This window comes from Paenibacillus sp. PvR133 (genome assembly GCF_017833155.1).
Classification (GTDB): domain Bacteria; phylum Bacillota; class Bacilli; order Paenibacillales; family Paenibacillaceae; genus Paenibacillus; species Paenibacillus polymyxa_B.
Map to the genome: position 1 here is coordinate 345640 of NZ_JAFIBS010000001.1, position 57671 is coordinate 403310.

A 57671-nucleotide genomic window follows, 5' to 3' on the forward strand; every position below is an offset into this window, starting at 1 on the left:
CTTTAATGCCCGGATCTACAGGGGTTACGCCAAAAGCATCATGAATGATACCGAAGCGGGATTGTGAGCCATATGCGCTCAGGCTTCCTTCATTCGTCAGCACGATCAGTCCTTTAGCTTTGCTCGCTACAGCCTTGTCATGTACGGCCTTGATGGAGCTATCAATCGCAGCCAGTTCCTGCTTGGCAGCATCCTCTTTGTCGAAGATTTGACCCAATGTTTCAACGTTTTTCTTAAAGGAATTGATATAATCCTTGGTGTCTACAGCCATCGAAATGGTCGGTGCGATTTTGCTCAACTCTTTATATGCATCAGCTTGTCTGCCGCCGATGATGATGAGTTCAGGAGACAGATCACTGATTTTCTCGTAATCCGGTTCAAACAGCGTGCCCGCACTTGCATATTTGGAATCTTTATATTTGCTCAAATACGTAGGAAGATCCTGCTGCGCTACTGCCGCAACGTCAACACCCAGCTTATCCAGCGTATCCAATGAACCGAAATCAAAGACAACGACATTTTTTGGATTAACTTTGACTTGGACTGGTTTTTCATCCAGTGCGTGTTTGACCGAGATGGTTTTGGATTCCGTTGTTGCAGCAGAGGAGCCGTTTTCAGTCGCTTCCTGTGTTGCCGGAGCTGCTTTGCCACAGGCTGACACAATCAGTACCAACGCAAGCATCAGCGTTAAAAACATCATATTTTTCTTCATTTAACATTCCCCCTAAGTGAAATAAACGCAAATTTTATGGTCACCGATCTGTTGAATCGGAATATCCATGTCGTACAAGTCCTTTAATACCTGACTATCAATCATCTCGTCAGCCGTTCCTTGTTTTAGCAACCTGCCATCCTTCATCCCTACAATATAGTCTGAATAGCAGGAGGCAAAATTAATGTCATGCAACACGACCAGAATCGTTTTGCCCAGATCATCCACCAAACCGCGCAACGTCTTCATAATCTGAACCGAATGCTTCATATCCAGATTGTTCAGCGGCTCATCCAGCAGGATGTATTCTGTGTCCTGAGCCAGAATCATGGCAATAAAAGCCCGCTGTCGCTGTCCCCCACTAAGCAAATCAATATGCTTATCTTTCATATCCTCCAGTCCCATGTAAGCCATAGACTGCTCCACCATTTTGCGATCTTCGCTGTTCAATCTGCCCTTGGAATACGGAAAACGGCCGAAGCTAACCAGCTCCTTCACGGTTAAGCGGATATTGACATCGTTGGTCTGTTTTAAAATAGATATCTTCCGGGCTAGCTCCTCACTTTTCGTCAGGCTCACGGCCTGTCCGTCAATGAGGATTTCTCCCTCATCACTGTCAGTCAGGCGACTAATCATCGACAACAAAGTGCTTTTTCCAGCGCCGTTAGGTCCAATAAAGGAGGTAATCGTGCCTTTAGGTACAGTGACGGATACCTGATCCACCACATTTTTATTCCCGTAGCGTTTGAATACGTTTTTGACTTCTACCATGATTTATTCTCCCGTAGCAAAAGGTACAGGAAGTACACCCCCCCGATAAAGTTAATAATGACGCTGACCGTTGTCGATAAGTCGAATACTCTTTCTGCCAGCAGTTGGCATCCTGCCAACGCAATGACACTGACACAAATAGAGGCCGGAATAATATAACGATGCTGATAGGTTTTCATCACCTGATAAGCCACATTGGCCACAATTAATCCGAGAAACGTAATCGGCCCGACAAGCGCTGTAGAAATGGAAATAAGAATCGCTACGATTACCAGCAGCCTTTTAATGATAAAACCATAAGGAAGACCCAGGTTAATCGCATGCTCCCGTCCGAGCGACAGCACGTCCAGATACTTGATGAATCTCCACGCATAAGCAAATACGAGCACAAGAATGAATACAGAAAGCCACAACAGCTCGGTATTTACGTTGCTGAAGCTAGCAAAGCTCTTGTCCTGAATTTTCGCAAATTCGTTCGGATCAATCAGTACCTCCATAAAGGTAGACAGACTGTTGAATAGTGTGCCGAACACCAGACCAATCAGCAAAAGTACATAAATCCCGCGTCCATCTTTGCGGAAAATTAATTTGTATAGCAGTCCTGCGAACAGCACCATCAGCCCCACCGATATCAAAAAGTTCAATTCTTTGCTGGTCGAAATGAAAGGGACGGAACCAAATGCAAAAATAATCGTCGTCTGAATCAGCATATACAGTGAATCCAGTCCGATAATACCGGGAGTCAAAATCTTATTATTCGTAACCGTCTGGAAAATAACGGTTGCAAAAGCAATGGAGCCACCTGTCAGAATGAAGGCTGCGATCTTTTTCAATCGTCGTGGCAGCGCGTAATGCCAGGTATGCGGAAGATCTATAAACACGAAAGCAGCAATCAACACAAGCGCGGCAGCGGCTAATATTCCGATTTTTAATTTAGGATTCATAAGCCCTTCTCCTCAGCAGCAAATACAAGAACAACGCGCTCCCGATCACACCAACCGTAAGCCCTACAGAAATTTCATACGGATAAATGATCACCCGTCCCAAAATGTCGCAAAACAGCACAAAGACGGCGCCCAAGATCGCTGTATGGGCCAGGCTTTTTTTCAGATTATCCCCCATGTACATACTGACCAGATTGGGTACAACCAGCCCCAAAAAGGGAATCGTCCCGACCGTTAAGATGACAACAGAGGAAACCAAAGCCACGATCACCAAACCAACATTGACGGTGCGCTTGTAATGTACACCCAAGTTGACCGCAAAATCCTCACCCATGCCTGCAATTGTAAAACGATTCGCATATATGTACGCCAACGCAACCAAAGGAATACTAAGATATAGCATCTCGTAGCGACCACTCATGATTAGAGAAAAGTCTCCCTGCATCCACGAAGAAATGCCCTGGATCAGATTGTATTTGTAAGCAAAAAAGGTCGTTACCGAATTTAAAATGCCTCCAAACATCAAACCGACAAGCGGGATAAATACCGGGTCCTTGAAACGGATTTTATCCAGTATTTTCATGAAAATCAGTGTTCCCCCTAGAGCAAATCCGAAAGCCGTCAGCATCTTCGTCCAAAATCCTGCTGCTCCAAACACCATAATAGCCATCAGCACACCCAATCGTGCCGCATCCATCGTCCCTGCAGTGGTGGGAGATACAAATCGGTTCCGGGTAAGCTGCTGCATAATGAGCCCACAGATACTCATACTCGCCCCTGCGATAATGATACTGATCAATCGTGGGAATCTGCTAATCAGGAGTACCTGCGCCTGATCGTTGGTTAAGTGGAACACATCAAGTGGAGTTACATCATGAACACCGATAAAAACCGAGGCGAAGGCCAGTACCAGAAAAGCCAGTATTAAATAACGCAATTTCATGTTCTAACCAAGGGAGCCTGTTCTCCAACAACCTGTACCAAGCTTCGGCCCTGTCCTCCCCTCCAATAATGATAATGATTATCAAAATCAACTAGCATAAATTATATCAGTCATACCGTATCTGTCAATGTGATGAGGTTTTAAAGCTGGACAAAAAAGCTGCAGAGAACTTTCTCGACACCCCACCTGGACAACCCAAGGAGCAAATAAGAGTAAAATCCGGTAAACTGGAAATAGAGAGTTTGGGAGCCCTTTTTTATGTTTATGGTGAGCAGTTCTGGAAACCGAGTTCATTAACTTTGGTTAGTAAAAAAATAGGAGGAGAATGATGAATCACATATTAATCATCGAGGACGATATCGCCTTGAGTAACGGTATTGTTCTTGCCCTTAAAGAACCTAACAACGTATTTACGCAAATGTATGACATAGCTACTGCAAAAGAACAATTGAACGTTACCGCCTTTGACCTAGTGATTCTTGATGTAAATTTGCCGGATGGAAGTGGACTCGATCTGTTAACCCATATACGAAAAAGAACAACTTTACCAGTCATCGTTCTGACTGCGAATGATATGGAAACAGATGTCGTCACTGGTTTTGAGCTGGGTGCTGACGATTATATAACCAAGCCTTTCAGTCTTATGGTACTGAGAGCAAGAGTTGGCGTTCAGCTAAAGAAATCCAGATACTCGCTTGCAGACTCCATTCAGCTAGACAATTTTTCTTTTTCATTCGAGAGAATGGAATTTATTAAGAATGGTACACCTATTGAACTAAGTAAAACTGAGCAAAAATTGTTGCGTATCCTAGTCGATAATCGAGGCAACACCGTTTCGCGCGATCATTTGATAGATAGCATCTGGACTGATGGAGCTGAGTATGTAGGTGAAAACGCATTGTCTGTTACAGTAAAAAGGCTACGGGATAAATTAGAGGATTCCCCCTCTTCTCCTCTATACATTAAGACGGTTTATGGGCTGGGCTACACATGGGCGTTGAAATGACAACACTCCTCTATATATGTATTGGAATTGCCGTTGTTGCTGTATGCACCGCTGTGTGTGCTATTATGCTTTATCGCAGGAGCATCCATAAAACAATGAAAACCATTGAGAACATGCTGGATGCCGCGATAAATGGCAGCTTCTCGGAGGATGTCTTTGATGAATCCGTTCTCTCTGCAATAGAAGCTAAATTTGCGAAGTTTCTTTCCATTTGTTCCGTGTCCTCCAAAAATCTGCTTGCCGAAAAGAATAAAATAAATGAGCTGATTTCCGATATTTCACACCAAACGAAAACACCATTGGCTAACATCCTGCTTTATTCCCAACTACTTAGCGAATACGAACTATCGCAGGATACCTCCACTTGTGTGAAAGCTCTATCTGCACAGGCCGAAAAGCTTAACTTTCTTATCCAGGCATTGTTGAAAACATCGCGGCTTGAAACGGGGATTATCACGGTATCGCCAAGGCGAGAATCTGTTCAAAAGCTCCTTGATGCTGCACTGGAGCAAATGATGCCAAAAGCAGACGCCAAAGGGATTTCAGTTGTTATGGAGGACACAGTTACCCATGCTTATTTTGACCTAAAGTGGACGAGTGAAGCTGTCTATAACATTATGGATAACGCCATAAAATATACAGAGACAGGCGGAAGCATGAATATAAAAGTAATGGCATACGATTTGTTTTGCCGAATTGATATTACCGACAACGGCATAGGGATTGCAGAAGATGAACAAGGGAATATCTTTACCCGCTTCTATCGCTCCCCTACTGTAAACACGCAGGAAGGTGTCGGTATTGGACTGTTTTTAGCTAGAGAAATCATCGCTGCGGAGGGTGGTTACATCAAGGTACGGTCACGCTACGGCAGTGGCTCCACCTTTTCTATTTTCCTTTCTATGGATACTTAATTCTTTCAATACCGTTAGATTTCAGAAAGATTGTAGAAAGATTAGTGTGTTAATGTCTGTACTGTAGATGACTACGATCCAGACATTTTTTTGTGGAGGAGAACGTATATGGCTCTATTAAAAACTCAGGCACTAAAAAAGCATTATGGTAATGGGGATACTGCTGTTCATGCCTTAGACGGCGTGAATCTGGAGGTGGAAAGCGGTGAATTTGTCGCCATTGTCGGTACGTCCGGGAGCGGCAAATCTACTCTTCTTCATATGCTGGGTGGACTTGATCGTCCGACAAGCGGAAGCGTTACGATTGACGGCAAAGATATTTTTTCATTGAAAGACGAAGAATTGACCATTTTTCGCAGACGAAAGATTGGCTTCGTGTTTCAAAATTACAACCTGGTGCCTGTCTTGAATGTCTACGAAAATATTGTACTGCCCATTGAACTGGACGGTAAAGAACCGGACGAAACTTACATAGATAAAATTGTACATACCTTGGGCCTTGACCACAAAATGAATAATCTGCCAAACAATCTTTCCGGTGGACAACAGCAACGTGTAGCCATTGCCAGAGCACTGGCAGCCAAGCCCGCAATTGTCTTAGCAGATGAACCCACCGGAAACCTGGACAGTAAAACCAGTCTGGATGTGATGGGGTTGATCAAAGTATCCAGCCAGCAGTTCCGCCAAACTATAGTGATGATTACCCACAACGAGGAAATTGCGCAAATGGCAGACCGGATCATCCGAATTGAAGACGGTAAAATAGTTGGCGGTGAAGGTAAATGATCAAGGTAAAGAACAAAAAAGTAATCCGCAATCTGGCTGATAAGAGTTTCAAAGTGAACAAAACCCGTAACATTATTGCCATTGTTGCCATAGCACTAACCTCATTGCTATTTACAACACTGTTCACTATGGGGATTGGCGCTGTGGAAAGCTTACAACGGGCGACCATGCGACAGGCCGGTGGAGATGGTCATGCCATACTTAAATATATAACGGATGACGAATTTAATCATGTCAAGGATCATCCGTTGATCAAGGAAATAGCTTATAACCGTATATTAAGCGACGGAGTTATGAACGATAAATTTCTAAAACGCCACACAGAGTTCTGGTATTACGATGATGTAGGGATGAAGCTTGGTTTTATTGAGCTTAAAGAGGGGCACAAGCCTGCGGCGGAAAATGAAGTGATCGCAGATTCCAAGACGTTGCAGCTATTGGGTGTTCCACTGGAGGTTGGAGCACCTTTGAGGCTAAAGCTTGACATACGAGGTAAAGAAGTACAGCGTGATTTTATCCTCTCCGGCTGGTGGAAAAGCGATCCTGTGTTTAACACAGGACAAATATTCGCCTCCAGATCCTATGTCGATGCTCATGCAAAGGAATTACAAAGCACCTATAAAAAAGATCATTTCTATACAGGAACCATTAGTGCATATATGATGTTCGACAATAGCCTTGATTTGCGGGGAAAGCTCAGTAAAGTGATTACCGAAAGCGGGTATTCGCTTGACGAAGATGCACCGAACTATATCGCGAATAATGTAAATTGGTCATATATCTCGACCAATTTTAGTATGGATGCGGGAACAATCATGGCACTTACTTCCGCCCTGATACTGATCGTATTTACCGGCTATTTGATCATCTATAACATTTTTCAAATATCGGTGATGCGAGATATTCGTTTTTATGGTCTTTTAAAGACGATCGGCACAAGCGGCAAGCAGATCCGCCGGATCATTCGCAGACAGGCGTTAGTTCTTTCAGGGATAGGAATCCCGTTTGGGTTAATAGCAGGTTTTTTTGTCGGTAAAGCACTCATACCACTTCTTATAAACCACACTGTTTTTGCTGGTACCGAGGTATCGGTATCTCCCAACCCATGGATTTTTATAGGATCGACTTTGTTCGCGCTCATTACCGTAATGATCAGCACTTTCAAGCCAGGCAGAATTGCGGCAGCTGTTTCGCCAGTTGAGGCAGTAAGATACACAGACGGAAATACCAAGGGTGGCCGTAAGCTGAAAAAATCCACTAAAGGCGCTAAAATGATCCACATGGCTCGCTCCAACTTGGGGCGCAATACAAAGCGTACCGTGTTGGTAGTCATCAGTCTTTCGTTAAGCCTTGTACTTCTTAACACGGCGTTCACCCTGTCTCAGAGCATTGATATGGATAAGTTTGTATCCAAATCCAATGACACTGACTTTCTCATTGCTCATGCTGAATATTTTCATCGTCCCTATTTTAGCGGCCCTAAAAATGAGACCTCCGAGAGTTTTATTCAGGCTGTACAGACACAGCCGGGCTTTGAAGAGGGCGGTCGCTTGTACGGCGGCAGATTAGTGCTTACTGTCGAGAATGGAAAATACACCAATGAGGACGATGAGACTGATTCTCGCGGCAACTTCATTGCGGCAGTATATGGGCTGGAAGATTTACCACTGCACCGGTTGCGATTACTAGACGGTGAGCTTGATTTTGAAAAGCTGGCTTCCGGTAAGTATATATTGGAAGGGGTAGATTTAGATGACCATGACATCCCCTATATGGAAGAAGCTCTATATAAGGTGGGTGAAAAGGTCACGCTTCACAGTTATATGGGAGCAGCAGAAGCTCCGCTGGATAGAGAGTATACTACGCATGCATTCACAGTGCTTGGTCATGTTGCAATTAAATATAGTACCAATTCTGATCGCCGTTCAAGTAAGTATAACTTCTATCTTCCAGCGAATATTTACAAGCCGCTTGCGGAGCAGCCTGCTGTGATGAGCTACGCCTTTAATGTATCCCCTGATCAGGAAGAGGCCATGGAGAGCTTTTTAAAAAGTTACACCGAAACTACAGAGCCAGTAATGAACTACACATCCAAATTTACTTCAATGAATGAGTTTTCCGGTATGCAAAACACCATCATGATGATCGGTGGCACGCTCAGTCTGATTATCGGCCTAATTGGTATCCTCAACTTTGTAAACGCAATTCTGACGAGTATATTGACACGGCGTCAGGAGTTTGCCATGCTGCAAAGTATCGGCATGATCAAAAAGCAATTGCGGGGTATGCTGATCTATGAAGGGCTATATTATGTATTCGGGACCGCCCTATTCTCCATTTTATTAGGGATCATATTTTCTATTTCAATTGTGAAACCCCTAAGCAGTATGATGTGGTTTTTGAGCTATCACTTTATAATCTGGCCACTTCTAGCCTTATTGCCTTTACTGTTATTGCTTGGGATAATTATTCCAGTAGCGGTCTATTCTATGAACGACAAACAAAGTATTGTGGAACGACTTCGAGAATCAGAGTAGATTTACCGAGAAAGCCCATAATACCAGTGTGAATAATAAAAAGATGACTCCTGATCAATTCGAGGCCACCGAAAAACCAGCCTTTCGTGAAAAAAACAAGAACACGAATCAAAAAGACGACGGTTTATTCTGAATTCACAGAATGAACCGTCGTCTTTTCTCTTGCTCTCCGCCTCATGTGGCCCTTGCTTACTCCATCAGTTTCAATATTCGTTTTAAATTGACAGTGAATATCGCCATAGCCCCCTGGATTTCCATACCTATCAGACCCGAGGAGGACGCTACATCGTACCCGTGTCTGTGCTTCAGTTCACTATTCTTCGCCTCAATTTTGTATCGTTCTTTGGCCTTGGCTTTAAAGCTTTCGCTTTCTTGAAACGTAACTTCTTCAAATGCTCATGGCTTTTTATACTTTTTTGCCTTCACGCGCTCTGCGGATCGCCAGATGTCCAGCTTTGCATACGTACATTCCCGCATCTTTGTTAAACTCGAACTCGTCTTGTCGTGACAATAGGTTTCGTTCAGTTCCTCATAAATAAAGCTAAAGTCCACCAATTCGTCCATTCTTCCGTAACAGATGGTCTTTGGGAATCAACAGATTGTATAGTTCAATATATGGACTTAGACCATGCTTTGCTGTTTCGGAAGCACCGGAACCACCCGCCTTTATTTGGATATTTTAATTATACCGAAAAAGCGAGACAGTAACCTCTGTTATGGAGGAACTGTCTCGCTTTAGAATTTAGGACTTTTTCAGTGGCCTCGGGATATCCGGGGTTGTCTTTTTTTCATCCTTAATCTTTTTCTGAATGAGCAGCTCCACTTGCTTCTTCCAGAGAATGAATGAGAAGTCTATGATCGATCGGTGACGACATGACAAGCAGGCTCGTGTAGGTTCCATACTTATCGCACTGGTTGCTAAACTCTTCGAGGGTGCGTGTCGAGCTGGTCACTACTTTTAATAAATAACTGTGTTCTCCGCTTATACGATGGCACTCGGCAACATGTGGAGATGTATGAACAAAATCAAGAAATGCATGGCAATCTCTAGTCCGAAACAATATACAGGCTGCCGTATCCTTTCCTATTTTTTCAGGAGAGATGATAGTGCGATACCCCTTGATAATACCTTTTTCTTCCATTCTTTTAACTCGTTCTGTTACAGCAGGTTGGGATAAACCCACGCATTTCCCTAGCTCTGTCATTGAAATTCTCGCCTGACTTTGAAGATAAAAGAGGATTTGTTTGTCTACATGATCCACTTTGAATTCTCTCCTTTAAATTTAACGTTTTTATGAGAAATTCATTTAATTACTTTGTATAATCATCATAATGGATTGATTGCGTTATGTAAAATGAATGATTTAGATTATATAATAAAACTCATATCGATAAGGTGAACCAAACATGAAAAGATAGAGAGGATGGCTGCCCTTGAGCAAATACGTTTTTAATAAGGTAGGAACAGTAGCAGATTTAGAAGTACATATTGAAGAGGCTATTGATCGTACAATTGTCGAAAAAAGGCTGGTTGGTGCTGGTATACGAGTTACGCTTAATGAGGCGCAATATTATAGTTGCGCTGCCGGATGTCCAGACCGTGAACAAAAGTCTGGAGGGACCTCTCAGTGAGCCTCTCCCTCTCCCGCAAAAATATAATTGCATTGGCTGCTATATGTTTGTCCGCATTGATGTTCGGCCTCGAAATTTCCAGTGTGCCAGTGATACTGCCAACTCTGGAGAAAGTATTGCATGGCGATCTTAAGGATATGCAGTGGATTATGAACGCTTATACCATTGCATGTGCCACAGTTCTGATGGCTGTTGGAACGCTGGCTGACCGGTATGGAAGGAGGCGTATTTTTATTATCAGCCTCGTCTTGTTCGGTGTTACATCCTTGATTTGTGGCTTGGCGCAAAGCACATCGGTTCTGATCATCAGTCGGTTTCTTCAAGGGGTGGGTGCTGGTGCGATGCAGATTTGCCAGATAGCAATTCTTTCACATCGGTTTCAGGAAGGACAAGAACGCAGCAAAGCCTTTGGCATATGGGGGATTGTGTTCGGTATCGGCCTCGGTTTTGGACCTATCATCGGCGGCATAATCGTGGCCGTGTTGAACTGGCATTGGGTTTTCCTGGTCCACGTTCCGTTGACCATCCTCACTTTGATTCTTGTTTTTGGTGGCATAGAAGAGTCCAGAGATCCGCAGGTGAAAAAGCTGGACATTATCGGCATCGTCACGCTTTCATTGACAGTTTTTGGCATTGCATACTTTATCACGCAAGGGCCGGAACTCGGCTTTACCAGCAGAGCATCCATCAGCATCCTTGTTGCAGTAGCAATAAGTTTCATTATTTTTCTATTTGCGGAAAAGCTCAGCGCCCATCCGATGTTTGACTTTTCCGTATTCAAGATACGTAATTTCTCCGGCGCTCTCCTTGGCTCCATCGGCATGAACTTCAGTTTCTGGCCGTTCATGATCTATCTGCCGATCTATTTCCAGAGTGGCCTGGGTTACGGCATCGTAGCCGCCGGGCTGTCTCTCTTGGCTTATGCGCTGCCCACCTTGGTAATTCCACCTCTGGCAGAGCGTTTTTCGCTCCGCTACCAGCCGCGCATAGTCATTCCATCAGGTCTGTTCATCCTCGGTATGGGCTTCATTTTGATGAAATATGGCAGCGGCAGCGATCACGCCAGTTGGTTGACCATGCTCCCTGGCTCCTTGTTGGCTGGTATTGGGCTTGGCTTAACGAACACGCCTGTGACCAACACGACCACCGGCTCTGTTCCAAGTGCCCGTGCAGGCATGGCTTCCGGTATAGATATGAGTGCTAGATTGATCAGTCTAGCCATCAATATCGCTGTGATGGGATTCATCTTGCAGGCAGGTATTTTGTCTTATTTGAAGAGTGCCCTTTCCGGGACTCTCAGTGCAGTGCAATTGCGGTCTGTAGCCGAAAAAGTAGCCGCCGGAAATAATGTATCTCTCAGGCAGAGTTTGCCAGAACTCTCCTCTCTGGATGCGTCTGGAGCCGTCGTCCATGCGGCGCTTATGCACGGCTTTGGCTTGATAATGCTCTACGGCGGTATTGGTGTCTGGGTTCTAGCCGCGATCAGTTTTATGATTTTTAGACCTAAGAGAGCATAAAGACAATCCCGGGGATATCGAGGTACTGAAAAAGTCCCCCATTGTTGAGAGTAAGAGAATATCCAAAGAAAAACGAGCCTCTAGAATCGCTTCTAAGGCTCGTTTCGCGTTCAGGGAGACATATTTGTACCCCTAAAATCTTTGTATTTTCGGAAATCAACAGTTTTTCAGTGGCCTCGATCAATTCAGAGGTCATCTTTTTATGCTTAGAAAGGTATCTTTGTATGAACAACTACAGTTTCCACTCTTCCCGTAAAAGCCCCATTCGGATCGAGTCATAATACTCTCCATTATAATATCTGCACTTTCGAAGCCTGGCTTCGAGGGTCATGCCCAGCTTCTCCCCCACCTTCATCATCCGATGGTTTCCTGACCAGGTTGTAAAACCTACTCTTACTAGAGGCAACGTATTAAACAAATGCGTGATCCATAGTCGGAGTGCCCTCGTACCGTAACCACCGCTCCAATACTGCGAATCAAAGATACCTATCCCCATTTCAAGCCATTGAGAAGGCTGATGCTCCCAGTAGTAGCTTACTGACCCAATGACCTTGCCTTCCACTTCAATGATCCAAAAGTCATCTTGTCCGATTCGCTTTTCCTTCTCTTTTAAATAATCATCAAAAGAAAGTGGCTTATGTTCATAATAAGGTGCATCCCATTGCTTCCATTCCGGTGCTTCTTCCTTAAAAGTTAACGTCCAAAGGGCGTGTAGGTCTTCTTCTGTAACAGGCCTAATCGTCAAATCCTTATCCGTATACATGGAGCACACTCCTTTTATAATAAAAATCATTCTAGCTACATTGGGCTATTTTTGGGCTTTATTGTATCTGCTTTTGCATTATTTTGAAATTCTATTTTTGTCAGTCTTCCAAGAAAGATCGTAATTCAAGTTGACAAACAATCAAAAATAATATATCTTAATATCAAGATAATAAATATAAAGAAAAGTTTTACGACTGGTTATTTTGTTTTAAAAAAACTAATCATATATAAACCAAGGAGGGCAATAATATGAAACTGTTAGGATTGCATCACGTATCGGCGATTACAGCGGCGGCGGCTAAAAATGTTGATTTTTATACTCAGGTAATGGGACTTCGGTTGATCAAGAAAACGGTGAACCAAGATGATGTTAGTGTGTATCACCTTTTTTACGGAGATGAGCGTGGAACTGCGGGTACAGAAGTCACTTTCTTTGAAATTCCACATGCGGGACAAACTCGTACAGGAAATAACAGCATTTCAGCACTCTCCTTACGGGTACCGAACGACAAGGCACTGGATTACTGGAAAAACCGCTTCGAGCAGCTGGATGTAAAGCATGGTGAAATTACGGATCAAGCAGGACGCTTGGCGCTTTCGTTTGAGGATTTTGAAGGACAACGCTTCTTCCTCGTTTCAGATGAACATGATCACGGAGTGCGCGGCGGCACGCCTTGGGAGAAAAGCCCTGTCCCTGCCGAGTACGGCATTGTAGGACTTGGGCCGGTTCATCTGACCATTCCTAAAGCGGAGAATACCATTCTCATTCTTGAACAGGTTATGGGCTTCCGCAAAAAAGGCTCTTACCCTTCCCCCGTTGCTGGACAACCAGATGTGGTCATCTATGAAACGGGTGAAGGCGGTACGGGAACTGAAGTTCATCTGGAAGAGCGCAACGATCTGCCACAAGAACGACCAGGACGTGGCAGTGTGCATCACGTAGCCTTCCGTGTTGAAACTGAGGAAGAGCTCAAACAGTGGGTAGACCGTATTGGGCAGCTGCAAATTTCCAACTCAGGCTTTGTAGATCGCTTTTACTTCCGTTCATTGTATTTCCGTGAGCCGAACGGCATTCTGTTTGAATTGGCAACCGATGGGCCCGGCTTTGATACGGATGAAGAACTGGAGTTTCTGGGTGAATCGCTGGCGTTACCACCATTTTTGGAATCACGCCGTGCCTCTATTGAAGCCAATCTCAAACCGCTTAACACCAAACAATAATTGAAGTTTAAAGATACGATCAGGTATGGTCAATTCGCCCCATAAATATTTTTATCTCATGTTATTTATCTCATGAATTGTGACCGTTTATTGTGCATAGAACGACCAGAATGACAGAGCAGATCGAACACATTCTACCATCTCCCGGATCTCCTGGACTATCTGGCCTCAAATTTCAAAATGAGCCGATAAATGAAACAAAGAAAGCTTCAGACCGATGAAGGCCTGAAGCTTTCTTTGTTTATCGCGCTTTACTTAACATCAAGCACCATACACTTTAGCTGTAACGAAGTTTACTGCTTGGCTAGCAGGGTCACCAGCCCAAAATGCATCAAAATAAACCCCTCTGCCATTATCCGCATAAACAATGCTTGCACCTTTAACTAAAAATATCCCTACAACAATACCTCCAATCCAGCCTGGTAGACCCAAAGACGAAAGAATACCGGTAAGAGTTGATCCGGATATTGCACCAATTCCCCCAGCGTAAAGGGCTTTTGATTTGATATCATTTATTAATTGATGAGAAAAATAGATACGGTATCCCCACCAAAGTAATTCATAATCCCAATAAGAGGAAGTATTAATCGAGGCTGTAGAGAATTTATTAGTAGGTACTACTTTTAAACTGTTATTATCCGTTGTAGTAACTGTTACATCACCTGAGATATTTTTCGCTTGATTATTTGCTGAATCTAAAGCTTTATTAACGAGTCCAAGTTCATCTTCAGTTAAATTTTTTGAAGCCTCTTCACTTAAAGTGAATGTTTGTGACTGTAGTTTTATGTAGGGATTTGCTTTGTTAATCAATTCTTGGCTGAGTTCAGAGGTTGATTCTCTCTGTACTGCATTTGGCGTTGTTGCTGCCATTGCTGCTGTACTGCCGATAACAAGCATTAACATAACTGATGCCATCAAAGTCGATACAAATTTCTTCATTTTACCACTTTCCTCCTAATAATACGATATAATTGTAATAAAAATATATAGAGTACCATATATAAGCTATTTTGGGTACATATTTTTAGAAGGAGTTGTCAATTTTGAAAAACTTTTCAAAAATCTTATTCATTGGATTTTTCACTGGAATCTTGACTATATTTATACTTACTGGAAAAGTAGAACTAAATGGTTTACTAGTTTGCTTTTTAAGCGCAGGAATAGTAGCAGTAGGATATCTGGCTATATTTTTAATAAAGAAAAGGCGTAAATGATTTAACACGGGATTGGAGACCTCGAGTGTTCCAGCTCGCTTGGACTGATTTATATAATTACATCACCTAATACAGTGCTATCACATTACCTAGATGGCATATGTATAAAATCCAGCATTTTTTGCATATGTCTAGCCTTCCGTGGAACAATGCAAAAAAGCAGAGATTTGGCCATCCAGCTGATCTCTGCTTTTCTCCCGATTCCTTTGATTTTCGCCTATGCCCATTTCCGAAAAAACTCCTTATTCTGGCTTACCCTTCGGTGGAACATGGCCGTTCACTTCATCCAAAAGCTTCAGCACGTTGCCCCAATTTCTCGGCAACCGGTTTTTTACCTGTTCTGCCGGCATTTCTTCGTCGCCAAAATGACTCCCCACGGATAAACTTTCCCTTCTGCATCAATTCATGGTTAATTTAGAATAACCCAAAAAATCGTTTGTGCTTGCCGTGCAGCTCCAGCCGCGAAACAGCCCCGCAATTTCCGTGAGTTGCTGATCTGCACGTTCTTGAGCTTGGCGCACTTCCTCCAGCACACCATTTACCTGGTCACCAACCCCGGAATACGCCCACTGCTCCACAACAGCATTTATGGCGCTCTGATACTCAATGCCACGATTCAGGAAGTCCAGCAGCGCACAAAAGGCTACTTTGTCGTGATTTACAAAGGCTCGATGCTCTTTTTCATCCTTAGCAAACGCATAGCCAGCTTCTTCAAGAGTTCTCGCATACTTATTGACCATTTACACAAAGAGGCATTCCGCTATCTGTAAGCTTTTCAGCTTTGACAGGTAAGCGAAATGCCCTTTTTAATTATGCTTACAGCTTTTTATCATCCACACTGTTCAGCCATGCTTCGATTTCTCCGATTACAGAGGCGATACAGCCATCTTGGAAGGGCGAGATTAGTCCAGCCAACTCAACCAATCCGGTAAAAGAGCGACTTCCCCCGGCACGGCATAGCTTCAAATAATCTTCCCACGCAGCTGTCCGGTCGATACTCATGCGTTTCCAGAATTGGAACGCGCACAGTTGCGCGAGTGTATAGTCAATATAGTAGAACGGGGATTGAAAAATATGACCCTGTTTGTGCCAAAACCCGCCCTGCTCCAGATACTCGTTGCCTTCATAATCCAGATGCGGTTTATACTTACGTTCAATGGAGCGCCATGCGCTTTTACGTTCGGCTGGGGTCCAGTCTGGATGTTCGTATACGGCATGCTGGAATTCGTCCACGGCTACGCCGTAAGGCACGAACAGCAACGATGAAGATAGATGTTCAAAGTGATATTTGTCCGTATCTTCTTCGAAGAACAGATTCATCCAAGGCCATGCGAAAAACTCCATGCTCATAGAGTGGATCTCAGCCGCCTCCATAGTTGGCCAATGGTACTCAGGAATTTCAAAATGTCGGCTTTCATAGACCTGGAAGGCATGACCTGCTTCATGCGTCAATACGTCGATATCCCCGGATGTACCATTGAAATTGGAGAAAATAAACGGCGTGCCATATTCGCTCAAAAATGTACAATAGCCTCCGCTTTGCTTGCCTTTTTTGCTGATCAAATCCATCAATCCACGTTCAATCATAAAGCTGAAAAATTCATGTGTTTCCGCTGAAAGTTCCTCATACATACGTGCTCCATTGCGAATGATCCACTCCGGGTCACCTTTAGGCGTAGGATTGCCTGACAGGAAGTTGAAGCCCTCGTCATAATAGCGAAGCTGATCTACTCCGATCCGTTCGCGCTGGCGTTCCTTCAGCTTGGTTGCCAGAGGAACGATGTGCTTCAGCACCTGCTCGCGGAAATTGGCTACCATTTTGGCATTGTAATCTGTACGTCCCAAGCGAGCATAGCCCAATTCTACGAAGTTGTCATAGCCCAGCTTGTGTGCCATGCGCGTGCGCACCTTCACCAGTTCATCATAAATCCGGTCCAGCTCGTCCTCATGCTCACTCATAAATTGATATTTAGCCTCGGAGGCCTGTTTGCGCGTCTCCCGGTTGGTAGCCATTTCAAAAGGCAGGAGCTGCGACAATGTGCGTTCTTCTCCCTCGAACGGGATCTTCGCTGAAGCAATCAATTGAGCATATTCCGAGGTCAGCTTATTTTCCTGCTGCAAATCCTCAATAATATCCGGATGGAACGACTTGAGTGCTACCTCGGCAATACTGAAAAGCTGGCTGCCCCATTGACTCTCCAACTCGGTTCGGAATGGAGAATCCACCAATGCCCGGTAGTAATCGGTTACATACTCCTGAATAACCGGCATGAAATCATCAGCGTACTCTTGCTCCGCTTTGTAAAAGGCGTCCTCCGTATTAATGGAGTGCCGAACTTCCACCAATTGCAATTGCGTTTCCACGTTACTGCGCAGCTTGTTAATCGCATGAATCACTTCATTTTGACGTTCTACGCTGTCCGCTTCACGAAACTGCTGCAACAGCGTTTTAAACCGCTGTTCAATTTCAGGTTGCTCTGGTCGGCTGTAAGCCATTTGGCTGAATAATGTCATTGCTTCGGTTCCTCCTTAAATATAATAAATCTGATGCCTATTATACAGTACGCTTAGACCAAACTGGAAGATATAATTCCAATAAAATACAACCTCAAGAGCCGCAATACCATGTATTGCGGCTCTTGAGCCTCATCTAATTCTATATATCAAAAAAGTCATGGTCTAAAACAATCTAATATATATTCAGCCTGATGGAGATTTATAAGTCTTTCTAAGATCGCAGACCTTTATGCTTTATTGATTTTGCAAACGATGTGCCGCATGCAAAGTCGGACCGACGAATTCATTCAGCTTGAAGCTACCTTCAATGGCCTGTGTAATGAATCTCTTGGCCTGATCCACTGCTTCACGTACAGTCAGCCCTTGAGCCAAACCAGCCGTTACCGCTGCCGAAGTGGTGCAGCCTGCACCGTGGGTAAAGTTTGTTTTTACAACATCGGCTTCAAACCAGTCAAAAGTGATTCCGTCATATAGCAGATCCATCGCTTTACCTGCGCGAATTTTGCCACGGTCCTTGATCAGTACATGCTTAGCTCCACGCTCATGGATAATCGCAGCCGCTTCCTGCATCTGCTCCAGTGTCGTGATCGGTCCATTCTTCGCCAGTTGCGAAGCCTCGAACAAGTTCGGTGTTACCAGGTCAGCGCCAGGAATCAACAATTCCAGCATCGCCTCTGTATTTTCCGGCTGGAGCACTTCATCCGTGCCTTTGCAGACCATGACCGGGTCAATTACGATCCGCTTCAGATCATGCTTTTTCAAATGGCTGGCTACCAGCTCGATAATTTCAACGGAACCAAGCATACCTGTTTTCATCGCATCAAAACCGATACCTTCCAATACAGTACGCAGCTGCGCTTCTACCACATCCAACTCAACAGGATATACAAGATGATCCCAGGTTTTAGGACCCATCGCTACTACGGTTGTCAATACGGTCATGCCATATACGCCAAGCTCCTGAAAGGTTTTCAGGTCTGCCTGAATACCCGCTCCACCGCTTGTGTCGGAGCCGGCTATCGTTAATGTTTTGGGAATCGTCATTTGTACATGCTCTCCTTCACTTTCTGTGCTGCATTTATCCTAATCCCGCTCGCGAAACTTGTCAACGCGCAAAACGGTCCTCTCTATGCTAAAAGTCACAGGCGACGACAGTAGCTAAAAAACGAGAACATCCCCTTTTGAAACAGGAACATCCTCGCAATAACGTGTTATATGAAGAATTCGAATGAAATTTAGAATTATAAATACCCACCGGTACTATGATCATAGGCATGATTCTTTTCATTTGCACGTACGCCTAAGCACAGACTCTGATACAACTGCTGCTGTTCCAGTGTAGCAAAATTCCGATGCTGCTCAAATAAAGCCATACAACCAATGATATGTTCTGTATAGCTATTATCGACAGACAGTTGCAAGCAATGCAGTGTTTGTCCCACTCCCTCGGGGTAATCGCCTTTTCGGAAATAGTATTCCGCATACACCTTACAAAAGGATGCAAAGCGAAATGCGTTAAAGTGCTTGCGATAATGAGTGTCCCATCGTTCCGGTGCAAGCTGCCAAAAGCTTTTGAGTTGCTGACTAAATAGTCCCAGTTCGGCATCCACGAAATAACCAAACCGGTTCGCTGATTCGAGCAAGGTGTTCAAGCCCTCCAGTGTCTCATCCGGATGCTCACGCAGGTAAGTAATATAATCATAGATTGCAGAAGTGTTGCCCATTTTAATTTCAATACAAAGTCGGTTGCCCTGTGCATATACACGATGTAGGTTGACCACTTTCCAGCCTTCCTCGTCTAAACCCTCAAACCAGCTCAAATCTGCATAACCTTCAATCCATTGCTTGGATTCCTCATATCTACCCTGAAACTCATAGCAACTGGCCTTGAGCAGATGCCCCTGAGCATAGTAATAAACGAGCGGCTTAAGCAGCTCCAGGTGCTCATCTCCAAAACGGTTCCGATTGCGATACAATGCCTGCGCCAGCTCTCTTAGCTCGTCCGCATACATTTCCATCTCGGACCATTGCATTTTTAAAGCAAACACTTGAGATAGCATATGTAAGCCTTCCAGTGCGTAAATTTCCGGTAGACGACTACGGTACAAATGGAATTGTACAGCAGCCTTCAAGTTCCGTTGGTTATCCTTAATCTGAATCTGGAATATACGGAAATAGCTGATCGCCAATCGTTCAGAGTGGGTATACTTTTCACTCTCAATGACACAATCATACAGAAGCATGGAAGCTTCATGTCTGCCATCCTCAAACATCGCTTCTGCGGTCTCAAAAATAGCAGGAACGTTCGATAAATCGTCCATCAAATAGCCAAGTACACTGCGTATACACTCCAGCTTGTTCAACTCTGAGCAACGCAGGAGAAACGGACGCAACCTTCTCCAGTGTGGTAAGGAATGAATAAAACATTCATCAACATACATCTCGAACAAAGATCCTTCTTCCAATCCCATGGCCTCGGTAATCAAATCCAGCTGATTGACTGAGATCGGCCGTGGTGGGTTCCGGTTAAGTATACCGCTAAGTGTACCCGGATTTACCTTGGAAGCATCTGCAAAACATTGCATTGAAATGCCTTCACTTTGAATATACTTTTCTATTTCTGCGCGGATCGTGGTGTTTTTTTCCAAAGGGACACCCCCTCAAACGAATGATGGTGACTTTTTCATTACCTTTTAAACCAAAATTTGTTTAATCAAAGTATATGTCTATTTATACGAGAGGTCAATAACTTTAAATACGACTCAGGACATATAAAATCACGAATTTTGTACGATTTTAAAACTGTTTTATGAAAAAAGACCGTCCTCTGTGGGACAGTCTTTTTCTATTATTTTGATGCTGTGGACTTATAGGACAAAAACAAGTTAGCAGTTTTACCGTGAACGTCCGAAATCGAGGGCAAACTTAGCGTATCCCTCTACCGTTAACCCTTCATAAAGCAACTCCGAATAGGCATTAGCGGCATCCGTTGCTTGCGGTGAGGTCAGGAAGGTCACATGCGGACGCCCTGACCATGGGGCGAGGGACCAATGGCCATCAGCTTTTGGCGTCAACGTCTTCATATGCCGCACGTATTCAGTCAGCACATGACGGTTCTCATCCGGTGAAGCAAGTATGATTCGCTCTCCACCCGGATTGACCAGCGCAGAGGAAAACGCGCGATAGTTATTCGTAACAACCAGATAATTTCGCTGCATATCCATCGGTTCGTCATCAAAAGACATCTGAATGATTCTGTGTGCATCTGGGTCCTTTAGGCCCCCGTCAGCATCATATCTGGCTGGCTGTGTTACATCAATCTGATACCTGATGCCGTCGATGATATCGAAATTAAAGCTTGGAAAATCAGAATTAATCAGCTCTTGCTCTTGTTCTGCTGAAGGATCAATTTGCCGGAATTGTCCAGCAGACCACTCCAGCCATTCCCGGATTTCCGTTCCGCTCAGCCGAACGACATGCAACGTATTCGGAAAATTGTACAGATCGGCGATATGCTTGATCGCCAACGTCCCCGCAGGAATATGGGTATAGTACGATGGGCCATATCTGCCACCTGTTTTAAAAGGAGCTGCTGCCGACAGAACGGGCAATCCTTCGTGCTCGCTCCCTTGCATCTGCTGCTTCACATACCACATTTGCGCATCATTCACCAGCTGAACCGAAGCATCATCCATCACCTGAGCAAAAAAGCTGTTCACCGCCACCGTCGTCTGACCTACAGGTGCACGAATATACTCCAGTGTTCCGGCGTGCTCTTCTGCTACCGCCAGCTGAATGGCAGTATTCGGTTGTACCAGCGCCTCCTTGCGTATCGGATCATACACCGGGCGTACCTCGGCAGCAGATGCAGCCACTTGCCACTTCTCTCCACTAAAGGTCAGCTCCAGATCAATGATACCCAGATGATCCCCCCAAAAGCCCGACTCCACTGCTGGGATATCGTGGATGGTACCTCGCTCTACATCAACACCTGTTTTCCCCATAAACGATGGTCCGGGAAATACTTTATGTGCATGACCAAACACAATGGCATCGATCCCTTCCACCGTGCTCAGATGCAGCACTGCATTTTCCATATCAAGCGTTTCGGGAATATCCTCAAAGCCTGCATGGGGCATAGCAATGATGAGATCGGCTCCCGCCGCCTTCATTTGTGGAATAAACCGTCTTGCCGTTTCCAGCATATCTTTGACGATGATTTTCCCCTCCAGCCACGCCTTGTCCCATTGCATAATTTGCGGAGGGACAAAGCCGATGACTCCCACCTTCAACAGATGCTTACCACCTGCTTCATCCTCTACCGTCTTATCCAGCAATAGATAAGGTGTAAAGTAATTTCGTTCTTGTTCTCCCGCTATATAAATGTTGGCATTCACATAAGGAAATTGCGCTCCTCGAAGGCAAGTCTGCAAGTATTCCAGTCCATAGTTAAATTCATGATTCCCGATATTGCCTGCCTCATACCCAAGCAGATTCATAGCTTTATAGGCGGGATGCACCGCGCCTGGGTCCTGTTGGATTCGCTGTACAGCATAATCTCCCATCGGATTCCCCTGAATCACATCTCCGTTATCCAGCAGCAGGTGATTGGGTACCTCCGCCCGGGCTATTTGAATCAAGCTGGCTGTTTGCGCCAGACCGTAATGCAGCGTCTCCTGATCCGTATAATAATCGTAATTCCACAAGCTGACATGCAAATCGGTTGTAACCATAATGCGGAATTTCACTCTCACAAGGCTTACATTGTCCTGGTCTGCCTTTTCGTTAATATCCAAAATATCCAATCTTGTTCTCTCCCTCAGCTTCGGTCATAGAGCTTGAACAAGTCTAACAGAGCACTGTTAAGAGAATGTTAAAACAAGCATTTTGCATAAATCCAGAAAATGGTTTTAAGCATACGATAAATTTTACATCATTTTTACCAAAGTCAGGAGTGGTTTTTACCCTAGCTACGGGACTAGCTGTTAAGATTTGGTTTGTCACAGCATTTACAGGTTTTTTATTATCGTTATCACTATGTTTAGGGGGAAATTATTTTGTTCAAAAAAGCACTGACCTTGTGCATGACCTTCACACTGGCAGCGGGTCTAGCCGCTTGTGGCTCCAATGCAAGCAATAACAACAGCGCGTCCACTCCGGGTACAGATGGCTCTAAAAACGAAAGCACAGCCTATGTTCCTAAGGAGTTAAAGGTACAGTTCGTTCCTTCTCAAAATGCAGATACGCTCGAAGCCAAAGCCAAACCGCTCGAAAATCTACTGGGTGACAAGCTTGGAATCCCGGTGAAAGTAACTGTATCTCCTGACTACAATACGATTGTGGAAGCCATGTCTTCCAAACAGGTAGATGTAGGATTCCTTCCGCCGAATGCTTATGTACTGGCCCACGATAACCGTAAAGCAGCCGACTTGCTGTTGCAAGCTCAACGCTACGGAATTGAAGATGCTACAGGTAAGGACACGACTGAAAAAGTAAACTTTTATAAAGCAATGATCGTGGTGAAAAAGGATTCTCCGATTCAAAGTCTAGCTGATCTGAAAGGCAAGAAGGTTGGCTGGCAAAATGTAACCTCCTCCGCAGGCTACGTGTACCCTGCAGCAGAGCTGAAAAAAGCTGGCGTGGACCCGGATACGGATGTGCAGGGTGTGACAATCAAAGGCCACGATGCTGCTATTCTGGCGTTGCTGAACGGTCAAGTTGATGCGGTAGCTGTTTTCCAGGATGCACGTAACACGGTGAAGAAGGAAATCCCGGATGTATTTGAAAAAACTCGCGTCATTCATTACACAGCTAAAATTCCAAATGATACCGTCAGCGTACGTTCTGATATGGATCAAGCGTGGAGAGACAAGATCAGCCAAGCCTTTATTGACATCGCCAAAGATCCTGCAGGCGGCGAAATCATTAAAGAGATTTACACCCATGTAGGTTATGAAAAGGGCGACGATAAAAACTTCGACTCTGTGCGTGAATACGCCGAAGCCGTTGGTCAAGCGGTTAAGTAATCGGAACAAACAAGGTACTTTAATGAAGTAACAGCTACGAAACAGGCTTTACGAATGACAGGGCAGCACCGTCCATGTATTCATGGCGGTGTTGTTTTCATTCCACCCCATCGGGGGAGAAAGTTGGGAGCATATGATCGAATTCCGTAACGTATCGAAAACATACCCGAATGGCACCAAAGGGTTGAACAATATTAATTTGACGATTCAGGAGGGAGAAATGGTCGTCATTGTCGGCTTATCCGGTGCAGGTAAGTCTACCCTGCTGCGTTCCATTAACCGACTGCATGACATTACGTCCGGCGACATTGTCGTGGGTGGCAGGTCCGTCACGTCTGCTGGAAGCAGCGAGCTGCGGCGCATTCGCCGTGATATCGGCATGATCTTTCAAAGTTTCAATCTGGTTAAGCGTTCGACGGTGCTCCGCAATGTACTTTCCGGCCGCGTCGGCTATCATTCAACGCTGCGAACCATTCTCGGCCTCTTTCCGAAGGAAGATATCGAACTGGCACTAACAGCGCTGGAGCGCGTGAACATCCGCGAAAAGGCCTACAGCCGGGCAGATGAGCTGTCTGGTGGCCAACAGCAGCGCGTATCCATCGCCCGTGCTCTGGCGCAGGAGGCTAAAATCATTCTGGCGGACGAGCCTGTCGCATCGCTGGATCCGCTGACCACCCGCCAGGTCATGGATGACCTTCAGCGGATCAACCGTGAAATGCAGATTACGACCATCGTCAATCTGCATTTCATTGATCTCGCGCGCGAATATGCAACGCGGATCATCGGATTGCGCGCCGGGGAAGTGGTCTTTGACGGCACACCGGAGGAGGCTACGGATGAGGCCTTTGCGGAGATCTACGGCCGGGCCATCAAGCATGATGAGCTGCTGGGAGTGGGATCATGAAGCCCGACTCTACTGCCCAGCCGCTCTCTTCGACGCAACCGTCACCGCATGCTGGACCGCCGCAGCCTGGCAAGACGCCCGCAGGGCCACCTTTGCCAGGACGTTACAAGCGTTATGCCACCTGGATGATTTTTATCGTGGTGCTGGTAGCCTGCTCCATTCATACGGATGCCACACCGTACCAGTTGATCGTCGGCTTGCCGGAGATGGGCAAATTGTTGGGGGAAATGTTTCCACCCGACTGGAGCTACTTGCCTACCATCTGGAAACCGATGCTGGAAACGATCCAGATCGCCATTGTTGGCACGACACTGGGAGCCATATTGGCGATCCCTGTCGCGTTGCTGTGTGCCTATAATGTGATGCCGCGCAAGCTGATTTCGCTCCCGATGCGCACGATCCTGAATCTAGTACGGACGATTCCCGATTTGCTGTTTGCCTCGATCTTTGTGGCGGTGTTCGGCATCGGGCCGTTTGCAGGGATGCTCGCCCTGCTCTTCTTCTCCTTTGGCATCATAGCCAAGCTGACCTTTGAGGCGATTGAAGCCATTGATCCCGGGCCGCTGGAAGCCATGACCGCTGTTGGCGCGAGCCGCATTCAAGTCATCGCCTTTGGTGTGGTTCCGCAGGCTCTTCCTTATTTTGTGTCGTACTTGCTGTATACCTTTGAGGTTAATGTACGCGCAGCTTCCGTTCTGGGCCTGGTCGGGGCTGGCGGTATCGGTCTGTTGCTTGACCGTTCTCTGGGGCTGTTCCGATATGATCGGGCAAGCATCATTATTCTACTGACCCTCGTCATCGTCCTTGCGATTGATTACGGCAGTAACCTGCTACGGAGGAAATTATTATGAATGATCCTACGCTTCGCAGACCTATTGGCTCCCGCCTGCGCTTATGGGCGTTGGCTATTCTGCTAATCATCATTTATATTTGGGCTTTTCGCGGGATGCAGTTTGAAGGATTACAGGGGACGGCTAAAAGTGTCTCTGTCGCTATATTGGACGGCTTCCTTCATCCCGACTGGTCGTTCGTCTACATCCCTGAGGGAGAGGATTTGCTGCGCGGGTTGCTGGATACACTGGTCATTTCAGTGCTCGGAACCTTCGTATCCGCATTTGTCTGCCTTCCGTTCGCCTTTTGGGCGTCCAGCAATATGACCCGTCTGCGTCCCTTATCGGGTAGCGGGAAATTTGTGCTTAGTGTCATCCGGGTATTTCCCGAAATGATCGTCGCGATCTTGTTTATCAAAGCCGTAGGGCCCGGCTCGTTTGCGGGTGTTCTCGCCCTTGGCATTCACTCCATCGGCATGCTGGCGAAGCTTTTCTCGGAAACGATCGAAAGCGTCGATCACGGGCCCCAGGAAGCTTTGATCGCGTGCGGCGCCAATCGTTGGCAGGTGATCTTCTTTGCCGTGCTACCACAGGTGATTCCACAGTTTCTTTCGTATTCGCTTTACCGTTTTGAAATTAATATCCGTTCCGCTACCACGCTCGGTCTGGTCGGTGCAGGTGGTATCGGTACTCCGCTACTATTTGCACTCCAAATGCGCAACTGGAACCGTGTAGGCGTTATTTTGCTCGGCATTGTGGTTCTGATCATTTTGACGGATCTGATTTCCGGCTGGCTGCGCAAACGGATCGTATAATTAGAACTCTAAAAGCCCAAAAAGCCTCTCCTGTGTAAAAAGGGACATGTCATGCTCCCATTCACTCGGAAGAGGCTTTTGTCGTTCAACATCTCCCTGCCAATTCATCTATGACCCGTCGGACTTCCTCAGCCGTATTGTAAAAATGAGGAGCCACACGGATAACATCCTTTCGTGCTGAAACGATCATATTTTGGCTTCTCAAATTCCTCTCCATAGCCGACACGTCGGCTACTTCAACAGCGAGCAGGCTTGGTAATGTGCCTCCCCTGTAAGGTACACGTATGTGTAGCCCTTTGCGCCGTCCATATTCAACGGAAAAATCCAACAACTCACTCATATAGGCCTGAATATTCGTGACTCCGATCTCTAGCAGCAGCTTTAAAGCCGCATTGGCGGCAAAAATGCTAATAAAAGAAGGCAATCCCGTCTCAAAGCGTCGGGCTCCCGCCGCCGGAACCGGGTGAGCAATATCAAACCGGGAAGCGAGCTCCTGCCCAAGCCAGCCTGTAAGACGGGGCTTGAAGCGGTCTATTCGATCCTTGCTTACATAAAGAAAAGCCACGCCCGGAATTCCCAGCATATATTTGCGTGCTCCCGCGACCAAAATATCTACGCCCATTGCCTTAACATCCACCGGAATGATTCCTGCAGACTGATAAGCATCCACAAACAGAAACGCCTGATTTCGGTGAGCTATATCTGCAATGGATTTTAAATCCTGCTGAAATCCGTTGGTATAGTTCACATGGGACACCATAACGAGCGCAGTTTTCTCCGTAACATGCTCCTCATACTGCTCTATCATCACTTCTCCCTCGATGGAGGGGATACAGCAGATGTGATCACGGAACATCTCCTGTGCGTGCCAGATGTGTCCCACCGTCGGAAAGTCGGTGTCCGCATACACAATGCCTTCTTTACCTGGTACATAAGGAAGGGCTGTAGCTACCCCAGCAATCGCCTCAGAGGCTGAGGACAGGACCGCAATTTCGTCAGGCTCCGCCCCGATGAGCTTGGCAAAATGCCCTCTCGCCTCCTCCAAACGTGCCATAGACAGATCGCCGTTATGACCGTGTTGCAGCAAACTTCGATGATATTCCTCAATGGCAGCGGAAACCGGCCTCGATACGGCCCCCTGTGAACAGCTCCCTACATGGATATGTGAGGATAGCACTGGAAACAGCTGACGGTAGGACTGAAACGGATGTTTCATTTTTCCCTTCGCTCCTCCTGGGCACACCAACGTGCCTTGATATGATCATTTTATTATCCATATAAGCCACCTTAGAACAAGGGCCTCTCTTCCCATCTTCTCGCCGTTAACAGACGATAGACGCAAAGAGAGGCCCTGAGGGATCATATACAAAATCATAAATTAATGCACGCGTTTGCGTCCAAACCAGCTTTTAAGTACCAAGGTTGCCAGAGCAAGTAACAATAACAACGAGGCCACCGCAAAAGATGCCGAGAACTGATATTCGTTATACAAAATTTCTACATGCAGCGGCAGTGTATTCGTCTCTCCACGGATATGTCCAGAAACGACGGACACTGCACCGAACTCACCCATGGCTCGCGCATTACACAAAATGATGCCATACAACAAACCCCACTTGATGTTCGGCAGCGTCACTTTCCAGAAAATGCGCCAACCGCGCGCGCCCAGCATGACAGCCGCTTCTTCCTCCTGCTGTCCCTGATCTTCCATCATTGGAATGAGTTCTCGCGCCACAAATGGAAAGGTGATGAACAGCGTCGCTAAAATAATACCAGGCAAAGCAAATATAATTTTAATATCATGCTCGTCCAACCACGGTCCAAGCCAGCCCTGTGCGCCGAACACTAATACATACATCAGCCCTCCGACGACAGGAGAGATGGCAAAGGGTAAATCAATTAAGGTGACCAGCAAGCCTTTGCCGCGAAATTGAAATTTCGTGATCAGCCAAGCGGCAGCTACACCAAATACCGTATTCAGCGGTACCGTTATCGCTGCCACCAGCAGCGTCAACCGCAATGCGGACATGGCATCCGGGTCCCGTAACGCTTCGACGTATACGCCCCATCCTTGCTTGAGTGCTTCGGTAAGCACGACGATTAGCGGCAATACCAGCACCCAGAGCAAAGCTAAAAAAGCAGCACCAATCAGCGTCCACTTCACCCAAGCGGCCTCGGTCGTGACCCTGTTGGGCGGTGCAGATGAAGGCACTGGTGCAGAAGCAAGCTCCTGCCCAGTTATCGCTTGTGACATAATCTATCCCTCCTTAGAACGTGGATATCATGCGCAGCCCTGCATGTTAACATTAGATAGTCACATTAGACAGTTGCGTTTAGGCAGTGCGCCGTCGTGACCAGCGCTGAATGCTGTTAATCACGAGTAACAGCAAGAATGAAATTACCAACAGCATCAACGCTACTGCCGTAGCTCCTGCATAGTCATTTTGCTCCAGCTTGGACATTATGAGCAGTGGAGCAATTTCCGTCTTCATCGGCATATTGCCAGAGATGAAGACGACAGAACCATACTCGCCAATGCCACGGGCAAAGGCGAGCGCAAAACCCGTCAGCAGCGGTGGCACCAGCTCTGGTACAATAACGCTGCAGAAGATACGCCATCTGCCAGCTCCCAGCGTAGCAGCGACCTCCTCCTCATCCTTGTCCAGCTCCTCCAGCACCGGCTGCACTGTCCGTACAACGAACGGAATGCCAATAAACATCAATGCTAGCGTAATCCCCGTCTGTGAGTACGCCATCCTCCATCCAAGCGGTTCAAACAATGAACCGATCCAGCCGTTCTGTGCATACAGAGCAGTCAAAGCAACCCCTGCTACCGCAGTAGGCAAAGCAAAGGGCAGATCAATCACCGCATCAAAAAGTCGTTTTCCCGGAAACTCATAACGCACCAGCACCCAAGCTATCAATAAACCGAGAAACAGGTCGATCAGCGCCGCAGCCGCAGCACACAAAAAGCTTACCTTGTAGGAAGCCAGCACCCTAACATCAGTCGCCACGTCCCAAAATTTCTCCCACGTCAGTCCAGTTGAATTCAGAAGCAGTGCCGATAAAGGCACCAGCACCACCAGACTGAGATACAGCACACTATAACCCATTGTTAACCCGAACCCGGGAAGTACGCGTTTTCGAGTGGCTTGCACTTGATTCATGTTCTGTCCATCCCTCTCTGAATCCATTGACTATGACACTCGCGGCTACCGACCCAATCCCTACACAGTCCACCTATTTTATGAACTGCCGGGTACATAAATCTGGTCAAAAATGCCCTTGTCGCTGAAATGCTTCTGCTGCGTCTCCTTCCATGTCCCGAATACATCCTTCAAGGTCACGAGCTCCAATTTAGGAAATTGATCCTTGAACTTTGCCGTCACGCTCTCCAGTGTTGGGCGATAATAATTTTCGGCAGCAATGGTCTGCCCTTCTTCACTGTACAAATATTTCAGGTATGCGTCCGCCACCTCGCGTGTACCTTTTTTATCTACCACCTTATCAACTACCGCTACCGGTGGTTCCGCCAAAATACTGATCGACGGATACACGATATCGAATTTGTCCGCACCCAGCTCCTTCACCGAGAGCAGTGCTTCATTTTCCCAAGCGATCAGTACATCGCCAATTCCACGCTCTACGAAAGTCGTTGTCGCTCCACGTGCTCCGCTATCCAGTACCGGCACATGCTTATACAGCTCCTGTACAAACTGCTGGGCCTTGGCTTCATCGTTATTGTTCTTCTTGAGCGCATAGGCCCAGGCTGCAAGATAGTTCCAACGTGCTCCACCCGAAGTTTTAGGATTCGGTGTAATAACTTGCACATCGCCACGGATTAAATCGTCCCAGTCCTTAATCCCTTTCGGGTTCCCTTTGCGTACCAGTAACACGATGGTTGAAGTGTACGGGGCGCTGTTATGCTCATATTTACTTTGCCACCCCTCTTTAACGAGTCCTTTTTCCTGTAGCGCATCAATATCATAACCCAGGGCCAGAGTTACCACGTCCGCGTCCAGTCCGTCCTGCACAGAACGACTTTGCTTGCCAGATCCTCCGTGAGATTGCTTGATCGTAACCTTCTGCCCTTTCTCCTTCTCCCAATGGGCGGCAAATGCTTTATTATATGCCTCATACAGCTCACGGGTCGGATCATAAGAAACATTGAGTAACTCCACGTCCTTGGAACCGGCAGCAGAGCTACCATCCGCCTGCGTCCCTCCCTTGCTTGCCCCGCAAGCGCTTAGCATAATCGTTAAAACCAAAGATAGTCCGAGAATAAGTCCACTTTTCCATTGCCTCTTCATCAAGACACCCCGAATTCTATGTAATTTGTATTCATTTACGCCTGTTATTGACAGACATAATCAAAAAAAGAGCGGAGAATTCCCTGATGCAGCCCTGATAGGTCAAACCTGTCACGTGGACAGTGTCTGCCTGCTGTTCCTAGAGGTTCTCCGCCAAAATGGCGAGATCATACATTAATTCTTTAATTCCTACCTGTTTAATGAGTTATATGGATATAATACGAGAGTTTAGGAGTGATGTCAAACCTTTTTTTGGTATGTATCATCTGGACTTTTCTTTCTTTAGAGGGGGGCAGTCAGAAACATTATATATGTTTCCGACCGTTTAGAGGTCATTTACACACGAAGTACGACTTAGTTGGCAACCGTTTCAAGATTAATCGAAAAGACTCCAAAAAGCTTCGGATTGTCCGTAGCTCTTCTCAACCACAGTTCACCCGATCCCACCATGACTCCCTGATAATTAACAAACAAATCATCTGTCTTTTGATTCACCAGCGCCTCGCGAATTGCGTCCGTAAAAATCTGATCATACTTGGCCATAAAATCTTTCTTATTCGGAATCGTTAGCGACTTTTCACTATCATTAACACGCAGAGGGTACAAAATATAATTGGCCACTTTTTCCTTGTCATTGTCGGCAACTGCCTTCTGCAGCGCTTTGAACGTGTTCAAAAACGCTTTAGGATCTTGAATACCTGCTACCTCAAATGGATTTTGCGATGGATTGGAGGCTGCCGGAGAAGAAGATGTATCCGATGAAGCAGATGGAGCTGAAGGAGTTGATTTTTGTGCATCAGTACCGCTGTTTTCTGCACTCTTGCTCTCTTTCGCTGCTTTGTCACTTTGGGCTGAACCGCTACGACTACCACCGGCTCCGTTCTCGATCACACTTGTACTGCTTCCAGTATCAATGGTTTCAGCATTCTTATCCTGACCACAGCCAGTAAGTGCTACAAAGGTAAGTGTAAGTAAAATGGCTGTGAGTGACAGCCTCCGTGACATCTTTTGATTACCGAATTCATGGTTTTTGGGCACAACGGGTCATCCTTTCTGCTTTCTGCTCTGACCTATTCTGTTCATTAAGTCTTCAACCGTTCTATTGTAACATAAGTAGACTAATGACCGCATGTCGTGCCCTTTCTGGAAGGAGCTTACAGTGTAATATATGCGAAGGTTTTAACGTTTCCTTGCGATCCATCGTCCGTACTTACTTTCAAAATCATCTCTTTCAAGGAGTCATTTGCAGCTTCATCCTGTCCCTCTGGCTTTACAAACACCAGATCGTGGCGTTCTCCCGGCTGCAACGTTCGGCTGGAAAACCCGCTCGTTGGCCCTTGCAAGTCTAATCCATTCGCACTATTGAGCTTGTATTGTACGGGTTGCTTACCTGTATTCTTGATACTGATGTACAGCTTGCGTTCCTCTCCACCATTTGATTTCCTCCTCTTCTTATCTTTCCTTCAGTCGTCACCGTGATTGCACAGATGGAACGGCTTATCTTCTATAAGGAAGCGATTCAGCCAGGTCATTTTATATATAAAATCGGGTGCCGATTCGATGAATCCATTCACAATGTCCAAGGAGCGTAGATTTTTCAGGTTTTGTAATTCAGGAGGCAACGTACGGATTCCGCTATACTGAATATCCAGATACTCCAGTTGTTGCAGCTCTCCGATTTCAGGAGGCAAATGCCGAAATGCCAGCTCCGCCTTGGGAATCACTTTGAAATCTGGGGCCGGACGATCATAGCATCCACAGCTGATCCTCAGGTTTTTGAGATGGGTCAGCTTGGCAATGTCAGCGGGTAGCTCTTCCAAATCCGCTACTTGTATCGTCAGTGACTCCAACGATTCCAATTCAACAAAGCGTGCGGTAGTGTTCGTATATCCTGCTCGAAAATAGTCAGATGCTTCAGGGAATACAATTCTCTAATCCGTTCCGGTATCTCCCTCAAGCCAAACCGCATAAGCTCTACTCGATCCGGTTGATGCCGAATAGCATCGTCCAGAAAAACATCTATATCCTGATGATATTCAGGTTTGTGAATAAACACACCAGGTATAAGCTTCTCCAATTCATCCGCTTCTTCTGTAGCCATGTTTAGTCCACCTATTCGTTCGTGAGCTATGTTAATGATCCAATCCCTTCCCTCCGCATTCTGGAAGCACAAATCCTCAGGTAATTGGGGATGTACCCAGGAAAACAAACTAGACGCCGCCTGCTTTAATAATCCCCCTGCCTCGGGCGCACACTGGTATCGGTAAAATGTTCCTTGTGTGTAGGCAATGGAATGGATGCCCCTAATTTCCTCATAAGAGTGTGTGGACAGCATAAAAGGATTCAATTGCTGTAACAATTCCTTGAACAGGACATCCTGGTCGATCACCCCATTCTCATCCTCTGTCGCCCATTTATGTATGCCCAGCATAAACGTGTCTGCCCGTTCCATAGCATAATCAATCAGTCTTTCATAGGCTGCTCCCCGGACATCGCTGTATAATCTGAACATGTCTCTCCCCCTCTGTGCAACCCTCGGCCTTACAATAAAAAAAGCCGAACTCATATCTATTATGAGTCCGGCTGTCATATTTTTCAAACTTGATCAAAGACACTCAACACGACTTTATAAATATGGCTTATCGCTTACTCTGTCACTGTTCCGTAGATTAGCACTGGCGCTTCCGCGTGATCCGCAATGCGGATGTTCGCGTAGATTTTCTCCAGCACTTGGGCTACATCTTCACGGTTCGCATGAATAGTAACCAGTGAATCGCCTTTTTGAACAGCATCCCCGACCTTTTTGTTCAGCATCAAGCCGACAGCCAGATCAATCTCGGATTCTTTGGTCGCACGTCCTGCTCCAAGCAACATCGCTGCGGTACCGATTTCGTCAGCCACGATTTCAGCTACCACACCGTCCTGCTTCGCAGGCACCTCAATAAGATACTGTGCTTGCGGCAAGCGTTCAGGATGATCCACTACAGAAGCGTCACCGCCCTGATTCGCAATAAACTCTTTGAATTTCTCCAGTGCTTTGCCATTGCGAATGACTTCTTTGAGCTTCTCTTTGGCGTTTTCGAGAGATTCTGCTTTCCCTGCCAAAAACACCATCTGACTGCCCAAAGCCATACACAGCTCTTCCAGATCTTTTGGTCCTTCGCCACGCAGCGTATCAATCGCTTCTTTCACTTCCAGCGAGTTACCGATGGCCAGACCCAGCGGTTGACTCATATCGGAAATGACTGCCATCGTTTTGCGACCCACATTGTTACCGATGCTCACCATAGCATGTGCCAGTGCTTTGGCATCATCTACGGTTTTCATAAATGCGCCTGCACCTGTTTTTACATCAAGCACGATGGCATCGGAGCCGGCAGCGATTTTCTTACTCATAATCGAGCTGGCAATCAGCGGAATCGAGTTGACCGTCGCTGTAACGTCACGCAAGGCATACAGCTTTTTGTCCGCAGGTGTCAGGTTGCCGCTTTGCCCGATGACCGCAATTTTGCTGCGATTCACCAAATCCACAAATTCGTCCTTGCTGATTTCGACGTGGAAGCCTGCAATAGCTTCCAGCTTGTCGATCGTTCCTCCGGTATGTCCGAGGCCGCGGCCTGACATTTTGGCTACCGGAATATCCAAGGCCGCTACGAGCGGAGCCAGTACCAGCGTTGTCGTATCACCCACACCGCCAGTGGAATGCTTATCGACCTTTACACCTTCAATCGCGGACAGATCAATGGTATCACCCGAATGAACCATCGCCATCGTCAGATCAGCGCGTTCGCGTTCAGTCATATCTTTGAAGAAAATGGACATCGCCAATGCACTGACTTGATAATCAGGAATTTCACCCTGAGTGTAGCCTTGGATAATAAAATTAATTTCCTCTGTACTCAGTTCTTTTCCGTCACGTTTTTTCTCAATCAAGTCTACCATTCTCATATGTCATTTCTCCTCACTGTGCGTATGATCGTTTACAGAGATACTGCTGTATCCAGTGCAACTTCCATCATTTCTTTAAAAGTTGTTTGCCGTTCTTCTGCGGTCGTTTCTTCCCCCGTCAGCAAATGATCGCTTACCGTCAGAATCGTCAGTGCGTTTACACCAAACTTGGCTGCCAACGTGTATAAAGCCGAAGTTTCCATTTCTACACCCAGCACGCCGTATTCCATCAGCTTTTGTACCACTGATTTGTCATCACGGTAGAAGCTGTCTGAGCTGAATACATTGCCGACATGCATGTTCAAGCCTTTGGCAACACCGCGATCATAAGCGCCCTTCAATAGATTGAAGCTGGCAATCGGCGAGTAATCGTAGCCGCCAAAGATATGGCGGTTCATGCCGGAATCCGTACAGGATGCCTGTGCCAAAATGACGTCACGAACGTGCACATGCTCCTTCATTCCGCCGCATGTACCCACGCGGAACAGGTTTTTCACACCATATTCGCTAATCAGTTCGTTGACATAAATACTGATAGATGGCAGCCCCATCCCGGTTCCCTGTACAGATAGGCGTTTGCCTTGGTACGTCCCCGTGAATCCGAGCATTCCGCGAACCTCGTTGTAGCAGGTCACGTCCTCCAGATACGTTTCAGCAATAAACTTAGCCCGTAACGGGTCTCCTGGCAGCAAAATCGTTTCTGCAATTTCTCCGGGTTTGGCTCCAATGTGTACACTCATGTTTTTTTATTCCTCCGTCCCATTTGTCCATGCTTGTATTGTTATTTATATCGTTACTAGTAATCTTGCTTGTACTCTTGCTGGTCCTTGATTACTGAAGCTCTGCCAAAAAGCTCGTTCCATGTTCAGGCAGTTTCACACCAAAGTTATCCGCCACGGTCGCTCCAATATCAGCAAAGGTTTTACGAACTGCAAGCTCCTTGCCCCCAGCTGTAAAACGCGGGGAATATGCCAGCAAAGGTACATATTCGCGGGTGTGATCCGTTCCCCGATACGTCGGGTCATTCCCATGGTCCGCAGTGATGATTAGCAGATCGTCATCGGTCATTTTGGCAAAAACCTCTGGCAGACGCGCATCGTAATCGTCCAAGGCTTGACCATATCCCTGCGGATCACGACGGTGACCGTATACAGCATCAAAGTCCACCAAATTCAGAAAACTTAATCCGGTGAAATCCTCATCGAGCGTAGCCACCAGCTTATCCATGCCGTCCATATTGGACACCGTACGCACCGCCTTCGTCACACCCTCACCGTCATAAATGTCGGAGATTTTACCCAAGGCGATCACATCCAGACCTGCATCCTTCAGCTCGTTCATGGTGGTGCGACCAAACGGTTTGAGCGCATAATCATGTCGATTGGAGGTACGAGAGAAGTTCCCTGCCTCGCCTACGAACGGACGTGCAATAATGCGACCGAGCATGTACGGATCTTCCAGCGTGATTTTACGGCAGAACTCGCAAATCTCATAGAGCTCCTTCAAAGGTACAACTTCCTCATGCGCCGCAATTTGCAGCACAGAGTCCGCCGAGGTATAGATGATGAGCGCTCCAGTTTTCACGTGTTCTTCGCCCAGCTCATCCATGATTTCCGTTCCGCTGGCAGGCTTATTGCCAATAACTTTGCGGCCTGTGTGCTCCTCAATGCGCTGAATCAGCTCATCCGGGAACCCATCAGGAAATACACGGAAAGGAACGGCAATATTCAAGCCCATGATTTCCCAATGACCCGTCATCGTATCCTTGCCATTGGACGCTTCCTGCATCTTAGTGTAATACGCAAGCGGCTTGTCGGCCGCTTCCACACCTTCTATGGAACGAATATTGGATAGACCGAGCTTACCCATATTCGGCATCTTTAGACCACCGCGTTCGCGGGCAATATGACCGAGTGTATCTACATCGTAATCATCAAACTGGGCAGCATCCGGCGCTTCGCCGATACCAACCGAGTCCATAACCACCAAGTGAATTCGTTTGAATTTAGACATCATAAAAATCCTTTCCTAACTCGCTGTTTTTTTTACAAAAACAACCCTGCAATCGTTGCCGACAGCACGCTAACCAGCGTTGCCCCGTACAACAGCTTCAGACCAAAGCGGGCCACCACATTTCCTTGTTTTTCATGCAAACCCTTCACAGCCCCGGAAATGATACCGATGGATGAGAAGTTAGCAAAGGATACGAGGAATACCGATACGATCCCGACCGTGCGCTCCGACAAGCCTGTTTGCTTGGTCAGATCAAGCATGGCCACGAATTCGTTGGACACGAGTTTGGTAGCCATAATGCTGCCCGCCTTAACGGCTTCGTTCCACGGAATACCCATGACAAAAGCGAAAGGCGCAAACACATATCCAAGCAGCGCCTGAAAGCTGATTCCAAACAACCAAGAGAAAATCCCGTTAACCATGGCAATCAGCGCCACAAAACCGATCAGCATCGCAGCTACCGTAATAGCAACCTTGAAACCGTCCATAATATATTCCCCGAGCATTTCGAAGAAGGACTGCTTCTCTTCCTCCTGAACTTCCAGTAAATCGTCTTCCTTCTCAATCTTGTACGGATTAATAATGGAAGCGATAATAAAGCCGCCGAACAGGTTCAATACCAAAGCTGTGACCACATATTTTGGGTTTAACATTTGCATGTAAGCTCCCACAATCGACATGGACACCGTTGACATCGCAGACGCACACAGTGTATACAACCGATGTTTTGGCAGCAGACCAATTTGCTTCTTAACGGAAATAAACACCTCGGATTGACCCAAGATAGCCGAAGCTACAGCGTTGTAGGATTCCAGTTTACCCATTCCGTTTACTTTGCTCAAGACAAGCCCGATATATTTAATAATAAAAGGCAACACTTTTACATATTGCAAAATACCAATCAGCGCAGATATGAACACGATTGGCAGCAGTACACCGATAAAGAACGGGGCTGCTCCTTCATTCGCAATTCCGCCAAAAACAAAGTTAATCCCTTCAGTTGCATATGCCAAAAGACTATTAAAACCTTTTGCAAAGCCTTTGACCAGAAATTCGCCAATTCCTGTATTCAGCAATACGAAAGCAAGCGCTGCTTGCAGAACAACCATAACTATCAGCGGACGATACCTGATTTTACGCTTGTCACTGCTGGCAACGTAAGTAAGTGCAAATACAACGAGCAGTCCCACCAGAGCGATTACATATTTCATTTAATTTCCCCCTCATTACATTAAGCGCTTACATTCCCCGTAAAAAGAATGCGCTCCAAAGAGGCATTCTTTTTTTTATTTCCCCAGATCCGCAGGTCGAAAAGCACCCGGCAGTAATTGATCCACCGTCCACTCTTCCGTGTTGCCATGAAGGTTTGTCAGATAAATTTTGGTATCTTGATGAGCAAATTCGGAAATAACCTGACGACAGGCTCCACATGGAGACACAGGCCCTTCCGTATCAGCTACTATCGCAATCGAATCAATTTGACGGCAGCCTTCGGATACCATTTTGAAAATCGCTGTCCGCTCTGCACAATTGCATAAGCCGTAGGAGGCATTTTCCACATTACATCCGTGATAAATCGTGCCATCGCTTCCGAGAACCGCAGCACCCACCTGAAAATTCGAATACGGAACGTATGCCTGTTTACGCGCCTCAAGCGCTTTCTGAATCAATTGATCCTTCATCGCGAATCCCTCCATGACTTTAAAATAAACTTAGTAGGAAGATGTAGACTGCTCGCCCTCGATAATCTTCACACCGGAACTTGCACCGATCCGACTTGCGCCAGCTTCTACTAATTTTTGCACGTCTTCCAGACTGCGTACACCGCCTGAAGCCTTGACACCAATCTCAGGTCCTACCGTTTTGCGCATCAAAGCCACATCTTCCGCAGTAGCTCCACCTGTTGAGAAGCCTGTCGAGGTTTTCACAAAATTCGCTCCCGCTTTGACGGACAGCTCACATGCCAGTACCTTCTCTTCGTCTGTTAGCAGGCATGTTTCGATAATCACTTTTACCAGTGTACCGGCAGCTGCCTCCACGACCGCACGGATGTCCTGCTCGACGAGCTGTACATCACGTGCCTTCAAAGCGCCTATGTTAATAACCATATCGATTTCAGTCGCACCGTTAGCAATAGCATCTTTCGTTTCGAATGCTTTCGTTGCGGACGTGCTCGCTCCCAGCGGGAAACCGATAACTGTACAGATAGCTACTCCTGTGCCTGCGAGCTGTTCTGCTGCATAAGCTACCCACGTCGGGTTCACACATACAGAAGCAAACTGATATTTTTTTGCCTCGGTAGTCAATTTCGTAAATTCATCCTTCGTCGCATCTGCACGCAACAATGTATGGTCGATTAATGCTGCAATGTTCATATCTAAAAGCTCCTTCATTAGATAAATAGTGTGAAGACAAAAGTCCTTTATTTCTCTGTGATGAGACCATCATAGCACGCCTTTGAACATATGTAAAACACATTTTGAAATTATGTTCAAGCTTATGCGCAAGGCGTCACCTACAATTCATATTACCCTGTAGGGAAACGCCATAACAGTGTATTTTGCTGGATTGAGAACGACTTGCTCTATTGTAAAAGTGCTTGTGCCGTAAACTGATCTGTCACCAAGATATTCGCATACTTGCCACGCAGCGATGCCCGAATGGCCTCCACTTTACGCTGGCCTCCAGCGACGAGAATGGACTTCTCCTTCTTTCGCAAATCAGGCAAATCAATCCCTACGGTACGGCTATTGATTTCCTGACTGCATATGTTGCCCTCAGCGTCAAAAAAGCGCGAGCAAATATCGCCCTTGCCGATTCTTTGCAGTAGCTTCTGCTCTTCCCCGTTAAAATAGCCCAATCGGAACAGCAATGCATCCTCCTTGACCGTACCCACCGTAAACACAGCGATGTTCGCCTGCTTGCCAAGTTCAATGATACGCTGGATATGCCGATCCTCCTCGACCATTTTCTTAACGGCGTGACTGTCGAAAATCACAGGCAGCGGCAAATACCGTGCTATGGTATGAAAGGCTTCTGCGAACAAATTCACGGTTTCCACGGCATATGTGTTGACATGCGAATGGCTCACGCCTCCTTTGAGCTGAACCACCTCAACACCCTTGACCTGCTTTTGCTGGAGATGAAGCGCTACGGCATGCATCGTTGTTCCCCATGTCACACCAATAATATCAGCATCCTGTACCGTTTCATGCAAATAATCGGCTGCTTTTTTGCTGATATGCTTCTTGATCTCCTGATATTCATTTAACGGCGAATAACAGACTAACACGGTATCCAGTCCGTACTTCTTCTTCACCTGCTCTCCGAGCGCGTCCATATCCTCCATCGGGTCCACAATACTGATCCGCACGTATCCCTGTTCCTTGGCAGCCTGCAGTAACCGCGATACCGTAGGACGCGAAACCCCGAGTCTGACCGCGATATCTTGCTGACTGTAGTCGTTTAGATAGTATAATCTGGCTGCCTCGATACTTAATCGCTGCTTTTCATGATCCATTCTACCTCAACCCGCTTATCTTAAAATGTAGTGCCAGCGGACACAGCTTTAGTCCCAAACATTATATATGAAGGGAAACTTGAAGCCACGCCTTGGCCGTATAGTTGTTAATTTGGAAGATTTAACTGCTCGTTTGTGATATTCTGTGATTAACTACAACTACTTTACCGCATCCTCAACTTTATCGTTCCATCTGTCAAAACGCAATAGTTAACCCATTTTACCGCTCATTCACAATCTGTGATGGCTTATCTGAATATGTAAGGAGAATTGCTATGTCTGAATTTATTGTGTGCAGTCTGGCGGACAAAAAGTTCGCGTTAAACTTTGTGGAAGTAGAAGAAGTCATGAATGCCAAAAAAGGAACGCCGCTTCCCTTTTCCGAGGCGTGGCATGAAGGAATGGTGACTATTCGCGGCAACGTATTTACGATCCTTAATTTACGCAAAAAGCTGTTTCTTCCTGCATCAAGCGATTCCGCCGAGGACAAAATGATTTTGCTCAGCCGTGCGAAGATTGCTCTGCTTGTCGATCAGGTGGAGGACACGGCTTCTGCCGAGGACAGTCAGCTACAAAGCAATGAGGAAGAGTGGCAGCGCGAGTTGTTCCCTACTGTGATGGAGCATCAGGGTACCCTCATTCCGGTGATCGATATGGACGCTTTTCTTTCATCCACCAAGACGAACTAAAACGCAAAATACTCCCGAACCTTGAGCCGGCTTGCACTCATCGTTCGGGAGTATTTTCAGTTATTGGAGTCCCTGCCCCTCTTTCATGTGAACCAGTGTGTTCAGCTGCTCCAGCAACGTATTTCCGCCAGTCAGCGAAATCGTGCCAATCTTCTCGCAGATTTTTTCCATGAATTCCAGTTCTTTAAGACGAAAGAGGGTGGCATTCTCGTCCATCAGCTTGGCCGTATTGAGCAGACTACGAGTGGATGCCGTCTCTTCACGTCGTGTGATAAGGTTGGCCTGTGCCTTCTTCTCTGCCAACAGCACGGTATTCAGAATATCCTTGATATCCCCCGGCAAAATAATATCCTTCACCCCTGCTGACGTAAAAGTCACTCCATATTCGCCGCTCTGCTCATTCAGTCGAGTCAAAACATATTCCGCAATCTCCTGCTTCATTTTCAGCAAATCATCCAGCTTCATCGTGCCAACATATTCGCGCAGCAGCAGTTGAAGCATAATGTACATTTGTTCCTCGTATGCCCGGAATTCCAACGCCCGCAACGGGTCGATGATACGGTACTGACAGACGAAGTTGAGGCGCAGCGTGATTTTGTCCTCTGTCATGATTTCCTGTCCCATCAGGTCCATCTGCTGTTGTCGCATATCTATCGTTTTGATCTCTGTATTCACTGTGGACATCCAGAAATAATATTTGCCCGGTTTCAGCTCACCCTGCAACACATTATCGTAATATAAAAATCCCAATTCATAGCTGCCCACCTGAAGTGCCTTCCAGAAGCCCGGTGTCTTGGACAAGAACGCTTGCCCCAATGCCTTATCAATCGCAGGCTGCCGAGTATCTGCACGAACAAAACGATGTTTCTTGAGCATGTTCCAAAAAGCATATTTCCCTGCCGTCAGTAGCTCCACAAATCGATTATCCTCATAATGCAACACATATTCATGGTCCTCTACATCAATGACATTCAATTGCTCAAGCAATAGGGGATCTGTCAAAAACAAACGAATGTCATGATCAGGTACAAAAAAAGGATCGGCTACATTCAAAATTTCAACTGCTTCCTGCTGAAATGTTTTCAATAGGTAAGTTCCTGGGTGCAACAACTTGTGGTAGCTTCCTTTTTTGAACAGCAACCCGCGCTCATCAGATTTAATCGTTATCTTCTTAAACATCGTATCACTCCTAGTATTTAAAATCCTCAACTTAAAAATGTACATTTCCGCGTGTAGCGGCTTCACGTTCCATTTGATCTTCCGATCGCTGTTGCAGTGGAATTCCTTCAATTACATAAAACATTCAAAGGTAGGAATTCCACTGCAAAGGCGAACGCTAACGCTTCTTCAGATTCAAAATGGACCGCTCCGCTGATTCGCATGTTATAGTAAACACACATTTTTAAAATGAGGATTTTTTATTTTTATTTGTTGTAGTAGGGTTAGTGACCCTTGCAGAGCACCCCTTCGGTGTGGACGGCGGGGTCAAGCTTAAGGAAAAAGAAAGATACCGCCTGTTTCCGTGTTCTAGGGATGGAATTCATCAGCCCAACATCGATTGTGAATCTGTATCCCCGAAGCCTCGAACCCTGTCGGCGCTTGCTCTCTCCGGTATCCACTGGCCGCATAGCCATCGCCCCGGTATCTGTCATCGAGACCAGACATGGGATGCTCTTATCCGGGTCTTTTCATTGTTTTTATTCGATCATTCGAATACTCTACCAGAAGTCGCGTGGAAGGCGATTGGAATTGAACCCTAATGTTGGTGGATACATCAGAATTACAGGATACCTGACCCCATCAGGGCAGGCACTGCGGGACCTTTGGAAATCCTCGCCTCGGTAATATCTTCCTGTATCAGCCTTTATCATTATCGCGCAACCAGGAACTCACGAACATGGCGAAAGTATTACGACCCTATAAAAAAACAAAAAAAGACACAGGAGAAGCGTATGTGCTTCCCTTGTGTCTTTCTTTCTATAGTTAACTGTCGCGTTCGTATCTTAGGCCTGATCCACTAGGATGTTTTTTCGAAAACGGGATCAATGCTCGGTAGTGGAAGTTGTGGAACGTCTGTCGTTGTAGAAGCAGTCTGCTGGTGTGTATAGCTGAATGAAGGGGTCTCGTATTGCAATCCCGCCTTTTCATAGGTAAACCAATAGCTGACAGCCTTCCCGATATCGAGGTCTGTAATCCGCTGCTCCCAGACACCGCCGTTGTTTGTCATTCGGTAATTGAGCTGTTGTCCACCAGTTAAAGTATAATGCACGTCAACATATGCCGAGGCTGTTTTGGGTGTAAATTGAAGCAATGCTTCATGATCGCTGACAAAGCGAGCTCCTACTTTATAATCCTCCGTTTCTCCGCCACCCTCATTACCGCCAGATGCTGGCTCTGTCGTTACCCCTACCGCATTGCTTGCTGCAGATAGGTTACCAGCTGCATCTCGAGCCTTAACGGTAAAGCTGTAAGTGGAAGCTGCATTCAGCCCTGTAATTGAAGCGGAAGTACCGCTTATCTCTGCTGCCTGAGCCCCGTCCTTATAAACGATATAACCCGTAACGCCAACATTGTCTGTAGCTGCATCCCACTCCAGAGTGACTACCGAAGCCGTTTTGGTCGTAGCTCGAACATTCGCCGGGATGGATGGAGCCTCCGTATCAGGTTGCGGATTGCCACCGCCGCTTCCATTTCCGGTATTAAAGGTATTCGGCTGCACGGTAATAGTGTGCCCATCTGAGAAGGTTACCGTTTTAACCTGGTTTGTAAAATTGTAGGCCACATAAGTTTTTACACCGTTTTTATGAAATACGGCATAAATAGGTGAATTAGCGGTGATGCTGTGGTCGATGTTGCCTAAAGCATCCAAATTGTAGATCCAGTGGTAGGCATTCGCCTTGGAATTCCCCGCTTCCGGTGTCATGGCCGCTACGCGTGCACTGAATTTGGCCTTGGCATCGGACGGGTCCGAGATCGCTCTGTACATATACACAATATCTTCCCATGGACTGAAATTCCCACCGCTTTTTCGCAGCAGATCGTTATAATTTTTAGCTGCATAATCTGAATACTGCGTCAGATACAAGGAAGCCGAGGTGATCGGTAGCCAGTTGATACCATGAACCTCTGCGGCATTATTGGTCCACCATGTTGCATTCCCTACCGTTTTACCACCCCAGATCATGCTTGCCGTCGCGCTTTGCATCCCTGCAGGGGTGTTTGTGCCATGCACATCAAACCAGTATTCGTTAATCGCATTCATTTCCGTTGTATATAGATAAATGCCCAGATCACGAGTTTGAGTATTTCCCGTCGCCTCGCCCCATAAAATAAGACCTGCCCAAGCATTCATCGCTTCCGAGGAGGATTCATTGTTGTTGCCATCACCAAATTTGGCATGGCCGGAAGCCCAGGTGTGCCCGGCATAGGGATCAAAATTACGCAAATACGGAAATTTCGAATCAGACCTGTCGGTATTGGCGATGTCACGAATGAGCAACTGTACCATCTGCCCCCATTGGGAATTGGATGCCCAGCTCTTGTCCACACGTGCAATTTCGGCCGCGGCCTTGATAAAGTATCCATAATGGAAGTGATGGTCATTTAATTCTACCGCACTGCCAAAGCTGTCGGGATAACCGATCAACGTCCCCCAATTGTTGTTATACACAAATAGACTGGAGCTTTTCAGATTACCCGAGCTGTCACTGGCCTTAAACCAGTCCTGCAGCCGGCTTTTGATCTCATTGCGGAACTGGGTCGCTGCTGCGGTATTGCCAGCCTGGTCGGCAATCGGCGCCAGCGCTGCTAGCTTGCCCAGACGTTTTCCAGTCCAGTACGTGTCTCTATCGCCGGAGTAGACTTCCGCTTTCGCTTCGTCTATATAACTGTTGAGCGTATTTTTATCGTAGGACCCCAAGTCGGGCAGGGAAGGCAGTACCCCTGTAAACTTCATTTTCGTTTGAAAAGAAGCACCTTCTGCTGTTTTCATCAGACCGCGTACAGAATTGTACGTATAGCCTAGCAGGGGTTGTGATGAATTTTTCCACTGATGCGGGTATAAGGCAAAAATAGTACCGCTTTGCGTGCCTTCCTTCGCTGTTGTCGCAACAGTAAAGGTGGTCGTCACTTCGGAAGAGGCTTCGTTATAGCTGTACTGTGCTTTGGAGTTTGTAACGAAAGAATAGGCGTATTGCTGAAATTTGTCCAATGTCGCGGTTGTTTTGTCAGGCAAAGCCGCCACTGTAAAATAGTTTTTCCCGTTCAATTGATTGATCAGAGTACTCGTTCCGAGGCCAGACCAGGTGCTGCCGGAAGGACCAAACAGACCATAGTGTGAGCCATTAACCGTAATGCCAAGCACAGGGGAACTAGCTGACCCAGACCAAACCTCTGGCACCCCATTAAATGAAAGCTTGGGATTGCCACCGCCAAACTCAAAAAAAACATAGGGGGAGCCGTGTCCATAGGTAGCACTCATTTTATTGCTGCCGCTTTGAAATAATGATTTGACAAACCAGTCGCTGAAACCGTCCACCTTGGCATCAGGAAATGAAGCGCTTACAGAATGACCGACGGAAAAATCGTTCACATCATCCATCCAACCTGCGATGTATCCCGGATTTACCGTAATTTTCCCACTCGGGTTAAAGATGCGTAAACCGTTTTGCTGATTTTTCAAGGCAAGGGGATGCGGATATTGAGCCTCGGAGTACGGTACCCAGGCGAGGCTGCTCCACCAGTCATTGGTAGGCATTGGGCTGTTTACATTCGCTGTTTTGTAAATCTCGTTTTGCGGTGTTGCTGCTCCGGCAGGTAGTGTGGTTGAATATGAGCCAGCGCCTTGTGTGACCTCACCCGAAAAGGCTTTAGTAGAAACCGGTGCAGCTAAAAATATCAGACTGGCACTTAACAAGCATAATAACGTTTTTTTCACAACCTACATCCTCCTTTGAATTCTATAATCCCTTTCACTGCAAGGCTTTTCCCTTCTCTTCCAAGTTGATTTCAACTTCATTGTGCTTGATCTCAATTTCCAGGTCAATCCTTTTATTTCTATATTCTAACTAAACGAGGCGAAAGTCTCTAAAAATACATAAGAAACCAGGACGAAAAACCCAAGCATGTGTAATTATGTTATCTCGAATTCACCCCATTAGACATTTACCCTATGAGTTATTCATCCCATTAATCATTCACCCTAATAAACGTTTAGTATATAAAAAAGAATCCTCCAGGCCTTGTAGCCCTTCAGATTCTCTGTTCTTTTAAGTATATAAGCTTTTGAGCTTTTGAGCTTTTGAGTCCTTTTGCCTTTCCCATGCTCCACACCATTTCGAAAAAATGAGTGAGTTTGCGGTGGGCAGTAGCGGAGCGAAGGGGTTGAATCTGGAGAAGCGTAAGCGTTCGCCTTTGCAGTGGGATTCTTACCTTTAAATGTCTTATACAATCCGAAGAATCCCACTGCAACAGCGATCGGAAGATCAACCCCTTAGTGGAGTGCCTTCTCCCCCGCAAACAACACTCATTTTTCCCGCTCAAAATACCCTTCTAGTTTCCAGTCTACACCAACCTGTGTCACGCTCAAATCATGCAATGCCACCGCATCGCTCATCGCAGACACGCCCTCTCCCCCGAGAAATCCCGGGGCTGCGCGTCCTCCAACCAGCTTTGGTGCCATGTACAGCACCAGCTTGTCTGCCAGCCCTTGCTGCACGAAGGAAGCGTTCACCTCGGCTCCGCCTTCTACGAACACTGATGACACCTCCGCTGCCCCCAGAATATCCAGCATTTGCGGCAGGTTAACCCGATCGCTGTTTTTATCCTGAGTCGGAAATATCTTTACACCTAGCTGTTCCAACTGGCTACGCTTGCCTTCATCATAAGCGCGTCCTGTGAATATCCAGGTAGGCGCCTCCCCATCTGTAATGACACGGGCATCCAATGGAATTCGAAGCTTGCTATCCAAAATGATACGAATCGGATTCCGTCCTTCTGGTAGACGAGTCGTAAGCTGAGGATTATCGTGAATCACCGTCTGTACACCGACCAGGATTCCCACATGCTCGTTACGAAGACGATGCACATCCTCCCGTGCAGCCTCAGATGTAATCCATTTGCTTTTCGAGGTCCGGGTTGCAATTTTACCGTCCAGTGTTACTGCCGATTTGATCGTAATAAAAGGACGCTTGCTCACAATATATTGATTGAACACTTCATTCATGCGGATGGATTCCTGCTCACATACTCCGACAATGACCTCAATGCCCGCATCTTTCAAAATCTGTACCCCTCTGCCGGAAACCAGCGGGTTCGGGTCCAGCGCTGCAACCACCACCCGACGAATGCCTGCCTTCACAATGGCTTCCGCGCACGGGCCTGTCCGACCGTGATGGGAACACGGCTCCAGCGTTACGTAAATTGTCGCTCCCTGAGCGTGTTCACCCGCCATACGCAACGCATGAATCTCGGCATGTGGCTCGCCGGGCTTCAGATGAGCGCCGATCCCAACGATACGACCGTTGTTGACAATGACTGATCCGACGAGCGGATTCGGTTCGGTTTGCCCTTTAGCACTTCTGGCATTTTCCAGTGCCAGGCGCATATATTTTTCGTGAGTGGTCATAGAACCTCCCTGAGATCGGAATCCCGCAAATGCCCGGATCGTTCCACTTTTGTATTCAAATACCGTTCATTATATTGCGACACATCGCCCCAGAGCGGCATGCGACCCGCCACATTCATACCCGATTTCTTCAAGGCATCCAGTTTTTTGGGATTATTTGTGATCAGGGTTACTGGTTTTTGTCTCAGGTGACGGAGCACACTAATGGCATCCGCATAGTTGCGTGTATCATCTTCAAAACCCAATTGATGATTGGCTTCTACAGTATCCATGCCTTCTTCCTGCAGAATATAAGCCATTGCTTTACTAAACAAACCGATTCCGCGGCCTTCATGGTTAGCCAGATAGAACAATGCACCCGTTCCATGTTCCACAATCATTTTCATGGACTGGTGGAGTTGAAATCCGCAATCACAACGCTTGCTACCAAAAATATCTCCAGTATGGCAAATACTATGCATGCGAACTAATGCATTTTCCGACTGTTGAAGATCGCCATACACCAAAACGCTTGACTGTTGTCCCTCTGCCAAATCCAGTGTGGACAATCGCTTCACAATCGTCTCAGCGGTGGCATTCAGTAAGTCCTGACGATCTTCCTCATCCCGTACAGGCAACCAGCAGTACCACTGAAAAACAACCGTTTCTCCTTCCATATTAACTGGCAGCTTGATCGGTCCTACTAAAATCGTCGAAGATTGCTCTCCGCGAACGGTTTGAATTTTATCGTTAAGTAGCGTAGCTACATCTTTTTGGTTCATCTCTCTGCACCATCCTTTATATAAGCTCTATATAGAAAATGCCTCATTACTCATAGGCTAATCGTTATTGTCAGGGTCATAAATCATTGAACTATGTGTAAGAAATGTTCATGAAACGTGGATTCCATCGTCAGCTGCCGTTCCTGAAGCTCGGTGACAGCCTGTCGTCGTCCGTCTTCGAACGCCTTTAGGTCTCCTGCGGTATAGCTCTTCTGTCGTAAACGAAGAAGCTCACTGGCTAGCACATCGGCATCCTTTAACGCTGCATTCAAGCCAAAAGCTCCGGTAGGTGTCATGGTATGCGCCGCATCTCCAATAAGGACCAGCCCGTTCTGCGCCCAGGTGTCACTGCGACTGCTGAAAATATCCAACGGTACGAAGTCCTTCCATGAACGAATGTGATCATGCACACTATGCTTCAAATCCGGAAAAGCCTCGGTAAACCGTTGTATAAAGGGTTCAAAAGATTGCTTAAACAGGGTTGGAAAGCTACCCTTCTCCACATTCCAGCCAATTTGAATATAGCCCTCAGCCTGCGAGAATAAAGCCAACTGCCCTCCGTTGACCCGTGCCAGACGAGTGACGGGCTCCCACCCAGCAGGTGCTGTGATTTTCGCCCATAGCAGATCATAGCCGTGTCGAATGTTTGTCACAGGCATCTGCGCCAGCTTGCGCACAGTCGAATAGCGACCGTCTGCCCCTACAATCAACGAACTGTCAATCGTGATCTCATGACCGTTCTTATCGCGGGCGGCCAAGCCCGTGTACCCCTGCTCGCTGTTACCTTCCAAGGTAGTCACAGTTGTACCCGCCAGGTAACGGAAGGACTCGTAGGTTGACGCCTGCTTGAGCAGAGCCTCCAAAAATCGAGGCTGTGGAATATGAACCCCCACATTACCATCTACTGATGCTGGCTTGACCGTCTTCACTTGCTGCTGATGCTCCCAATATTCGATTCTTGTAGAGGCGAGAACATAGTCCTTATGAATTTGTTCGAGCAGCTTATGCTTTTGGATCACTTCCTGACCCTCATCATTCAAGATTTCACCGCGGAAAGCCTTTCCCGCTATGCTCTGCCGCTCAATCAATATCGTGGATACACCCTGCGCCGCCAGTAGACAGGACAACAAAGTTCCTGCGGGTCCCCCTCCAACTACGCACACTTCACATTCCAACTTCATCTGACTTCCCCCTACGCCCAAACCATCACCATAACGGTTAGTTCGTATCTGTTCATTTAATTACATCATTAATAATATCAAAAATAATATCAAATTAAGTTCAAATTTTAAGTATTCATATCTCAAGCTCCGTATCAAAGCCAATAAGTTACTTTATGTAACAAAGTATATTTATATCACACCATTTCGTCAAGTAATAAATTTATGTAAAGTAAAATCATTTACTTTTAACAGTGGATCGTTAATAATAGGAGCATGAGGTGATCACATGAACATTCCGCAGATGTGCCCACGGTTTGAAAAAGCTATGGAGCTACTGAGTAAGCGTTGGACGGTGTTGATCGTATTTCAACTAACCAATGGTCCGCAACGTTTCGTCGCTATTGAGAATTCAATCCCTAATTTAAGTGGAAAGGTCCTTTCCGACCGTCTAAAAGAGCTGGAGGAAGAAGGAATCATACAACGTATGGTTTATCCTGAGAAGCCTGTACGGATTGAATACTCTCTTACAGATAAGGGACGCGATTTAGCTCCTTTGTTTGACCATATCGGTACTTGGGCTACACGCTGGATTGAGGTTCTACCAGCACTTGAAAAGCAATGATCCATATGGGCTACAGCTATTTTTCCTAAACTAACATGATAAAAACACACAGACTGCTAACATGCCAAAGAACGCCTTTGCTCTAAGTACAATTTGTACTCATAGTGCAAGGCGTTCTATTTTTCATATGAAGGAACTTTAAACGTCCTCCTCACCGCTGCGTTGCATTTCCTCACGAATGGATTGCACCCGTTTTTTCCCCCAGTCATACATCATCTCCACAATGGGTAAAATCGTCATCCCCAGCTCGGTCATCGAATACTCCACCTTTGGAGGTACCTCGGGATACACTTCCCGGTGCACAATACCGTCCTCCATCAACTCCCGCAGCTGATTGGTTAGCACTTTATGCGACAGCTTCGGAAACAGCCTTTGCAGGTCACTGAAACGGTGCGCCCCTTCTACACCCAGATGCCATAAAATGACGACCTTCCACTTTCCGCTTAAGACCGAAAGGGTCAGTTCCTTTTCGCAATTATAGTCTCCGTTGACGATCTTCTCCCGTATTTCTTCTCTTAGCGTATCAGACATATATCAATTAACTCCTTCTAAATCATCATGGTCTTGCACTCTAATAGTAACCTGCAGGTAACCTCCGTACTTGAAAGTGCATTCTTCACAGCCTGACGAAGCCATCCTACAATAGTAGATATCGTTTCACATTCAAGGAGGAATGAAGTATGAGTAAAAAAGCTCTTTTTATTATACCCCCAGAGCGCTTTAATGAGGATGAATTGTTTAAACCAAAGGAAGCACTGGAGCAAGCAGGTGTTACTGTGACGCTAGCTAGTACAAAAACCGGCGAAATCACGGGTGACTACAACGGTAAAGCGACAGCTGATCTTGTTTTTACTGACGCTGTGCTGGCTGATTATGATGTGGTATCTGTGATCGGCGGATCAGGAACGAATGACTATCTTTGGAATAACGCGGATCTCCAAGCTCTGCTGAAACAAACTTATGAGCAAAAGAAACTATTGGCTGGCATCTGCGCAGGCTCTGTAGCCGTGGCTCAAACTGGACTGCTCTCCGGCAGAACGGCTACATGTTATCCTGTGGATGTACAAAAGGACCAGCTCCAATCGCATCAAGCCGAATATGTGGCACAGCATGTCGTTGCGCATAGCGACATTATTACAGCCGACGGTCCAGATGGTGCACAGGACTTCGGCGCAGCACTTGTCAAAGCCCTGCAATAAGCACATCTTTGAGGTTCTAGGTGGGCACTTTAAACAGCACTCCAAAAAGCCGCATCGCGTCCTTTCTTTTGTATGGGACCCGATGCGGCTTCTTTGTGCCATTTTCATGCTTAAGTGATTAATTTAATTGTATGGTCCTGGATTTTCGTGTTAGCTTTAAAAAATCGACGTTTAGTATAGGAGGCTTATATGCCGTGTTTATGAAAGGCAAAATCCATTTACATCAGGTAACGTCCGAATCGTTGCGACTGGGCGCCTTACTATCATTAGTAGGGGGCTTTTTGGACACATATACCTATGTTGGGAGAGGCGGTGTGTTCGCCAACGCACAGACAGGTAATATCGTGCTGCTGGCTGTCAAAGCCATTGAAGGGCACTGGATTCAGGCGTTAGCCTTTATCCCGCCCCTAATCGCCTTTTCACTGGGCGTTTTTGTTGCAGAATGGATTAAAAGAAAATCAACTCACCGTTTAACTCCAGACTGGGCCCGCGCTATTCTTTTACTGGAAATTGCAATTTTTTTCATCGTGGGATTGATTCCACAAGGAGTTCCCAATACGGTAGTGGTGGTGATCGTCTCGTTCGTCGCTTCTGTACAAATGACTTCCTTCCGCAAGCTCATTGATGTGCCGTACACCTCCACGGTCAGCACCGGTAACCTTCGATCAGCTATCGAGGCTGTGTATGTCGCTGTAACGACCAAGGACACGAACGCTGCCATTCGAGCGATGCGTTATGGTGTCATCCTGGCTGCCTTCTTGGTAGGAGCCTTGCTGGGGGGATTTCTGACTTTGACGATTGGGGATAAAGCCGTTTGGGGCGCTGTTGTTGCACTTATTTTTTCTTTTATTTTATTTACAGAAGAGGAAAAGTGGAAGCTGCCGCTTCGTCACTAATCCTCCATTACATCAGCCCTGAATGAACTGCCGCTGGGCCGTTTCGAAGAAATTCAAGAGGTCATTGCGGGACGAAAATGCTGCCTGAGCAGATTGGTTGCTACCGCCCCCTTTGCCCTGAAACGCGCCCAGATTTTCCTTTAAATACGCTCCGCAGCTAATGGAATGGGTACCATTATGTGCCAGAATGATTTTGTTTTCGGCTGTTGTGGCAAATAAAACAAGCAGATCATGCTCAGCGGTCAGCTTGGCAGCCAATTGCTGCATCTCCTGAATGGATTTTTGTTCGAATACATGAGCAAGAACATGCCCCTGCACAGCAGATAGCAACTCTTTCGCCTGGTACGATGCATTTTCCTCTTGCAAGAACTCCACTTGCGCCTTGAGCTGCTTATGCTCCTGCTCCCACTTTTCGAATCGAGTCAAAATATCCTTTCGTCCAGTATTGAACTTCGTAGATAACACGTCCAAAATCCGAACACTCTCATTAAAGTCCTGGAGTGCGCGAGCACCACATTTGAAATGGATTCTCGCCATCCCTTTTTGCTTTTCCCATTTCAAGCATTTAATCATTCCAATTTCCCCGGTCTGAGCTACATGAGTACCGCCGCAAGCATTATATTCAATGCCCTCGATCTCGACAATCCGAATATTTTCCGTCACTTTGGGCGTTTTCACCAGCGGAATATCCTTCAATTGCTCACTGGTTACAAAAAAACTTTTTATGTTGCGATTACTATAGATTTGCTGATTTACTTCCTGTTCGATTGCCGATAGCTGCGCAGGTGTTACATCCGAACAGTTCACATCAATCGTGGCATATTCTTGTCCCAGATGAAAGCTTTCAGTACGCGCACCCAACAACTCCAGACAAACCGCTGACAGCAAATGCTGTCCGCTATGCTGCTGCATATGGTCAAATCTGCGCTCCCAATCCAATTGGCAGGCTACTTTCCTATCCTCCGGCAAACGCTCTACCTGATGCCAAATATCCCCATCTTCGAGAACAACATCTAATACACGGACGCCCTGAATTGTTCCTGTATCACAAGGCTGGCCTCCGCCATGCGGATAAAAGGCCGTTTCCTCCAGCATAACCAAATATTTTCCGTCTCTTTCCATGCTCTGTGTAATATGAGTGTCCCACTCCGTAAGATTTGGAGCAGTGTAGTATAATTTTGTCGTCATTCCAGATTCCTCACTTTTGGGTTCTTTGTCTCGTACGATATCCACTTATTATCAAGCACTTCATTGTAAATATCAATGTAGGGAAAAGCTTGAACCATGGCACGAACAACTGTAGAAAGAAAATAAAGTACTAGACTGGATATGTTGGTCCCACGCGACATTTCGAATTATAAAACCGTCAGATCTCGTAAAAAAAGTATTAGACTGGCCCCAGCTATAAAAACAGCGGCAGCCGTGGACGAGAAAATAAAGTCCTAGACTGTCGCTGTTTTATTGAACTAAAGTTCTCCGTTAGTATAACAATGCATCATCTTTACGGTTCCCGAAGGAGTTAATGCACAATGAGGACTGGGCAACTTGATAGCTGTGAAACCTTGTGGCTGACACTTCCAAGCATCATTTCTTTTATGCCACTTAGCCCACGGCTTCCAATAATAATGAGTTGCTGCTTGGAATCTCTTGCATAATTTAATATTTCATGTGCAGGATCTCCCTTAAGATGAAGTGTTTCCGGGTTAATCCCCGCAGATTCTAATTTGGATTTGGCTTGTTGCAACTGTTCCAAACTCGCTTTCTCCATTTCGTTCAATATTTCTTCCAAGAAATGCCCTGGTAAATATGTCATGCCATTCGATACATATTCCTGGCTGACATTAACCAAGGTAACTTGAGTTTGTTTGTTTCGAGCTATTTCAACGGTTGCATCGAGGAGTTTGTTCGTTATTTCAGCTTTATCAATTGCCACAATAATTTTGTCAAACATATTTATCGTCCTTTCCGTGGCAGCTCGTAACTATTTCGGCTACCTACAAAACGGTTTCTTGCTGCTCCTATACCGACTAAAAAGAGTAAGACCGAAGCGCCAAGCAGAATGAAAAGTGGCAGATTCCAACTATTTGTCGCATCATGCAGAAATCCTATAAGGGCAGGACCGATTGCGGCAAGAAGATATCCGATCGATTGCGCCATGCCAGACAGTTCCGCTGCTTGATGCGCATTTTCAGTACGTAAACCGAAAAACATCATGGACAAACTAAAGGCGCAGCCTCCACCAATTCCGAGTATTATAATCCACACCAGAATGATATTGGAGCTTCCGTATAGAAGTCCGAGCGTTCCCGTTAAAAGCAAAATGATTGTGATGACCACTAACAAACGTTGGCTAGACATGCGCCCAGCAATAACGGGGACAATAAAGGTAAATGGAAGCAGAGCTAACTGCATTATCGAGAGGTACCATCCTGATTGGTTTGAGCCAATTCCTTGCTGCTTTAAAATTTCAGGCAACCATGCGATCAACACATAGAAAACCATGGACTGTATACCCATAAACAAGGTTACTTGCCAGGCAAGAGGGGATCGCCAAACATTCACATCGTTGCTGGCCATCTGTTGACTCGTCGTGGTTGTTTGCTTCGTTTGATTTCCTAATTGAGGTAACCAACAGAGAATCGATACAAAGCTTAGAATCCCCCATATTCCCAATGCTCCCTGCCATTTTAGACCTGCGTTCACGGCTAGCGGTACACTGATTCCCGATGCGATTGCTCCAAATAAACTCATTGAAATTGAGTAAACACCTGTCATGGAGCCAATTTTATTTGGGATATCCCTTTTGATTAAACTTGGCAATAATACATTACATACGGCAATTGCGAATCCAAGAATTGCTGTCCCAATATATAGATTAGCTGCGCCAGATAAAGAACGTATTACAATGCCAACAGTCAGAAAGATTAGGGCAATCAAAATGATACGTTCAATCCCATACCTTCGTCCAAATTTGGGTACTAGAGGTGATAATAAAGCAAAGGCAAGCAAAGGTAGCGTTGTTATCAGGCCTGCTACTGTATTTGAAATACGAACGTCATCCCTTATGAGACTCACTAAAGGACCGACTGAGGTTAAGGGAGCACGTAAATTAGCTGCAATAATAATAATGCCGAGAATTATCAGTCCTATAGAGGATGGTACGGCTTTTATATTTTGTTTGTTCGACATTCTTCATTTCTCCTTACTAAATTCATACGTAAAATTTGTTTCCTGCTGATTGAAAAACTATGAAATAACATCCGCGCGAACAATAAAAGTATATTATAATATATTATTTTTAACAATAATTATTTTATAATATATTATTTTTAACAATAATTATTTTATAACACACATTAACTCATCTAAAAACAAAAATACAACTCTGAATTCCCGTCATGGAATTCGGAGTTGTATTTAATAAGTGGAATTTTCGACTTTTAGAAACCATACTTTAAGGATATATGGAGCACTGTTTCGCTATTCGTACGATTGGTATAAGAGTGAGGACAATCTGCACGAAAACTGATCGTATCATATTGATTCAATGTGTAAATCTCTCCATTGACTTGAATTTCAATGGAACCAGTCATTACTGTCGCAATTTCAGTTGTATTCACATGATGACCTTCAGGGTGATACGAGCTATTCGGCTGTAAGTAAGCCCGACACATTTCAATATCGTTGCTTGCGTTTTTAAAGACCGGTTCAATGATCCAATTTTTTTGATCATTAGAAAACCGCAGTCCTTCGCCTGCTCGATACAAACTAACAGGGTCTTCTGATTTCAACAAAGCTAATAGCGGTAAAGATATGCCTTTTGAAATTTTCCATATAATCGCCAAAGTTGGATTTGTATCGCCACGTTCGATATTCCCCAGAGTAAGTTTGCTTACACCCGTTAATTCCGCTAAGTCGTCTAAGCTCATGTTTTTTTCTTTTCTGTACTTTTTCAAGACACCGCCGATTTGTAATACAATTTGTTTTGATTCATCGATTTCATCCATTTGATATGCACCTCAACAAAAAACAATTATAGCTAGTATACTGTTTATCTAGACTCTTTTCCATACAATTAGTATGGGATGGTGGACTACACTCCTATGCAAAATTCTGACGTCTATGTAACTAATCTGCCAGTTAGCTTAATGAAGCATCGTCAGTCTAACACTTTATTTTTCAGTCTAATACTTTATTTTCTTTTTACAACAACCTCCATATAGTGAAAAATCTACATGACGATTAACAAAATTTAGCTTGAAATTCATTTTTGAATAGATTAAGATTAGTCGGCTAACTAATTTGTTGATTGGAACATACTGTAAGAAGAAAGGAGAACCCTATGGATTTTGATTTACGGGACTTGCCCACTCGTGAGGCGCTGCAAGAATTTTCTAAGCGTATCCCCGAGATTGATGTAAGAGCGACAGAAGCTATGCTATTTTTTATGCGAGTATCTTCCAGTGTTTTTAAAGTCAGTTTTGAGGGCTTTGAGAAGTTCGGTATATCTCATGGAAAATTTTCAATATTAATTCTCCTGTACCGCAACATCCAAACAGGATTGCTGGCTACAGAGCTTGCGGAGAAAGTAGGAGTTAGCAAGCCTACCGTTACCGGTCTGCTTGACCGCCTGGAACGGGATGGGCTTACTATGAGATCCGTACACCCTTCCGACCGCCGTATGAGCATTGTTAAACTGACCGAACAAGGAACAGAAATGATGGAAAGACTGCTGCCTACACATTTCACAAGCACTTCCACACTGATGAGCCACCTATCCACCGATGAAAAAGAGCTGCTCCTGACATTACTCCAAAAAATAGAAAGCGGCATCCCTCAAGCAAAAGAGATATATAAAGCAGCAAAACCAGAATAAGTTTTAATTTTGCGTTTTAGTTAGCCGACTAACTTTTAAATTATTAAATAAAAGAATAAATAAAATGTACATACCAGGATATTTATTCGAGTCTATGTTTAACTCATTTTATGAATGTAAGGAGCGTATTACTCATGAATCGCACACAAGTCGCCAGCCTCATCATCCCTGTCATTTCTATTGCCTGCCTTATCGGCGGGGGGTTCCTGCTTCAGACTAACGGACAAGATCAAGTCAATGCATCTCGATCCGTTAAAGGCACAACGCTAAATGCGGATAGCATTCATGTATCGTTTGAACAAGTAGGCGGCAAAATCCTGAACATCCCGGTAACAGAAGAAACTAAGGTGAAAAAAGGAACTGTCCTTATGACTTTGGATTCCAAAGATGTGGATCTGCAAATTGAGCAGCTGCGGACACAAATCGCCCAGTTCAATACGCAGATCAGCCAACAGCAACAATCCATCCATTTAGGGTATACACGAGCAGCAACTCAGGAAAAACAGGCACAGCTAGATATCGCGCAAGCTCAAGTGACTGAGCGTAAAAGTCAGGCCGCATTGCAGCGGGCACAAGCGGCTGAGCGTCAAGCCACTGCTGCGGAACAACAGGTCAATAACGGGGCTCGGGATGAAGATGTTCAGCAGCAACGAATTGCCGTAGCCTCAGCCACCAAAAACGTTCAGACAGCGCAAACCAACTATAAGCGTAATAAAGCACTCTATGATGCAGGAAGTGCATCCAAAGCAGCGTTGGATGATGCCGAATCCTCTTTGACTTTAGCGACAAATCAGTTGAGCCAGCAAAAAGAGTCTCTTCAAAAGCTACTTCATGGTGCCACTTCTGAAGAACGTATGCAGGCCAGTGAACAGACGACACAAGCAGCCGTTTCGGTAAAACAAGCCGAGGAAGAAATTCGCGGTGCCCAATTGTCCGTCGATCGTTCCAAGACCCAACTGGAAACCATTCAGCAGAGTCGTCAACAGTTGGCAGAT

55 protein-coding genes and 1 pseudogene (2 of these 56 only partly in view) are annotated in these 57671 nt (G+C 46.0%); 17 read left to right on the top strand and 39 right to left on the bottom strand.

Going from position 1 to position 57671, the window contains the following annotated elements:
- The 4 genes in view from JOE49_RS01600 to JOE49_RS01615 are tightly spaced (at most 12 nt apart) and all read right to left on the bottom strand, a layout consistent with a single transcriptional unit that may run on beyond the window.
- A protein-coding gene (locus JOE49_RS01600) for a siderophore ABC transporter substrate-binding protein (RefSeq protein WP_209940457.1) crosses the window boundary here: on the bottom strand, positions 1-712 show its 5' portion. 269 nt of this gene lie to the left of the window's left edge; 712 of the gene's 981 nt are visible here — the first part of the coding sequence; it begins with the start codon at positions 710-712; its stop codon lies beyond the left edge, outside the window.
- Positions 713-724: 12 nt separating this feature from the next.
- On the bottom strand, positions 725-1483 hold the full coding sequence (locus JOE49_RS01605) for an iron ABC transporter ATP-binding protein (RefSeq protein ID WP_023990355.1): 759 nt from the start codon (positions 1481-1483) through the stop codon (positions 725-727).
- Positions 1477-2427 carry an iron chelate uptake ABC transporter family permease subunit gene (locus JOE49_RS01610; protein ID WP_209940458.1) on the bottom strand — a complete coding sequence of 317 codons (951 nt, stop codon included), beginning with the start codon at positions 2425-2427 and terminating at the stop codon, positions 1477-1479. The genes JOE49_RS01605 and JOE49_RS01610 overlap by 7 nt, the downstream gene beginning before the upstream one ends.
- Positions 2417-3370 carry an ABC transporter permease gene (locus JOE49_RS01615; RefSeq protein WP_209940459.1) on the bottom strand — a complete coding sequence of 318 codons (954 nt, stop codon included), beginning with the start codon at positions 3368-3370 and terminating at the stop codon, positions 2417-2419. Before JOE49_RS01615 ends, JOE49_RS01610 begins: the two co-directional genes overlap by 11 nt.
- A gap of 328 nt (positions 3371-3698) precedes the next feature.
- Between JOE49_RS01615 and JOE49_RS01620 the strand changes: the two genes are divergently transcribed.
- From JOE49_RS01620 to JOE49_RS01635, 4 genes are all read left to right on the top strand, one after another.
- On the top strand, positions 3699-4376 hold the full coding sequence (locus JOE49_RS01620; protein ID WP_023990358.1) for a response regulator transcription factor: 678 nt from the start codon (positions 3699-3701) through the stop codon (positions 4374-4376).
- Positions 4373-5290 (top strand): sensor histidine kinase, encoded by a 918-nt coding sequence (locus tag JOE49_RS01625; protein WP_068938310.1) that lies wholly within the window; start codon positions 4373-4375, stop codon positions 5288-5290. Before JOE49_RS01620 ends, JOE49_RS01625 begins: the two co-directional genes overlap by 4 nt.
- A 108-nt stretch (positions 5291-5398) precedes the next feature.
- On the top strand, positions 5399-6076 hold the full coding sequence (locus JOE49_RS01630) for an ABC transporter ATP-binding protein (protein WP_068938268.1): 678 nt from the start codon (positions 5399-5401) through the stop codon (positions 6074-6076).
- Entirely contained in the window at positions 6073-8613 is a 2541-nt protein-coding gene (locus tag JOE49_RS01635) for an ABC transporter permease (RefSeq protein ID WP_209940460.1), read from the top strand. The genes JOE49_RS01630 and JOE49_RS01635 overlap by 4 nt, the downstream gene beginning before the upstream one ends.
- Before the next feature lie 189 nt (positions 8614-8802).
- Here JOE49_RS01635 and JOE49_RS01640 read toward each other — a convergent pair.
- Positions 8803-9118: pseudogene (locus tag JOE49_RS01640) on the bottom strand (transposase); the annotation flags it as partial.
- Between the two features lie 289 nt (positions 9119-9407).
- On the bottom strand, positions 9408-9875 hold the full coding sequence (locus JOE49_RS01645) for an Lrp/AsnC family transcriptional regulator (RefSeq protein ID WP_209940461.1): 468 nt from the start codon (positions 9873-9875) through the stop codon (positions 9408-9410).
- Between the two features lie 172 nt (positions 9876-10047).
- Here JOE49_RS01645 and JOE49_RS01650 point away from each other — a divergent pair, with 172 nt between their 5' ends.
- Together JOE49_RS01650 and JOE49_RS01655 are read left to right on the top strand one after the other, a co-directional pair.
- Positions 10048-10245, top strand: coding sequence for a hypothetical protein (locus JOE49_RS01650; protein WP_023990363.1), 198 nt, complete (start codon positions 10048-10050; stop codon positions 10243-10245).
- A complete protein-coding gene (locus JOE49_RS01655; protein ID WP_209940462.1) occupies positions 10242-11762 on the top strand; it encodes an MFS transporter in 1521 nt (506 codons plus the stop codon). The genes JOE49_RS01650 and JOE49_RS01655 overlap by 4 nt, the downstream gene beginning before the upstream one ends.
- A 232-nt stretch (positions 11763-11994) precedes the next feature.
- Here JOE49_RS01655 and JOE49_RS01660 read toward each other — a convergent pair whose 3' ends face one another.
- Positions 11995-12525, bottom strand: a complete 531-nt coding sequence (locus JOE49_RS01660; RefSeq protein ID WP_209940463.1) for a GNAT family N-acetyltransferase — start codon at positions 12523-12525, stop codon at positions 11995-11997.
- A gap of 251 nt (positions 12526-12776) precedes the next feature.
- Here JOE49_RS01660 and JOE49_RS01665 point away from each other — a divergent pair, with 251 nt between their 5' ends.
- Positions 12777-13748: a ring-cleaving dioxygenase gene (locus JOE49_RS01665; RefSeq protein ID WP_028541795.1), complete on the top strand. Its 972-nt coding sequence runs from the start codon at positions 12777-12779 to the stop codon at positions 13746-13748.
- Positions 13749-14009: 261 nt separating this feature from the next.
- Here the strand turns inward: JOE49_RS01665 and JOE49_RS01670 are convergent, their stop codons facing one another.
- The 7 genes from JOE49_RS01670 to JOE49_RS01695 form a co-directional block, all read right to left on the bottom strand.
- A complete protein-coding gene (locus JOE49_RS01670; RefSeq protein WP_028541794.1) occupies positions 14010-14687 on the bottom strand; it encodes a hypothetical protein in 678 nt (225 codons plus the stop codon).
- A 517-nt stretch (positions 14688-15204) separates the two neighbouring features.
- The gene (locus JOE49_RS26630) at positions 15205-15339 is read right to left on the bottom strand and encodes a hypothetical protein (RefSeq protein ID WP_256026502.1); all 135 of its coding nucleotides are present in this window, start codon (positions 15337-15339) and stop codon (positions 15205-15207) included.
- Between the two features lie 21 nt (positions 15340-15360).
- The gene (locus tag JOE49_RS01675; protein WP_028541793.1) at positions 15361-15702 is read right to left on the bottom strand and encodes a hypothetical protein; all 342 of its coding nucleotides are present in this window, start codon (positions 15700-15702) and stop codon (positions 15361-15363) included.
- A gap of 76 nt (positions 15703-15778) precedes the next feature.
- On the bottom strand, positions 15779-17476 hold the full coding sequence (locus tag JOE49_RS01680) for a M3 family oligoendopeptidase (RefSeq protein ID WP_023990368.1): 1698 nt from the start codon (positions 17474-17476) through the stop codon (positions 15779-15781).
- A 237-nt stretch (positions 17477-17713) separates the two neighbouring features.
- Complete coding sequence (pdxK, locus tag JOE49_RS01685) at positions 17714-18523, bottom strand: pyridoxine/pyridoxal/pyridoxamine kinase (RefSeq protein ID WP_209940464.1); 810 nt, start codon at positions 18521-18523, stop codon at positions 17714-17716.
- Positions 18524-18720: 197 nt separating this feature from the next.
- Positions 18721-20127, bottom strand: a complete 1407-nt coding sequence (locus JOE49_RS01690; RefSeq protein ID WP_023990369.1) for a hypothetical protein — start codon at positions 20125-20127, stop codon at positions 18721-18723.
- A 246-nt stretch (positions 20128-20373) separates the two neighbouring features.
- Positions 20374-22284: a bifunctional 2',3'-cyclic-nucleotide 2'-phosphodiesterase/3'-nucleotidase gene (locus tag JOE49_RS01695; protein WP_209940465.1), complete on the bottom strand. Its 1911-nt coding sequence runs from the start codon at positions 22282-22284 to the stop codon at positions 20374-20376.
- 252 nt (positions 22285-22536) lie between these two features.
- Here JOE49_RS01695 and JOE49_RS01700 point away from each other — a divergent pair, with 252 nt between their 5' ends.
- From JOE49_RS01700 to phnE (JOE49_RS01715), 4 genes are all read left to right on the top strand, one after another.
- Positions 22537-23505: a phosphate/phosphite/phosphonate ABC transporter substrate-binding protein gene (locus JOE49_RS01700; RefSeq protein WP_025722520.1), complete on the top strand. Its 969-nt coding sequence runs from the start codon at positions 22537-22539 to the stop codon at positions 23503-23505.
- Between the two features lie 133 nt (positions 23506-23638).
- Entirely contained in the window at positions 23639-24409 is a 771-nt protein-coding gene (phnC, locus tag JOE49_RS01705; protein WP_023990372.1) for a phosphonate ABC transporter ATP-binding protein, read from the top strand.
- Entirely contained in the window at positions 24406-25260 is an 855-nt protein-coding gene (gene phnE / locus JOE49_RS01710; protein ID WP_034095097.1) for a phosphonate ABC transporter, permease protein PhnE, read from the top strand. Before phnC ends, phnE (JOE49_RS01710) begins: the two co-directional genes overlap by 4 nt.
- Positions 25257-26054, top strand: a complete 798-nt coding sequence (phnE, locus tag JOE49_RS01715; protein ID WP_053326128.1) for a phosphonate ABC transporter, permease protein PhnE — start codon at positions 25257-25259, stop codon at positions 26052-26054. Before phnE (JOE49_RS01710) ends, phnE (JOE49_RS01715) begins: the two co-directional genes overlap by 4 nt.
- An 85-nt stretch (positions 26055-26139) precedes the next feature.
- Here the strand turns inward: phnE (JOE49_RS01715) and JOE49_RS01720 are convergent, their stop codons facing one another.
- From JOE49_RS01720 to JOE49_RS01785, 15 genes are all read right to left on the bottom strand, one after another.
- On the bottom strand, positions 26140-27270 hold the full coding sequence (locus JOE49_RS01720) for an aminotransferase class V-fold PLP-dependent enzyme (RefSeq protein ID WP_209940466.1): 1131 nt from the start codon (positions 27268-27270) through the stop codon (positions 26140-26142).
- Between the two features lie 162 nt (positions 27271-27432).
- Positions 27433-28308, bottom strand: a complete 876-nt coding sequence (gene cysW, locus JOE49_RS01725; protein ID WP_013312030.1) for a sulfate ABC transporter permease subunit CysW — start codon at positions 28306-28308, stop codon at positions 27433-27435.
- Positions 28309-28387: 79 nt separating this feature from the next.
- Positions 28388-29221, bottom strand: coding sequence for a sulfate ABC transporter permease subunit CysT (gene cysT / locus JOE49_RS01730; protein ID WP_028541788.1), 834 nt, complete (start codon positions 29219-29221; stop codon positions 28388-28390).
- A gap of 78 nt (positions 29222-29299) precedes the next feature.
- On the bottom strand, positions 29300-30364 hold the full coding sequence (locus JOE49_RS01735; RefSeq protein ID WP_023990376.1) for a sulfate ABC transporter substrate-binding protein: 1065 nt from the start codon (positions 30362-30364) through the stop codon (positions 29300-29302).
- Positions 30365-30718: 354 nt separating this feature from the next.
- Complete coding sequence (locus JOE49_RS01740; protein WP_023990377.1) at positions 30719-31402, bottom strand: hypothetical protein; 684 nt, start codon at positions 31400-31402, stop codon at positions 30719-30721.
- 116 nt (positions 31403-31518) lie between these two features.
- Positions 31519-31707 carry a hypothetical protein gene (locus tag JOE49_RS01745; protein ID WP_231517203.1) on the bottom strand — a complete coding sequence of 63 codons (189 nt, stop codon included), beginning with the start codon at positions 31705-31707 and terminating at the stop codon, positions 31519-31521.
- 120 nt (positions 31708-31827) lie between these two features.
- A complete protein-coding gene (locus JOE49_RS26235) occupies positions 31828-32214 on the bottom strand; it encodes a leucine-rich repeat domain-containing protein (protein ID WP_237448961.1) in 387 nt (128 codons plus the stop codon).
- The gene (locus JOE49_RS26240; protein ID WP_237448960.1) at positions 32202-32876 is read right to left on the bottom strand and encodes a hypothetical protein; all 675 of its coding nucleotides are present in this window, start codon (positions 32874-32876) and stop codon (positions 32202-32204) included. The genes JOE49_RS26235 and JOE49_RS26240 overlap by 13 nt, the downstream gene beginning before the upstream one ends.
- A 134-nt stretch (positions 32877-33010) precedes the next feature.
- The gene (locus JOE49_RS01755; protein WP_028541785.1) at positions 33011-34312 is read right to left on the bottom strand and encodes a pyrimidine-nucleoside phosphorylase; all 1302 of its coding nucleotides are present in this window, start codon (positions 34310-34312) and stop codon (positions 33011-33013) included.
- Between the two features lie 32 nt (positions 34313-34344).
- Positions 34345-35052, bottom strand: a complete 708-nt coding sequence (gene deoD, locus JOE49_RS01760; RefSeq protein ID WP_023990381.1) for a purine-nucleoside phosphorylase — start codon at positions 35050-35052, stop codon at positions 34345-34347.
- A 91-nt stretch (positions 35053-35143) separates the two neighbouring features.
- Positions 35144-36328, bottom strand: a complete 1185-nt coding sequence (gene deoB / locus JOE49_RS01765; protein ID WP_177235832.1) for a phosphopentomutase — start codon at positions 36326-36328, stop codon at positions 35144-35146.
- 29 nt (positions 36329-36357) lie between these two features.
- Positions 36358-37536, bottom strand: a complete 1179-nt coding sequence (locus JOE49_RS01770) for a NupC/NupG family nucleoside CNT transporter (RefSeq protein ID WP_209940467.1) — start codon at positions 37534-37536, stop codon at positions 36358-36360.
- Positions 37537-37611: 75 nt separating this feature from the next.
- Positions 37612-38007, bottom strand: a complete 396-nt coding sequence (locus JOE49_RS01775; protein WP_023990384.1) for a cytidine deaminase — start codon at positions 38005-38007, stop codon at positions 37612-37614.
- Between the two features lie 30 nt (positions 38008-38037).
- Positions 38038-38700 carry a deoxyribose-phosphate aldolase gene (deoC, locus tag JOE49_RS01780; RefSeq protein ID WP_023990385.1) on the bottom strand — a complete coding sequence of 221 codons (663 nt, stop codon included), beginning with the start codon at positions 38698-38700 and terminating at the stop codon, positions 38038-38040.
- A gap of 209 nt (positions 38701-38909) precedes the next feature.
- The gene (locus tag JOE49_RS01785) at positions 38910-39845 is read right to left on the bottom strand and encodes a sugar-binding transcriptional regulator (protein WP_023990386.1); all 936 of its coding nucleotides are present in this window, start codon (positions 39843-39845) and stop codon (positions 38910-38912) included.
- Positions 39846-40120: 275 nt separating this feature from the next.
- On the opposite strand from JOE49_RS01785, the gene JOE49_RS01790 reads away from it, so the two are divergent.
- Positions 40121-40534: a chemotaxis protein CheW gene (locus JOE49_RS01790; protein WP_209940468.1), complete on the top strand. Its 414-nt coding sequence runs from the start codon at positions 40121-40123 to the stop codon at positions 40532-40534.
- A gap of 60 nt (positions 40535-40594) precedes the next feature.
- Here the strand turns inward: JOE49_RS01790 and JOE49_RS01795 are convergent, their stop codons facing one another.
- The 5 genes from JOE49_RS01795 to JOE49_RS01815 all read right to left on the bottom strand — a co-directional run bounded on the left by JOE49_RS01795 (position 40595) and on the right by JOE49_RS01815 (position 49101).
- Complete coding sequence (locus tag JOE49_RS01795; RefSeq protein ID WP_209940469.1) at positions 40595-41713, bottom strand: slipin family protein; 1119 nt, start codon at positions 41711-41713, stop codon at positions 40595-40597.
- Between the two features lie 838 nt (positions 41714-42551).
- Complete coding sequence (locus JOE49_RS01800) at positions 42552-45470, bottom strand: glycosyl hydrolase (RefSeq protein WP_209940470.1); 2919 nt, start codon at positions 45468-45470, stop codon at positions 42552-42554.
- A gap of 588 nt (positions 45471-46058) precedes the next feature.
- Entirely contained in the window at positions 46059-47159 is a 1101-nt protein-coding gene (gene ribD, locus JOE49_RS01805) for a bifunctional diaminohydroxyphosphoribosylaminopyrimidine deaminase/5-amino-6-(5-phosphoribosylamino)uracil reductase RibD (protein ID WP_209940471.1), read from the bottom strand.
- The gene (locus JOE49_RS01810) at positions 47156-47920 is read right to left on the bottom strand and encodes a GTP cyclohydrolase II (RefSeq protein WP_025722502.1); all 765 of its coding nucleotides are present in this window, start codon (positions 47918-47920) and stop codon (positions 47156-47158) included. The genes ribD and JOE49_RS01810 overlap by 4 nt, the downstream gene beginning before the upstream one ends.
- Before the next feature lie 83 nt (positions 47921-48003).
- A complete protein-coding gene (locus tag JOE49_RS01815) occupies positions 48004-49101 on the bottom strand; it encodes an FAD-dependent monooxygenase (RefSeq protein WP_209940472.1) in 1098 nt (365 codons plus the stop codon).
- A gap of 268 nt (positions 49102-49369) precedes the next feature.
- Here JOE49_RS01815 and JOE49_RS01820 point away from each other — a divergent pair, with 268 nt between their 5' ends.
- A complete protein-coding gene (locus tag JOE49_RS01820) occupies positions 49370-49705 on the top strand; it encodes a winged helix-turn-helix transcriptional regulator (RefSeq protein ID WP_023990392.1) in 336 nt (111 codons plus the stop codon).
- Positions 49706-49843: 138 nt separating this feature from the next.
- Here the strand turns inward: JOE49_RS01820 and JOE49_RS01825 are convergent, their stop codons facing one another.
- The gene (locus JOE49_RS01825; RefSeq protein ID WP_075154780.1) at positions 49844-50236 is read right to left on the bottom strand and encodes a winged helix-turn-helix transcriptional regulator; all 393 of its coding nucleotides are present in this window, start codon (positions 50234-50236) and stop codon (positions 49844-49846) included.
- A 149-nt stretch (positions 50237-50385) separates the two neighbouring features.
- On the opposite strand from JOE49_RS01825, the gene JOE49_RS01830 reads away from it, so the two are divergent.
- Complete coding sequence (locus JOE49_RS01830; protein ID WP_209940473.1) at positions 50386-50904, top strand: DJ-1/PfpI family protein; 519 nt, start codon at positions 50386-50388, stop codon at positions 50902-50904.
- Positions 50905-51098: 194 nt separating this feature from the next.
- Positions 51099-51800 carry a YoaK family protein gene (locus JOE49_RS01835; protein WP_209940474.1) on the top strand — a complete coding sequence of 234 codons (702 nt, stop codon included), beginning with the start codon at positions 51099-51101 and terminating at the stop codon, positions 51798-51800.
- A 12-nt stretch (positions 51801-51812) separates the two neighbouring features.
- On the opposite strand, the gene JOE49_RS01840 is transcribed toward JOE49_RS01835, so the two are convergent.
- The 4 genes from JOE49_RS01840 to JOE49_RS01855 all read right to left on the bottom strand — a co-directional run bounded on the left by JOE49_RS01840 (position 51813) and on the right by JOE49_RS01855 (position 55807).
- Positions 51813-52988, bottom strand: coding sequence for an alanyl-tRNA editing protein (locus JOE49_RS01840; RefSeq protein ID WP_053326139.1), 1176 nt, complete (start codon positions 52986-52988; stop codon positions 51813-51815).
- 331 nt (positions 52989-53319) lie between these two features.
- A complete protein-coding gene (locus JOE49_RS01845) occupies positions 53320-53751 on the bottom strand; it encodes a universal stress protein (RefSeq protein ID WP_023990396.1) in 432 nt (143 codons plus the stop codon).
- A gap of 2 nt (positions 53752-53753) precedes the next feature.
- Positions 53754-54989, bottom strand: coding sequence for a CynX/NimT family MFS transporter (locus JOE49_RS01850; protein ID WP_209940475.1), 1236 nt, complete (start codon positions 54987-54989; stop codon positions 53754-53756).
- Positions 54990-55240: 251 nt separating this feature from the next.
- Entirely contained in the window at positions 55241-55807 is a 567-nt protein-coding gene (locus JOE49_RS01855; protein WP_023990398.1) for a helix-turn-helix domain-containing protein, read from the bottom strand.
- A 335-nt stretch (positions 55808-56142) separates the two neighbouring features.
- Here JOE49_RS01855 and JOE49_RS01860 point away from each other — a divergent pair, with 335 nt between their 5' ends.
- Both JOE49_RS01860 and JOE49_RS01865 read left to right on the top strand, forming a co-directional pair.
- Entirely contained in the window at positions 56143-56676 is a 534-nt protein-coding gene (locus tag JOE49_RS01860; protein WP_023990399.1) for a MarR family winged helix-turn-helix transcriptional regulator, read from the top strand.
- A gap of 134 nt (positions 56677-56810) precedes the next feature.
- Positions 56811-57671: the 5' portion of an HlyD family secretion protein gene (locus JOE49_RS01865; protein ID WP_160789735.1), read on the top strand. Its footprint extends 459 nt past the window's final position; the window shows 861 of its 1320 coding nt (coding positions 1-861); the start codon lies at positions 56811-56813; its stop codon lies beyond the right edge, outside the window.

What these genes read in the sequence shown, in the direction of transcription:
- JOE49_RS01605 (WP_023990355.1), bottom strand. Translation starts at nt 1,483, where the DNA reads ATGGTAGAAGTCAAAAACGTATTCAAACGCTACGGGAATAAAAATGTG.
- JOE49_RS01610 (WP_209940458.1), bottom strand. Translation starts at nt 2,427, where the DNA reads ATGAATCCTAAATTAAAAATCGGAATATTAGCCGCTGCCGCGCTTGTG.
- JOE49_RS01615 (WP_209940459.1), bottom strand. Translation starts at nt 3,370, where the DNA reads ATGAAATTGCGTTATTTAATACTGGCTTTTCTGGTACTGGCCTTCGCC.
- JOE49_RS01620 (WP_023990358.1), top strand. Translation starts at nt 3,699, where the DNA reads ATGAATCACATATTAATCATCGAGGACGATATCGCCTTGAGTAACGGT.
- JOE49_RS01625 (WP_068938310.1), top strand. Translation starts at nt 4,373, where the DNA reads ATGACAACACTCCTCTATATATGTATTGGAATTGCCGTTGTTGCTGTA.
- JOE49_RS01630 (WP_068938268.1), top strand. Translation starts at nt 5,399, where the DNA reads ATGGCTCTATTAAAAACTCAGGCACTAAAAAAGCATTATGGTAATGGG.
- JOE49_RS01635 (WP_209940460.1), top strand. Translation starts at nt 6,073, where the DNA reads ATGATCAAGGTAAAGAACAAAAAAGTAATCCGCAATCTGGCTGATAAG.
- JOE49_RS01660 (WP_209940463.1), bottom strand. Translation starts at nt 12,525, where the DNA reads ATGTATACGGATAAGGATTTGACGATTAGGCCTGTTACAGAAGAAGAC.
- JOE49_RS01665 (WP_028541795.1), top strand. Translation starts at nt 12,777, where the DNA reads ATGAAACTGTTAGGATTGCATCACGTATCGGCGATTACAGCGGCGGCG.
- JOE49_RS01670 (WP_028541794.1), bottom strand. Translation starts at nt 14,687, where the DNA reads ATGAAGAAATTTGTATCGACTTTGATGGCATCAGTTATGTTAATGCTT.
- JOE49_RS01675 (WP_028541793.1), bottom strand. Translation starts at nt 15,702, where the DNA reads ATGGTCAATAAGTATGCGAGAACTCTTGAAGAAGCTGGCTATGCGTTT.
- JOE49_RS01680 (WP_023990368.1), bottom strand. Translation starts at nt 17,476, where the DNA reads ATGACATTATTCAGCCAAATGGCTTACAGCCGACCAGAGCAACCTGAA.
- pdxK (WP_209940464.1), bottom strand. Translation starts at nt 18,523, where the DNA reads ATGACGATTCCCAAAACATTAACGATAGCCGGCTCCGACACAAGCGGT.
- phnC (WP_023990372.1), top strand. Translation starts at nt 23,639, where the DNA reads ATGATCGAATTCCGTAACGTATCGAAAACATACCCGAATGGCACCAAA.
- phnE (WP_034095097.1), top strand. Translation starts at nt 24,406, where the DNA reads ATGAAGCCCGACTCTACTGCCCAGCCGCTCTCTTCGACGCAACCGTCA.
- phnE (WP_053326128.1), top strand. Translation starts at nt 25,257, where the DNA reads ATGAATGATCCTACGCTTCGCAGACCTATTGGCTCCCGCCTGCGCTTA.
- JOE49_RS01720 (WP_209940466.1), bottom strand. Translation starts at nt 27,270, where the DNA reads ATGAAACATCCGTTTCAGTCCTACCGTCAGCTGTTTCCAGTGCTATCC.
- cysW (WP_013312030.1), bottom strand. Translation starts at nt 28,308, where the DNA reads ATGTCACAAGCGATAACTGGGCAGGAGCTTGCTTCTGCACCAGTGCCT.
- cysT (WP_028541788.1), bottom strand. Translation starts at nt 29,221, where the DNA reads ATGAATCAAGTGCAAGCCACTCGAAAACGCGTACTTCCCGGGTTCGGG.
- JOE49_RS01735 (WP_023990376.1), bottom strand. Translation starts at nt 30,364, where the DNA reads ATGAAGAGGCAATGGAAAAGTGGACTTATTCTCGGACTATCTTTGGTT.
- JOE49_RS26240 (WP_237448960.1), bottom strand. Translation starts at nt 32,876, where the DNA reads ATGTTCAGATTATACAGCGATGTCCGGGGAGCAGCCTATGAAAGACTG.
- JOE49_RS01755 (WP_028541785.1), bottom strand. Translation starts at nt 34,312, where the DNA reads ATGAGAATGGTAGACTTGATTGAGAAAAAACGTGACGGAAAAGAACTG.
- deoD (WP_023990381.1), bottom strand. Translation starts at nt 35,052, where the DNA reads ATGAGTGTACACATTGGAGCCAAACCCGGAGAAATTGCAGAAACGATT.
- deoB (WP_177235832.1), bottom strand. Translation starts at nt 36,328, where the DNA reads ATGATGTCTAAATTCAAACGAATTCACTTGGTGGTTATGGACTCGGTT.
- JOE49_RS01770 (WP_209940467.1), bottom strand. Translation starts at nt 37,536, where the DNA reads ATGAAATATGTAATCGCTCTGGTGGGACTGCTCGTTGTATTTGCACTT.
- JOE49_RS01775 (WP_023990384.1), bottom strand. Translation starts at nt 38,007, where the DNA reads ATGAAGGATCAATTGATTCAGAAAGCGCTTGAGGCGCGTAAACAGGCA.
- deoC (WP_023990385.1), bottom strand. Translation starts at nt 38,700, where the DNA reads ATGAACATTGCAGCATTAATCGACCATACATTGTTGCGTGCAGATGCG.
- JOE49_RS01785 (WP_023990386.1), bottom strand. Translation starts at nt 39,845, where the DNA reads ATGGATCATGAAAAGCAGCGATTAAGTATCGAGGCAGCCAGATTATAC.
- JOE49_RS01790 (WP_209940468.1), top strand. Translation starts at nt 40,121, where the DNA reads ATGTCTGAATTTATTGTGTGCAGTCTGGCGGACAAAAAGTTCGCGTTA.
- JOE49_RS01795 (WP_209940469.1), bottom strand. Translation starts at nt 41,713, where the DNA reads ATGTTTAAGAAGATAACGATTAAATCTGATGAGCGCGGGTTGCTGTTC.
- ribD (WP_209940471.1), bottom strand. Translation starts at nt 47,159, where the DNA reads ATGACCACTCACGAAAAATATATGCGCCTGGCACTGGAAAATGCCAGA.
- JOE49_RS01810 (WP_025722502.1), bottom strand. Translation starts at nt 47,920, where the DNA reads ATGAACCAAAAAGATGTAGCTACGCTACTTAACGATAAAATTCAAACC.
- JOE49_RS01815 (WP_209940472.1), bottom strand. Translation starts at nt 49,101, where the DNA reads ATGAAGTTGGAATGTGAAGTGTGCGTAGTTGGAGGGGGACCCGCAGGA.
- JOE49_RS01820 (WP_023990392.1), top strand. Translation starts at nt 49,370, where the DNA reads ATGAACATTCCGCAGATGTGCCCACGGTTTGAAAAAGCTATGGAGCTA.
- JOE49_RS01825 (WP_075154780.1), bottom strand. Translation starts at nt 50,236, where the DNA reads ATGTCTGATACGCTAAGAGAAGAAATACGGGAGAAGATCGTCAACGGA.
- JOE49_RS01830 (WP_209940473.1), top strand. Translation starts at nt 50,386, where the DNA reads ATGAGTAAAAAAGCTCTTTTTATTATACCCCCAGAGCGCTTTAATGAG.
- JOE49_RS01840 (WP_053326139.1), bottom strand. Translation starts at nt 52,988, where the DNA reads ATGACGACAAAATTATACTACACTGCTCCAAATCTTACGGAGTGGGAC.
- JOE49_RS01845 (WP_023990396.1), bottom strand. Translation starts at nt 53,751, where the DNA reads ATGTTTGACAAAATTATTGTGGCAATTGATAAAGCTGAAATAACGAAC.
- JOE49_RS01850 (WP_209940475.1), bottom strand. Translation starts at nt 54,989, where the DNA reads ATGTCGAACAAACAAAATATAAAAGCCGTACCATCCTCTATAGGACTG.
- JOE49_RS01855 (WP_023990398.1), bottom strand. Translation starts at nt 55,807, where the DNA reads ATGGATGAAATCGATGAATCAAAACAAATTGTATTACAAATCGGCGGT.
- JOE49_RS01860 (WP_023990399.1), top strand. Translation starts at nt 56,143, where the DNA reads ATGGATTTTGATTTACGGGACTTGCCCACTCGTGAGGCGCTGCAAGAA.